This window comes from Paenibacillus sp. HWE-109 (assembly GCF_022163125.1).
GTDB lineage: Bacteria > Bacillota > Bacilli > Paenibacillales > NBRC-103111 > Paenibacillus_E.
In genome coordinates this window covers 6,108,762-6,166,255 of record NZ_CP091881.1, presented here as the reverse complement: position 1 = coordinate 6,166,255, position 57,494 = coordinate 6,108,762, and the positions used below count along the sequence as shown (strand labels likewise).

The following is a 57,494-nucleotide window of genomic DNA, read 5'->3' as shown; positions in this document are numbered from 1 at the left end:
TAGTTCGGACGTCAAGTCTGGCAAAGAAACAGATAGGCCAGCTAAGAAAGCGACATTGAAAGTGGAGATCTTCGATCGCGGCAACTCGCCGTCAGGTTTAACTGTCACCAACAATTTATTGACGAAGTATGTACAGGATAATTTCGGTACGCCGAATAACATTGACGTGCAATTCATCCCGGTTCCTCGTTCGCAAGAAGTGCAGAAGCTGAATGTTCTGATGGCCAGTGGTGACGATGTGCCTGATATTGTCTTTACGTATGATTCGGGCACCTTTTATCGGTATGCGCAGCAAGGCGGTTTAACGGATATGACAGAACTTCTAAACCAGCAAGGACCTAATTTGAAAACTTATTTGGGTGCCGAAACACTGCAATACGGACAAGTCGAGGGCAAACAATACTCGCTGCCAGGCAAACGAATTTTCTTGGGTAAATATGCCAACTACATTCGGAAAGACTGGTTGGATCTGTTGCAGTTGCCGGTTCCAAAAACAACGGACGAATTGTATACAACATTGAAAGCTTTTAAAGAGAAGGACCCAGGTAAAACCGGCGGTAAAACGATACCGTTCGGTATGACCATAGCCCCTGCTCAATATGACCCGCTGCTCTGGTCTTTCATCAAGCCGATGACAGAGGAGCAGGCCTACACGCTAACCCAGCAGTTGGGTTCGAGTGATTATCCGGTGCTTCTGCCAGGCTTCAAGGACGCGCTTAAGTATATGAATAAATTGTACAACGAAGGCCTGTTGAGCAAAGATTTTGGTCTGGATAAGGACAAAAAACAGCTTTCGCAGGATACCATCGCAGGAAAAGTTGGCTTCTTCAGTGAGGATATTCCGAATATTTACGATAAAACAGACGGTGTATATGCTCCGCTTCAAAACAACACGCCAAGCGCTGTGCTAACGCCTGTTGATCCGTTCACGAACTCAGAAGGCAAACATGCGAAGCCTGCATATTCTCCAACCGGATTGTACATCATGATTCCAAAATCCAGTAAAAGTGCGGCTGAGGCAGTCAGATATCTGGACTGGATGTCGCAAAAGGATCACCTCTTTTATATGCAAAATGGGGTAGAAGGCGAGAACTTTAAGTTGGTGGACGGCTTGCCGGTTGCCTTGGATACGCCTGAAGCTGCTAAACGCGTTTACAACTTCGGTGATATGGCGATTATCGCGAATGGCAAAGATCTCGGAGATTCAAAGAAAAACATTGATATTATGACGACGGCGCTGCCGGACAAATACAACAATGATGCGAAGCAATCCTTTACAATTTCGTTGGCAGACACGATCTCGCCCAAACGATTTGATAAAGTGATTGAAGCAGAAGCGAAATACGGCACAACATTGCTGGAGAAATACAAGCAACTTTTAGTGAAAACTGCAATGGTCAAACCAGATGAGTTTGATAAAACGTATGACAGTATGCTGGAGGATTACTTGCAAAACGGTGGTCAAGCGATTCTGGATGAGCGCAAAACAGCGTACGCCAAGAAGGGCAAATAGCGGCAAGAGTGTTAAGAAGGGCAGGGATGCTTCCCGCTCTTCTTCGCTCTCGCGGATTAAGAGGAGGGGTAACGGGCATGAACACGATGACGAAATACTGGAATAAGAATTGGCAGCTGTACCTTCTGCTTGCATTACCTCTATTGTTTTTTGCAATCTTCAAGTACGGTCCGATGTATGGCATTCTGATTTCTTTCAAAGAATTTAATTTCTTTGAGGGGATATCCGGCAGTCGATGGATTGGGTTTGCTGCTTTCAAAGAAGTTTTTCATATGCACGATTTCTACATCACACTGCGCAACACCCTAATGCTGAATTTCTTGGACTTAATCGTCTCTTTTCCAGCGCCGCTGCTGATTGCCATCATGTTATATGAATTGAAGAAAGAATGGTTCCGCAAATTATCGCAAACCGTGCTCTACATTCCCCATTTTATTTCCTGGGTCATTATTGGGGGGATTGTCTATCAACTATTCGGAACGCAGTCTGGGGCTGTAAATAATGTCCTGAGTCTGTTTGGCATAGACGCAATTCCATTTCTAACGGATAAAAACTATTGGTTGAACACCTATCTATTAACGGGAGTGTGGCAAAGCGCCGGGTGGGGAACGATCATTTATCTCGCTGCTTTGACAGGTATCAACCGCGAACTGTTCGAAGCCGCAGAAGTGGATGGCGCGGGGAGATTCAGACGCATTTGGCACATAACCTTACCAGGCTTGCAGCCTACAATTCTCACTTTGCTCATCATTAATTTGGGTAATATGGTCAGCATCGGCTTTGAGCGGCCGTTTGTGATCGGCAATGTCACGGTACGTGAATATTCGCAGGTATTGAGCACGTTTGTTTATAATATCGGTTTGGAATCCGGACAGTATACCCTCGCGACTGCGGTTGGTTTATTCCAATCTGTCGTAGGTCTCATCTTTGTGCTTGGGGCTAACTACGTATCCAAAAAAATGACGGACCAAGGTATTTTATAACGGGTTGGAAAAGAAGGGGAGTTGATTTCAGCTATGAGTGCACAACGCGCCAATCGATGGTTTGACATAACGAATGTTGTCCTGGTTACTTGCTTAGTTCTAATCTGTTTAGCGCCGTTTATTCACATTCTTGCGATATCGTTCAGTTCAAATGAACCCATTATGGCAGGCAAAGTTTCACTGTATCCTGTTGATTTCACCTTGGAAGCGTATGCGAAAGTGTTTCAGAACGATTCTATGATTCGCTCTTTAGGTTTCACGATTGTGCTTACCTTGCTGTATACGGCACTTTGCATGCTGATGACGTTGGCGGCAGCCTATCCACTATCGAAAAACTCGCTGAAAGGCGGCAGGTTGTTCATGTTTTTCATCGTGGTGACGATGTTTTTCAGCGGCGGCTTAATTCCTGAGTACATTCTGGTCAAAGATTTACACTTAATGAACTCGATGTGGTCGTTAATCTTGCCGCAATTGATCAATCCTTTTTATCTGATCATTTTGATTTCTTTTATTCGGAGCATACCGGAAGGCTTGGAAGAAGCTGCGCAAATCGATGGCTGTAGTCCGCTGCAGACGTTATTCCGAATTATTCTGCCATTGTCGATGCCGATTATCTCAACCATCAGCTTATTCTATGCAGTTAACCGCTGGAATGGTTTTACAGATACGTTATTTTATATTACAAAACCAGGGCTTTACCCGCTTCAATTGAAGCTGTATCAGTTGATCATGAACAATATGGCGACGGATATGATGCAAGCGGAAGGTGCCCAAATGCTTCGTATGACACCGGAAAGTTTGAAGGCGGCAAGTGTCATGTTCGCAACACTGCCGATTCTGCTTGTGTACCCTTGGCTGCAGCGCTATTTCGTATCTGGCATCATGGTAGGCGCAGTGAAAGGTTAGCGAGCATCCAGAAGGAGGCAAGAACATGCATCAATCGAAGGGTGAATACTCATTTTCTACCTGCTGGAACATTAAAAAACATACGGTAGGACGCGATATGATCGAAGAAATACGTTCCCTCGGCTTTCGCCGTGTGGAACTGAACTATAATGTCAATCAGGAGCTGCTTGCGACAATTGAGCCTATGATTGAGCGCGGAGAAATCGGCGTCTCCAGTGTGCATAATACATTCCCGCACGTACCAAATCCCGATTATGGCACGGACTCGGTGCTGCTTGGATTTGACGATGAAACGAAGCGCGGCATGGCCATCGAGTTGCTGATTCAATCCGCTGAGTATGCGCACCGCTATGGCGCAAAGGCGGTTGTTGTTCATCCCGGTGAAGTGCCGTTCGACTACAACATCGATGAGGTATTAAAAGGATTGTATAAGGAGAAGGGCCGTGAATCAGACGCCTATCAGATGTTATGGGCGGAAATGATGGAACGGCGCGAATCGCTGAGCGGACATTATATGAACCGCATCGTGGAAAGCTTGGAGCGCGTATGCAACCATATCGCGCAGAAGGGCTGGAAGATTGCGATCGGAATAGAAACGCGATCCCGCTGCTATCAGATGCCGACGCTGCAGGAGGCTAACACGATGATAGACCGGCTTGCCGGAGCTAATCTAGGTTTATGGTACGACATTGGCCATGGCATGATGATGGATAGAATGGGTCTCTATGACAATGCCGCAGAAGTGAACGCGATGCTGGAGCGGGTTGTTGGTGTTCATATTCATGAAACGATTGGACTTTCTGATCATTGGTGCCCTTATGTGCACAGCGGGGATATGCTTTTCTTTGATCGATTTCTGCCTGTTATTCAAGCAGCGCCGATTAAAGTTTATGAGTTGAAAGCCACTTGCGATCCGCAATCCATTGAGCTTAGTCATCGATATATGACTGAACGTATGGCGAATTTATCAGCTATGAGCCAATAAGGAAAGGAAGATCGCAGCATGCAGAGTCCCTTGTCATTTTCAACGTTGTTCAAGCTGCGTGGGCTATATTTGTTCACAGGGCTGGCGGGTGGCTCGCTTAATCCGTATATCACTACCATTTTTGTAGATGGCGGTTTAGCCAAAAGTCATATCGGAATGATGATGTCGCTTGCCTCCCTAATTGTACTGGGCGCGCAATTATTCTGGGGGCGACTGGCTGATCGCTATCAAATGACCAAGTCCATTTTACTGCTTAGTCTAGCTGTGCCTGCCCTCTTGTCTATTTTGTATCAGACACCATCCATACTCTTGATGACCGCTGCTTATATGACCGCTATTATTTTCACCGCTCCGCAGGCTCCCATCGGTGATGCTTTTGCAGTATCAGCTGCCAGGGAGGCTGGTTCCTCCTATGGCTCCATTCGCAGCTTTCAGAGTGTTGGCAATGCCTTGGGCGGTTATGGAGCAGGATTCTTTTTATCCTATTATTTACCGAATCAATTATGGATACCCTTTCTGTTCATAAGCTGTTTGGGCATTTTAATGGTGCTGGTTTTGCCTGAACAAAAGGAATATCATGTCAAGAGCACGCCGTTTGTCAGTGGAATGGGGGAACTTTTTCACAATAAACGTTTCGTGCTGTTCTTGGGCGCCTGTTTTCTTGTGAATCAAACCTTAACCGCGTTTAATACGTATTTTGTCGTTGTTTTTAAAATGGTTGGTGGCTCCTATGCCCTATCGGGCGTGGCGCTGATGATTGCGGCTTTCTCTAATGTACCATCTATGTTTGCGGCTTCCTATGTCATTCGGCGTTTGGGCAATGAGAAGACTATGTTGCTGGCTACGCTCGCCTATATGGTGCGTTGGGCCATTCAATATGTCTTTCCCATTCCGAGTGTGATGGTTGCGGTACAGGTGCTGCAAGGATTGTCTTTTGGCCTTTTTTACGTTGCTGCGGTTGAATATGTCTCCCGGATTGTTCGTAAAGACATGCAAGCTACAGGTCAAAGCATATTTAATATGATTTTTGTTGGACTAGCAGGAATTGTTGGCAATATGTTGAATGGCTATTTGTTGGAAAAGCTAGGCCCATCTTCGATGAATTTGGTCTGTACGCTTAGTGCGCTGCTTGGAGCTATTATGCTCAGTATTGTTGCTTATGGCTTCAAAGTTAAGGAGAAGAACGCGCAGCATGAAGCTGAACTAAGGAAACGGTATGCGGCTTTTGATATAGGCGGTACAAGCGTCAAATATGGTGTTGTCCGTGAGACTGGTGAAGTGGAGTCAAGCGGTACGTTTGCAACGCTGGATTCGCCTAACAGCCAGCATTTCATGCGACGATTAGTGGATAAAATAAACGAGCTACAGGCAGGTAATCCTCCGCTTTCAGGTGTTGGAATCAGTACGGCAGGGATCGTAGATGATGCTGGTCTTATTGTTGGCGGCATTGAGAACATACCTTGGTTAAAGGGGGTTAATCTCAAGTGTGAACTTGAACTTCTAACTAAATTGGAGACGAAGATTACGAATGATGTGAATGCAGCCGCTCTGGGCGAGGCTTGGTTGGGTGCCGGGAAAGGGGAAAAGTCATTTTTCTGCATCGCATTAGGTACAGGGATTGGCGGAGCGCTTGTTCTGGATGCCAAGCTGTATAAAGGTGCTCATTTCCGCGCTGCGGAAGTTGGCTACATGCACATGAATCTTATGCATACGAATAATTACGAAACCAGAGCATCTACTTCTGCGCTTGTGGTTAAGGCAGCTGCAATACAAGCGGACCAAGGAATGAATGTCGCTGTCAATGGCAAGGTTATTTGGGAGGGCTTCAAAAAAGATGAACCTGTCTGGGTTCAAACCGTTGATCTATGGATGAACGAGGTTGCCAAAGGCATTTCCGATCTCATCTATGTGTTGGACCCCGGTTTGATCATTGTCGGCGGCGGTGTTTCCGCTCAAAAAAACGTGTTGACTGACCTTCTCGCTGCCAAAGTGTCCGCTTATCTAACGGACGACTTCAAGGGACTGACACGAATCGTACCTGCGCTTTGCGGCAATGAAGCGGGAATGCTGGGTGCTGTCTCTACATTTATTAATCCGAATCCTGGGGAGGAAGGGGCTTTAAAACCATGAGCCATACGTTAAAAGAAGAGATAACCGATGACAAACTGTACTTAATTGATCATGCTTTAGCAGATATGGATGTCTATTATGATGCTGATATGCAATTGTTGTGGGATAAAGATGACCCTGATCGGCATTATACGAGAGGGAGCGCCCATTATGCCTTGGGACTGCTCATTCGTGATAACCCGGGAGACTTCGAACGAGCATGCGATGTGATTACTAAAGTCATGGATATGCAATATGATTGCCCGGAAGAGATTTATCATGGTACTTTCCGCACGTCCCCTCAGGATCCGCCTCCTCCTCTGGGCAACTATCCTTGGAAAACATTCGCTCCGGGATTTGCTTATTTTTTGGACAGCTCATTGGACAAAATATCCAATCAGCTAAGCAATCTACTGCCTGAGCATGCAGTTATAAAACAACATTTTCAAACTGCTGTCCAGCAAGTTCTGCCTACTGTGTGGAAAAGTTATGATCCCAATTGGCGCGAGTTCATCGCATGCACCTTTGCGGTTATTTTGGCTCATTTTGAACAACAATTGCCCACTAACCTGGTCACACGTATGGATGACTGCATGGTCAAAGCGGTTGGCGCGTCCATCGATCGCCGACTATCTGACACAATACCGATGAATTCGAACATTGAGCTAATGCATATCTTTATTTGTGATTATTATGGACATCACTTTAACCGTCCGGATTGGATCACTCACGCGGAACTGGAAGGTCGGAAGTTTTATGATGCTTTCAAGGAATTTGGCACGTTCGCAGAGTTCAATACAACAACCTATTACGGGGTTGATCTTACTGTATTAGGGCTTTGGAGAACCTACGGCGAATCCCTGGATCTGAAGCGAATTGGCCTTGAGATGGAGCATGAACTCTGGGCAAATATTGCTTTATTTTATAATCCTAATCTCGAAAATTTATCTGGCCCCTTTGCGCGTGCCTATGACATGGATATGAGGGCTCACAGCTCTATAGGAGTGTTCATTTATCTTGCCCTAGGGGAAGGCTATGAATATCTGGCCGACATCAATTGTGAATCAGAACATGATCCGATGATTGCTTTGGTTGGTGTAGATGTTCCGGAAGTAATTAGAACCGCCTTGCGTACATATCAAGGAAACCGACTGGCGGTGAAGTCGTTTAGGGAGCTGTGTGAGCGCAATGATCCACGTAATAATATGAATTTGTGCATAGCATCGGCATGGATCGAGGAAAAGCTGATGATTGGCGCCATGTCCGGCAGCCGGAATACGAATGGTCAGATGCATCCGGCCACGATTCACTGGATGACGGATGGCAAGGAGAAATATGATCTGCGATTAATTCGCCGTGAGCAGGGCGGCAGTTGGAACTCCCATCTGAGAGGGATTACCTTCGAAGCTCAAATCAAGGGCAAGCAGCTAGTGATAGAGGTCAGTTTGGACACGCAGGTGGACATCGAAGTGATCTTTGAGGTTAGAGGGCAAGGACTTTCTTCGGAAATGGTGAAGCCGGATTCCTGGGTTTTTCCGGGGTTGACTTGCAACGTGGTGCAGGATGCTCCTGTTCCTTCCGTCATTCAGGCAGAGGATCGTCTGGAGATTGTTTATTTGTTTGAGTCGCAGCATGGCAGTCGAGTTATGCGCTTTTTGCTGGACCTTGTATAGAAGCAGATCGGCAGTAGATGTTACCGTGAAACCAGATTAGTCACAAGGTCTCGCGCTTTCCCAAGGGAAAAGCCGGGACCTTTTTGCTTTTTTGGCTACATTCGCACCGGACGCGCAGATTACGCGTCAAGAAATGGCAGCGATGGTGGTACGCGCCTATAGCGTGAAATCGAGCAAGGATATCCCGACAACTGGCGTGAAGCCGGCCGGCTTTGACGATGCAGGCAGCGTGGCGCCATGGGCGGCAAGCTTCGTACAGTCGGCCATAGAACTGCAGTTGATGCGCGGCCGCGTAGACACCGATTTCGCGCCGATGGGCATCACGACTCGCGCGCGCCGAGAGTGCGCAGGTGTGCTCAACTTGCTGAACGTCGGCAAGCCATAAACCTTTCATGTAGTTCTTTTTAACTAGACATGGTAAGATAGATGAGGAATATTTTACAAATTTCTACAAAATAGTAGGGGGAGTAGCCTTGTTTAAGAAGATGATAAGTTTGATTGCCATTACATTGATGCTTTGGCAATTTGGTTCTGTCGTATACGCCGAACAAAAGGTAGAGATTAAAGAAAACGGGGAAGTATCATTTGAATATCTTACGGTACTAGGGGAAAAAAAGTCACTTGACATGACAGGTGCCATCATCATAAAAGACGGGCGCCCTATGGTTCCAATGTTCGCATTAGAACGATATTACCATTCCGACAGTGCATTTGAATTGTTGACTACACAGGAAGGCAATGTAGTTTCGGTTCTAGATCTTCGCAATGAAATTAGGTATCAGATGAAAGTGGGTTCCAAGAAAGTAAATGTACTTGGGAGTGATGAAGTAAAACTGCGTGAAGAGACATTATCGACGGAGGTTTCTGTCCATTTGGAAGGAGATAATGTGTATATCCCGATCGATATTTTTCAGTTATTGGGGTATGAAGCTGCTTTGGTTGGAGAGAAGAAATTGAAGATCAATTTTGCACAAAAGGCTAACGGATCTAACGGAACTAACGCAACTGGATCTGCAGCCAATAGCTCCCCGACGTTATATCCAGTTAAAATAGGGAGACAATACGGCTTTATGGATCAAGTTGGAAAAGTCGTGATAAAGCCTCAATTCGAGGAAGCAGGAGAGTTCGCAGAAGGTTTTGCTGCTGTGAAAGTGAAAGGAAACTGGGGGTATGCAGATTTAACTGGTAAAATTGTCATTACCCCCGAGTATCATTCTGCTTCTCGTTTTTCTGAAGGCTATGCGATCGTAAGTAAAGAAGACCGGGATGGTATTAAGTTTGGATATATCAATTCCAAAGGGAAACAAGTCGGAAGTATCATGTATGAATTTGCATTGGCCTATAAAGAAAATTTTGCTCCAGTTGTCACGGGCACTCATTTTGCTTTTCTAAATCGAGATGGCCGTATCCAAATTTATAAATTTCACGATGATGCGGGCTCATTTTCAGAAGGTTTAGCGAGAGTGAAATTAAATGGAAAATACGGGTATATCGATAAAAAAGGGGAGGCCGTCATTCCTTATCAATATACGAAGGCTACGGATTTTGCCGGGGGACTCGCTGCGGTAAGTATAGATAACAAGTGGGGATACATAGATAAAGAAGAGAATCAAATCATTAAAGTGCAATATGAAGATGCGACCCCTTTTTCTGAAGGTCTTGCAGCGGTTCAAACAGGCGGAAAATACGGGTACATTGATTCGACCGGAAAAACGGTCATTTCACCTAATTTTGAATATGCTGGAGCCTTCAAGGCAGGCTATGCTCCTGTGAAAGTACTCGGTAAGTGGGGGTTTATTGATCCAAAGGGCACTGTCGTCGTTAGTCCTAAATATGAGTATGCGTATGAAGTATCCGGTACTTTATTTCATGTAAAAGATGCAGGGAAAACGCTGTATTTAGATCAAAAAGGGAATCCCGTTAAACCGTTAAATGACAATGGTAAAGAGATTAATCTTGTTTCTGTCGCAGGGAAGGTCATTGAGGTTAACGGTACTATTTTAGATCTGGACGTACCACCCGTTCTGGTTGAAGGGAGCACACTAGTACCTCTTCGTTCCATATTAGAGAGCTTGGGTTTACATTTGGAATGGAATAGTGAGACCAAAACCATTAAGGCGACGAAAGATGGCACAAATATGGTCCTGCAAGTTGATAATCCGGTTGCAACCGTGAATGGCAAATCGGTTACTTTGGCGGTTTCACCCAAAATTATCAATGGTGCTACCCTGGTTCCGATTCGTTTTATTTCTGAAAGCGTTGGCGCTCAAGTTGACTATGAGTCCTATCAACCTACGGAAGTAAATAACACGGCCTTATTAAATGGTTTAAATCCTTCCTTTGCAGCTAAGCTTCGTGTTTATGGGGAAGCTTCGGACACCTTACTGAGAGCGCATGAAGGGAATTCTGGGAATCTGGAAGCAGCCACGGCCGTGTGGGAACAGGCAGCAGATAATCTTGTCCTTATCAAGGATGCCTTACTTAAGGATATGCATAGAAATTTTGATGCTATCACGAATGCAGCACCCAATGAGGCTGATAGTTATTTGCAGCAAGCTATGCTGATCGAAGAGCTTGGTTTGTTATACGAAGATAAAAATTTGGCCTCCGAAGCCGAAATGCTAGCTGTAGAAGCTGGAAAAATAGATCAGAAAGCTTTGTTGTTTTATCGCTTGTTTATAGCAGATCTTTCTGAGGATGCTAAAGAGAAATCTAAGCGATATGCAGAAATAGCCGCTGTAAATCCTTACATCGTGTTAAATCATGTGCAGAAAAATGGGAATTACTATGATGCTGGAGAAGCATTTAGTCGTAGTGAGAGTTTACAGGATTACGCTATATTTGCATTAAAGAAAGCAGCATCTTCAGGAGATGAAGGTACAAGAAACCAAGCAAAGAAACTGTTGAAAGATAAATACAAAGTGCAATTATAAGTCTATTTTTAAATAGAAAAAAGCAAAAAAAGGCCTAAGCATATATGCTTAAGGCCTTTTTAACTTAAAGCCTCATAGATATGGTTCGCAGCAGCAGATAGCGGGGTGCTTTTTAATTTAATAATTCCAATTTTCCTGGCTGGTATAGGTGTTTCTAACATAATCTCATACAGATTTCCATCCGCTAATTCCTGCTGTACGAACTCTTTGATGGCACAGGCGATGCCGAATCCATTTCTGGCAAATTCAATTAATAAATCAACACTTCCAAGTTCAATCTCAGGCTTGAGCGGCAAGCCTTGCTTCTCTCCGAATTGATCCAGATAAGCCCGGGTGCTGCTGCCTTTCTCAAGTAAAATGAGGGGATGTTCGAGCAGCATTTTCAGCGAAATCGGTGCTGCTGCCAGATGCTTGTAGGTTTCTCCTGCTAGAAAGCAGTCATGAATAGAAAGGCTTTCCTGAATGATAATTTGAGGGTCGGAGAGAGGCAGGTTCACAATGCCTAAGTCGATTTTACCCTCTTTTAGAAGCGCAATCGTTTCCTTTGTCGTTCTATTTGTTACTTGTATTTTTACTTGTGGGAAGGATTCGTGGAACTTTTTGAGATGGGGCAGCAGAAAATGTTTGCAAAGCGTGTCCCCCGCTCCAATTCTGACTTCACCATAGGCAAGCTGATGCATGTCCGCAATTTTTCTTTCCCCATTTTCTATAAAATGGTAGGCCTGTTCAATGTACGCAAAAAGCTCCCGTCCTTCCACCGTAAGGGTCACGCCCCGCGGAGTGCGGAAAAACAATTGTCCACCTAATTTGGCTTCCAACTGTTTAATGGAATGCGTGATCGCAGGTTGGGTAACATATAATTCTTCCGCTGCGCGGGATAGGCTTCCTGCTTTGGCTGTCACGTAGAAGACTTGATACAGCTCCATATTGTGAATCATCGTTTAGATCACCCTTGTAACATCAATGTAGTTTATATCGAATATTATTTATATTAATTTTTCTAATGCATTCGAAGTAAGTATACTTGATCGTAGGAAGTCATTTCAACGAAAAGGTGTGAAGAAATTGACAATTACAGCGATTGTAGGCGCAAATTGGGGCGATGAAGGAAAGGGGAAACTGACGGATGTTCTGGCTGTTCATTCTCCGTATGTCGTAAGATATCAGGGTGGCAGCAATGCGGGGCATACGATCATTAATGATTACGGCAAATTTTCGCTGCACATGCTGCCATCGGGCGTTTTCTATCCGGGGACTACGAATGTGATTGGTCCAGGCGTGGCGTTAAACATAAGGAAATTCCAACAAGAGCTTCATGAATTAATGGAGAGAGGGGTGCCTGCGCCCAAAATCTGTGTTTCTGACCGGACACAAGTCGTAATGCCTTATCACATTCAATTCGATGAATTAGAGGAATTGCGTTTGGGAGACGGGAAATTTGGCTCAACGAAACAGGGAATTGCTCCTTTTTATGCAGATAAATATGCCAAGATCGGGATTCAGGTTTCGGAGCTATGGGATGAAGAGTTATTGAGGGGAAAACTGATAAGAGCGTTGGCATCCAAGAATGTGCTTCTTACGCATTTATACCATCAGGCTCCCGTGGACATCGATCATCTGATGGAAGAATTAAAGGAACAAGCAGCATTTCTTAAACCTTATGCGTGCAATACCACAGTTCTTTTGCAACAAGCTCTGGCTAAGGGGGAAACGATACTGGTAGAGGGTCAGCTGGGAGCTCTGCGCGATCCGGACCACGGGATTTATCCGTATACGACATCCTCGTCGACATTAGCTGGTTATGCTGCTGTAGGCGCAGGTGTCCCTCCCTATGCCATCCAAAAAGTGCTGGCTGTGACCAAGGCCTATTCAAGCAGTGTGGGCGAAGGCCCCTTTGTTTCAGAGCTTCAGGGTGAAGCCGCTCAGGAACTGCGCAAACGAGGTGGAGATGCAGGAGAATATGGCGCTACAACCGGCAGGCCGAGGCGTGTAGGATGGTTTGATGCCGTTGCAACCAAGTATGGCTGCCAAATACAAGGAGCTACAGAGGTAGCATTAACGAATTTGGATGTTTTAGGTTACTTGGATGAAATACCTGTCTGTACGAATTATCGCATTGATGATGCGTTGAGCGCAGATTTCCTGAGCACCGAGCAATTGCAGCGGGCAGAACCCGTCTATGAAACTCTTCAAGGTTGGCAATGTGACATCTCCCATATCCGTTCTTTCGAGGAGCTGCCGACTGCTGCTCAGAATTATGTGCTCTATATTGAAAAATTAATCGGTGTACCGATAAAATGGGTATCCGTTGGCCCGAAACGTGAGCAAACTATCGAAAGGTAAGGCCGCTGTAATTCCTTATCTAATTCGTAAGGGCTATCCCCAAGGTCAATTTGACCTTTGAGGATAGCCCTTTTTTTGACAAGTATGACATGTGTCTTATTTCCCGTCCCTAACAAATGCCTCAATTCGCTGCTTAATCGCCTCGCGGACCGCGCGGAACTGTGCGGTAATTTCTTCCTCAGTTCCTGTTGCTTTAGCTGGATCGTCGAAACCCCAATGCCAGCGAATCGCTGTATCATTATGCACGACAGGGCAGTTATCATTGGCATGTCCGCACAAAGTAATAATATAGTCAGCTTGACTTAAAATCTCCGGATCGATGACATCCGAGGTATGGTGCGAAATATCAAGGCCATCTTCCAACATGGCAGCTACAGCTCTGGGGTTTAACCCGTGAGCCTGCAGCCCGGCACTTCTGACTTCGTAGGCATCCCCGCCCAAAGCCTTCAGATAGCCATCCGCGATTTGACTCCTGCAAGAATTTCCTGTGCATAGAAAATAGACGATTTTTTTGCTCATAGAAACCACTCCTTTTATGAAATAATTTTTAACCACACATATAAACCCGTTAACGTAATAAACAAAGTGGGGACTGTAAGAATGAAGCCGATTTTAAAATAAGCCCCCCACGTAATAGTAATCCCTTTTTTGGAGAGGACGTGGAGCCATAAGAGGGTGGCGAGTGAGCCAATCGGCGTAATTTTGGGTCCCAAATCGGAGCCGATGACATTGGCATAAATCAGCGCTTCCCGCATGATGCCCTCGGTTTGTGTACCATGAATCGCCAATGCGTCAATCAAAACGGTCGGCAGGTTATTCATCACAGATGAAAGAATGGCAGCGAGAAAGCCCATTCCGACAGTTGCCGCAAATAACCCTTGTTTGGCGAAGAGTTCTATCCAGTTGCCAAGCGCGTCGGTTAAGCCAGCATTTTTCAACCCATAAACAACGACGTACATCCCGATGGAGAAAATAACAATCGTCCAAGGAGCTTCTTTTATGATTTTCTTGGTTTCAATGGCTTTGCTGGAACGGGCAATCAGTATAAAGAATAAGGCTGCCGCTCCAGTTAAGAAGGAAACAGGCACTTTTATAAACCCGCTTAGGAAGTAAGCAGCTAACAAAATCGCCAGAATGACCCAGGAGAGTCGGAAGAGCGCGATATCTTTGATGGCGTCTGCTGGCCGTTTAAGATCCGAAATCTCATAATGGGTGGGGATCTCTTTTCTAAAATATAGATACAGCACAAGTAAACTTGCTCCTAGGGAGAACAGGCTTGTGACGATCATACGGCTCGCATAGGTTACAAAATCAATGCCGAAGAAGTCAGCAGAGACGATATTGACTAGGTTGCTGATCGTAAACGGAAGGGAGGCTGTATCCGCAATAAAGCCGCTCGCCATAATGAAGGGAAGAATCATCGGATTTGGAAATTTCAAAGCGCGAGCCATAGCGAGTACGATCGGTGTCAAAATAAGCGCAGCGCCATCGTTGGCGAATAGGGCAGAGACCGCGGCCCCCAGCAGGATGACATAGACGAACATGACTTTGCCGTTCCCTTTGGCTAACCGGGCCATATGTAGAGCTGCCCATTCAAAGAAACCAATGTTATCCAGGATGAGTGAAATGAGGATAATGCCGACAAAGGCTAAAGTTGCATTCCATACGATCCCTGTTACGGTCACGACGTCCTGCAAGCTAACAACTTGGCAAAGCAAGGCAAGCAAGGCTCCAGCCGACGCTGACCAGCCTATGCTGAGACCTCTTGGCTGCCAAATCACAAAGAAAAGTGTAAGTAAGAAGATGATAATAGCCAAATAAATCATAGGTTCCTCCTGAATGTTAATCGCAGCAATCTCCCTGCTCGCAAGATATAGCAGTAGGCATGTTCGGCGTAGGCAAAGTTTGCAGCAATTCATGCAGATAAGGCTTATCGGCGATAGCTAACGAATAATAAACCCACTGTCCACGCTTCGCTTCCTTCACCAACCCGCCAGCTTTTAATTTTCGCATATGTTGACTGACATTGGGTTGACTTGTTTGCATGATGTCGACGATTTCGCAGACACAGAGCTCGCGTTCTCGGAGCAGAGTGAGAATCGTCAGCCTCATTTTATCGCCAAGCAGCTTGCAGATATCGGCCATCTTTTCAATTTCCATCTTAAGGAACACGCTCCTTCCAACTCGTAAATTAGTATATAATTACTTGATTATATAAGTCAATATAAAAGAACCTCGAACTCCCAAAAGCATGGAGTTCGAGGTTCAATTCCTACAGGGCGCGCATCCGATTATTTCTCGGATTATGCTCTACTTCCGCAAGCTGCAGCTCCTCCAATAAGGGAGGTATGTACATGCCAAAGCGGCCGCGAAAGCCTTTTTTCAGCCCATACCAGCCACCGACTGGATTCTCCGGGGAGCGTCCCCAGCTTTCTACCGTGCCTTCTTTGGCAGGTTTCTGCTCATCCGCGCTTCCTAGCTCGATCCAATCTCCATGCTGCTTGAGCATCGTTGTTAAATCTTCGATACAGCGATAGTCATAATGCAAAACAGTTTTCCCTACGGTACAGACGAGGATGGCTTTACCATCCTTCTCGTCCTTGTACATCTCATACTCCGACGATTGCGGCGGTGTCTTTAATTTCCATGGATTCTCTTTGGTGCCCAATTCTGTAGACATGATGTCGCTCCTTTATAGAAATAATTTATTGTGAAAATGGTAGTAATATTAACCATTATATGGTGAATAATGTTACTACCAACAATATAGAGGGGGCAATGACTTGGATTTTGTACCCATAACCCCGTTTGAGCCCATTAGTACGGAAGAATTGCCTTCGGGCAATCATTTAACTAGCCAAATCAAATGGGATGGGGTGAGAATGTTATTATACTACGACGGAAGTACGACCAAATTAATAAATCGCAGATGCAATGAAAGAACATTGCAATATCCTGAACTAACCCATCCGCAAGATTTCTGCTCAGCCAATTCTGTTATTTTAGACGGAGAGATTATTGCGCTTGCTCAAGGAAAGCCCTCGTTTTATGAGATTATGAGACGCGACAGCGCTAGAAAAACAAGTACAGTGACTAATGCCATGCGTCAGGTGCCCATAACTTATATGATCTTTGATATCCTTTACTGTGATGGGGATTGGCTGACGCACTTGAGCCTTAAAGAGAGACAAGCCGTCTTGCACAAAATGATTAAACCTAGTCAGCAAGTTCAATTAGTTGCTAACCATTCAGACATTGAAGCTCTATTTCAAGTAGTGATACAGCATGACCTGGAAGGGATCGTCATCAAAGACTTGAACAGTCCTTATTTGATCAATGGCAAAGATAAGAGATGGCTTAAAAAAAAGATTTTTAAAGATCTATTCGCCGTCGTTGGCGGCGTTACGTACAGGGATAAAATAGTGAATTCACTTCTGCTGGGTTTGTACGATGATCAAAATCAGCTATGGTACATTGGTCATGCGGGAACTGGCAAACTTACAATGAATGACTGGCAGCGTATAACCGAGAAAGTTCAAAGCATTCGAACAGATGAACGCCCCTTCATCAATGAACCCGAAAGAGCAAAAGAGGCGATATGGATTGAACCCTCAGTAGTTGTTAAAGTGAGTTTTTTGGAATGGACCCCAAATATGACGCTGAGACACCCAAGTATTCAATCTTTCGTTCAGCTGGATGCTAAGGAGTGCCTTCTTAGTCAGAATTAAATCAGAGGGGTGCTGTTCCGAAAGGTAACTAGACCTGAAGAAGCAGCGCCTCCGTTTCGGCAAAATAAGAGTCTCTGGGAGCTTCTATTTGCGCAAAAAGGAGTTGTTTTTCACGAATAGAAGTCTCTGGAGACCCGTATCGTCAGTGAAACACGCAAAAACACGCTACACAAGTAGCAATAAGAGTCCCCGGGAGCTCCTATTTGCGCAAAAGAGAGTTGTTTTTCACGAATAGAAGTCTCTGGAGACTCTTATTGCCAAAGCAACAAAGTAACAAAGCTCCCTAGTTAAATTGGCTATGTTGTTTCTCCCTTATCGTTTCAAAATCTCGATTTTGCGTATTCGGTTATTGTCCCTTTCACGCACAATGAAGGTCAAGGAACGATAAGGCCATTCTTCACCGATGGCAAGCTCTGGCTGCCTGCTGTACAGCCAACCACCAATTGAATCAACATGCTCATCTTGAATGTCAGTTCCCAGCGCGTAATTCAACTCATTTAACAAGACCATTCCATCGACCAAATAGTGATTTTCACCTATGGTCTGGATTTCTTTTATTTCATCTTTATCGAACTCGTCGCGGATCTCGCCAACGATTTCTTCCAGAATATCTTCAATCGTAATTAAACCCGAAGTGCCGCCATATTCATCAAGCAGCAGAGCGATATGGACATTTTCTTTCTGCATCTTCCTGAGCAAAGTTTTCGCGGGCATACTTTCCGGAATCGTCAGCATCGGCTGAAGCAAGCTTTTGAAATCGAAGTCTGGGTTGTGAAGATAGCTTAGGAAGAATTGCTTCGTATTCACGAAACCAATAATATGATCTTTGCTCTCTTTGGCAACTGGAAAACGGGTGTATTGTTCTTTGGCAATAATGCTCAGGTTCTCTTCGAGCGGCTTATCTGCATAGAGGCAAATCATATCTGTCCGAGGTATCATGATCTCACGCGCCAACAAATCGTCAAACGAAAAGATGCGATTCACATAGCCGTACTCGGATTTATTAATCTTCCCGCTCATATAGCTGTCTGACAAAATGATGCGGATTTCCTCTTCCGAGTGTGCTTCTTCATGTTCGCTTGCAGGCTGGACGCCAAAAATCTTAACGAGCTGGTTTGCTGAGCCATTTAATACCCATATAAAGGGATACATGATTTTATAAAAATAAATAATAAGCGGCGCGGTGAGGGTAGAAATGGCTTCTGCTTTCTGGATAGCAAGCGTTTTGGGCGCTAACTCACCAAGGACAACATGAATATAAGTAATGGAAATAAACGCAATACTGAATGATAAAATATGAGATAAAGTGTCACTCACGCCTAGCCATTCAAACAAAGGATGAAGGATTTTCTCGACCGTAGGCTCACCCAGCCAACCAAGTCCCAAAGCGGTAATGGTGATCCCAAGCTGGCACGCAGACAGGTATCCATCCAAGTTGGACGTGACCGTTTGCACGGCTAGCGCATTTTTTTTGCCTTCGGCAACCATTTGGTCAACGCGGCTAGGACGAATCCGAATAACGGCGAATTCTGTAGCGACAAAAATTGCGGTAAGTAAAATCAGAATGGCAATTAACAATAAATTAATAAGCATAATAACCTTCTCTCCATTTTGTTTTATACTTGGATCATTCGTCTTAATGTTATCTTTTTTGGCAGGACTTATCAATTTTCTGACAAAAAAGACCACCGATCTAAGCGATCGGCAGTCTTCCTTGGGTGCAAAGCTATTAGTAGGCTGTCCAGCCAGCGTCGGCTGTAACCACCGTACCGTTAACAAAACTTGAATCGTCAGAGGCCAGAAACAGGGCAACCTTGGCGATTTCTTCAGGTTCGCCAGCGCGTGGATTCAAGCCCATGCCAGACATAGCGCGCTCCATCCCAAATGGGTTAGGGGCGTTAATCGATGTTCCAATATTCGTGCTCACGCCGCCAGGGGCGATAGCATTGCAGCGGATGCCCAGATTGGCATATTGAAATCCGACGTTTTTCGTGAATCCAACCACCGCATGTTTGGAAGCCGTATAGGCTGCGCCTGCGCGGGAACCATACAGGCCTCCGGCTGAAGCAATGTTGACGATAACGCCGCTTTTGCGCTCCGTAAAGATAGGGAGAACTTTACGCGTAGTCCGCATAGGACCTGTGGTATTGATAGCGAAAATTCGCTCCCAGAGCTCATCCGTCAAATCTCCCGCAGGGACGAAGTTATCCATGATACCCGCGTTATTCACCAAAATATCCACGGTGCCGAATTCTTTTACAGTCGTATCTATTAATAGTTGAACGTCTTCTTCTTTGGCTACGTTAGCGGCAATCGCAAGGGCTTGTCCGCCGCTGCTTTCAATGCCGGATACGACGGTTTGAGCCGTCTCGATGCGCAGGTCGGAGACGACCACTTTAGCGCCTTCCGCCGCGAACAGCTCGGCAATCGCTTTCCCCATGCCTGAGGCAGCACCTGTAACAACAGCCACTTTTCCAGATAGTTTCATACGTCATTCCTCCATCATTCCAAATGTTGTTTCAGTCGTTTACGACTGTTTTAAAGGAATATAATCAACAGTTGTTGAATATTAAACATCTGTTACCTAGATTATATAAAACAATGGCGAGGCATTACAATCAGTAAAAGGTTCATGAGTGTTATCTAACGAACAAGATGATTGATTTTGTTCAATAACTTTTAGAAGGAATGAAGATCATGGTGGAAAAAAATAAAAAAGTCGACCGCCGTATTGTTCGCAGTAAAACTGCTTTAAGAGGTGCGCTGCTCTCCTTGATGACGCATAAGCCATTTACTGCGATATCGATTACAGAAATTGTTGAGCTCGCTAATTATAACCGGGGAACTTTTTATTCCAATTATGAGAGTAAAGAAGCTCTGCTTGACGATATTATCTCCGATTTGATCCAACAATTGCTTCAATCCTTCCGAGCGCCCTATGAAAAAGTGAAAGTGTTCCACATTGATGAACTGCACGCCAATTCCGTTATGATTTTCGAACATATTTTTGAGCAGTCTGCCGTCTACACGGTGCTCACCCAAAGTGATGTGCTGCCGAAGTTGAAAGAGCAAATGTTTGGCGCCTTGAAACAAATTTTACAGGAAGAGCTGATTTATCCTGATAAAAGAGAAGACCTCGATCAAGAACTGCTCGCGATTTATTCGATTCATGCTTTGTTGGGGTTTGTATTTCATTGGGTGGAGAGCGGCTTCACGCACACGCCGGGGTATATGCAAGAGCAGTTAGTGAAAATTCTGAACTGGCGTCCTACTACGGCTAGAACCGTACTTAAAAACATTTAATCTTGAGCAGCATTCGGACAAGGCAAAAAACGCTTGAGTTGGCATCCAATTGGCATCCAAGCAGAAGCGTTTTTATGAATTAAATCTAGTAACTTTATGTTTTACGTGATAGGTTCTTTGGCTTTCTTGGCTCGTGGCGTTTTGGCTTTGGGCTTCTTGACTTCGGACACGCTGGCATCCTGTTCCAAAGTTACTTTGCCATCTTGGCTGGTACCATCCGATTTGGTGGCATCGAGACTTGCTTGCAGTGCAGCCATGAGGTCGATGACGCTCGTTTTCTGCAGCGCAGGCGCGGATTGAACTTCCTCGCCAGCCACTTTATGCTCAATCGCTTCCAACAGGCGGCCGCGGTACTCATCTTTGTACTTTTCCGGCTCAAAAGGGGTCGAAAGCTGATTGATCAGCATCTTGGCCATCTCCATCTCCCGTTCATTGACAGTGACCTTGTCAGGAAGATTAGGGACTTGCGAAATCGGACGAATCTCATCGGGGTAGAAAATCGTTTCCATCGCCAGGCAGTTCTCAATCACACGAATCGCGGCGAGCGAACTTTTCGAACGGATGGAGACTTTGGCGATGCCGATTTTGCCGGTTTGCCGCATGGAATCCAGCAGTAGATTATAGGCGCCAGCGCCCGTATCTCCAGGACCGAGATAATACGTTTTTTGAAAATAAACGGGATCAATATCCGTCAAGTTGACGAAATCAAGAATCTTGATCTCTTTATTTGCTTCCCCAGAGATCGTTTCTAATTCATCCTTTTCAAATAGAACGAAGCGCCCAGGCTCGTACTCATAGCCCTTGGAGATCTCTTCCCATTCTACTTCCTTCTCGCAAGTCTGGCATTTCCGAACATAGGAGAGAGGAGTAATACACGTTTTATGTATGTAACGCATCGAGATATCCTTATCTTCTGTTGCCGAAAACATTTTGACAGGCACATGAACAAGCCCGAAACTGATAGCGCCCTTCCAAACCGTATGCATGGCTTCATACCTCCCCAATAACCTTGATTGTACTAGTATTCTCTTGATTCGTTTCCTTTATACGGCAGGGATTTAAGAGAATGGATTGTCTATGGGATGGGAACGTTAAATCTGAAAGTGACTAAGGGCTTTCATGATAAAACAGCGCTAAGGAGAGGTTCACGGATGGCAAAAGAGGCAAATAGTTCCCAAGATACGAGCAATCAGGGGCAAGAAGATCATTTCATGGATATTGACCGCATGATCAACGAGGGCTTGGGGGGCGGCAACGTCACCATTCAAGGCGGATTAATTGAATCTTCGACAACGGATACGATGGACCATCCGGAATCGGTTCTGGATGAGCCATGAACGTTCATCGCGCGCAAGAAATTTTAGCCGCTGACGAGAAGATTACCGTTGAACTGAACGGCCTGCCAGTCTGGATTGACAGTGTCGATGCCAGTAAAGCAGTGGCCAAAGTCCATGCGGAAGAAAATCCGGCCGATTCCAGGTTAGTCACCGTTCAAGAGCTGGAAGAGGTTCACTAGTCTTGAAGAGTGCCGCTAAGCTTGCTCCGATTCAAATCGGGGCGGGCTTTTTTTTCGTTACAGAGTTGATGTTGCCTGCTGGCGAGGACTATAATAGGAGCAGCACGCGCAAACGGAAGAAAGGGATGAGATCACTGACTCAATCCACATTTACCTATGTATCCAGACACGAGGAAGATACCGATCAATTGGGAAAATGGCTGGCTGCTTATCTGCTGCCTGGCGCGGTTCTGACGCTGGATGGCGATCTGGGCGCGGGGAAAACGAGATTTTCCCAAGGGTTCGCAAGAGCGATCGGCATTCGCGACACCGTCAATTCTCCGACATTTACGATTATCAAAGAATACGAGGGAGATGGCCTCCCCTTCTACCATATGGACATGTACCGCATTTCTCAAGAGGAAGCGGATGAACTTGGCTTGGAAGATTATTTCTACGGAGCAGGTGTGACGCTGATTGAATGGTCAAGCTTGATCGAAGACCTGCTGCCACCGGATCGACTGACAATTACGATTACCCAACAGGGGGATCAAACCCGAGTATTTCACCTTACTCCACACGGAGAACCGTATCAGAGCTGGTGTGTACAAATGAAGGAGAACGGACATTTACAATGACTGAACGGACTATACCTACAGGACGATGCTTGGCCATCGATACCTCATCATCTGCCATGACAGTTGCTTTGTTAGACAACGGAAAACGATTAGGTGAAGTCAGCTCCTACGCGGAACGGAACCACTCCATCGGACTGCTTCCTCATATTCAAGAGCTGCTTGCTAAACTGGATCTCAAGCCCCAAGATCTTCAATCGGTTGCAGTGGGACAAGGGCCAGGCTCGTACACGGGAGTTCGGATTGCCGTTTCTGTGGCCAAAACGTTTGCTTGGTCACTGGGGCTGGATTTGATTGGCGTGTCCAGTCTCGAGGCCATTGCTTTAGGCGGCGCAGCGAAAGACCAACAGAGGGGTAATGGACTTACCTGGGTAGTTCCGCTGTTGGATGGAAGACGAAGACAAGCTTTCACAGCTGTATACGCGTTCGAAGGAGCGTCACCATTAACGCCTGATGGCGGGTTATCGGCTAGTTGGCATGAAGTGCTGCCTGACGGCATTCGCGTAATTGGACCATGGACAGCCCAAATCCTAGCATTAATCGCTTCTGCTGAGCAAAAGCCGCAAGCGATTCTGTTTGTTGGTGAAACAGAAGGGTTCAATGATGAACTTGACCACTTCGCGCAAGCGTGGCAGGGCGCTGCAACCAAACTGTCTTATGGCATTGAAGCGCACTTTATCGGGATTCTGGCCTATCCGAGGTTGGCTAGAGGAGAGAAGGCGGACGTGCATACTTTCGTCCCCAATTACACTAGACTTCCGGAAGCAGAGGCTAATTTGTTGGCCGGCATTGTAACGAAGAAGGGGGATCATTGATTATGGAGCAGCGTCAGCCCCAAACGACAGAAAATGCGATGGTGTTCCGTTCTATGAATGCGGCGGACATCCCTTATATATGTGAAATTGAAGAAGAAGCGTTCACGACGCCTTGGACCAAAGGCGCTTTTGAGAACGAGTTGACGAATAATCAATTCGCGCATTATATGATTATGGATATCGAAGGCGAAGTGGCCGGATATGGCGGCATGTGGCTCATTATGGAAGAAGCGCATGTGACGAATATTGCTGTTCGCAGTACGTATAGGGGGCGCAAACTGGGGGAGCGGCTCATTCGCGAATTGATGAAAACCGCCGCTTTCTTAGGTGCTATTCGCATGACATTGGAAGTGCGCGCCTCGAATTATGTCGCGCAAAATTTGTATGAAAAAGTCGGTTTCCGCTCCGTTGGCGTGCGTAGAGGGTACTACACGGATAATCGCGAGGACGCCGTTATTATGTGGGTGGATTTGCCCAAACGAGGAAGGGAAAGTCTCGGAGATTGAGGCTTTCAGCAGGTGAAGCGCGTGACGAAAGATAACGAGCAACAGACAATAGTTAATGAGCAACAGACAATAGAACAAAGAAATGCCACCGTTCAGGAGACGAAGCCGGTTTATATTTTGGCTATCGAGACAAGCTGTGACGAGACGTCTGTGGCGATAGTCGAAAATGGTAAAATCATCCGCTCCAATGTAATTTCCAGCCAGATCGAAACGCATCAACGCTATGGAGGCGTTGTACCGGAGGTGGCTTCCCGCAAGCATGTGGAATCGATCACATGGATGCTGGAGGAAGCCGTTCAAGAAGCGGGCATATCGCTGCAAGAGTTGTCTGCGATTGCCGTAACAGAGGGGCCCGGGCTGATCGGGGCCCTGCTGGTGGGTGTCGTCGCAGGCAAAGCTTTGGCCTGCGCGCTGGATCTCCCGCTGATTGGTGTCCACCATATCGCGGGTCATATTTATGCGAATCAACTGGTACATGAGCTCGAGTATCCGTTGATCTCGCTCGTGGTGTCCGGCGGACACACCGAGCTGATTCACATGGAAGGGCCGGGCCAGTTCCGCATCATCGGGCGCACGCGCGATGATGCGGCTGGCGAGGCCTACGACAAGATCGCCCGGGCCATGGGCCTGCCTTACCCGGGCGGACCGCATGTAGATCGGCTTGCGCAGGAAGCCGAATCAGAGATCAAGATGCCTCGCTCCTGGCTCGAGGCAGACTCCTACGACTTCAGCTTCAGCGGGTTGAAATCCGCTGTACTGAACGTCGTCAACCAAAGCAAGATGCGCGGCGAAGCTGTACAAGTCGCGCAGATTGCCAAGGGCTTCCAAGCCTCCGTCATCGACGTGCTTGTGGAGAAGGCTAGTCGTGCCGTACGGGAATACGGCGCCAAACAACTGCTGCTCGCGGGCGGCGTCGCCGCGAACAAAGGGCTGCGCAGCAGGCTCGCCGAGCGCTGCGCAGAGCTGGATGTCCCGCTGCTGGTGCCGCCGCTGGGCCTTTGCACGGACAACGCTGCGATGATAGGCGCAGCTGCTTTCCTCAAGTGGGACAAGCAGGAATTCGACTCGCTGGAGCTCAAAGCTGAGCCGCAGCTCAAGCTCGAAGAGTGGTAGGCTCCCAAAGCGGAAAAAAATAAATTTTCAGATCATGGTATTGACTTTGCCAAAATCGCATACTATAATCACAATCAATACTTTCAAACGCAACGAACGGGAATAGTAAGGATGAACAGTTTCGCTCAGAGAGCTGTGCGCTTGGTGAAAGCACAGACGAAACAGAACCTGAACTCGCCCGGGAGCGGTAAGGCTGATAAGGATGCCAAGGATCCAGCACCCAAGTAGGTCTTGACGGTTGACCCCCGTGATCAGGTACATGAGTGGTTTCGAGCGTAACAGCTCGGATCAATTAGAGTGGTACCGCGGAAGGTTCAAGCCTGTCGTCTCTTATATAAGAGATGGCAGGCTTTTTTGGTTGTTCTGAAAGTTACAAAACATAGAATAAACGCAATGAACAAGAGTAGTAAGGGCTCCCTTGAACGGTACAGAAAGCTGCGGGTTGATGCGACGCAGACCGTGAAATCCCTGAACTCGCTTGGAAGCGGTCATCCTGAGCAGCAGTGGCAAGAAGCTGGTAGGGATGAACGGATGACCTCCGTGATCAGGTGATCTAGTTGGCAGTATGCGCTGACTGGATCTGAGGTGGGCTCCCTGACAGGAGTCAACAAGAGTGGTACCGCGCTGGGTGAAGACCCGTCGTCTCTTATGTGGAGATGACGGGTCTTTTTGTCGTCTGCGGAAGGGGAGGAAGAGGCATGGATAAAGTGATTGACTACTACAACCGCTTCGATGAATGGGGTCGCCTTGATCGTGAGCCTGTGGAAATGATGATCAATTGGCATCATATCCAGCGTTATCTGCCGAAGCAAGGACACATTTTGGATAACGGGGCCGGGCCTGGCAAATACGCCATTGAATTAGCGAAATGCGGTTATGAAGTTACCTTGACAGACTTGACCCCAAGACTGGTCGAACTAGCGCGTGACAAGGTGGAGGAACAAAAGCTTACGGGATTTTTCAAAGGTTTTCATATTGCGGATGCCAGGGATTTGAGCTTGTTCCATTCAGAGGCATTTGATGCTTCGATGATGCTGGGCCCGTTATATCATTTGCAAACCCAAGAGGATCGAGATAAGGCTGTGCAAGAATTGCACAGAGTAACGAAGCCTGGCGGGATCGTGTTCGTTGCCTGTATGACCAGGATACGACATATCATGACATCCTTGATGCACCCTGGGCATTGGCAGCCCAATGATAATATGACGGACATTCAGACTTTTGCGGAAACAGGGATTTTCAATCACTCGGATGAAGGCAGATTTACAGGTGCTTATTACTTTAACATCGATGAGATTAACCCCTTTATGGAGTCGCATGGCTTCGAAAGTCTCAAACTGATTGGCTCTTCCAGCATAGTCGGAGCTTTGAAGTCGGATCAATTCGATTATTGGCGCGATCGCGGCGAAGCGGAATTCCAAGCATTTCAGAAACTGATTTTTGAAGCAGCGGAGAGCCCTCATATGCTAGGGACTTCCTCACATCTCCTGTATATCGGCAGACGAAAATAAATCAATAGCCAGTTGCGGCTGGCCCAAACCTTAGGAGGAATTTAACCATGGAAACAACAAACAATCGACGTATTCGCATTTTTGACACGACACTGAGAGATGGCGAGCAGGCGCCGGGCGCATCGCTTTATCCGGAAGAGAAGATTAGAATCGCCAGACAGCTTGCCAAGATGGGCGTCGATACGATCGAACCGGGGTTCCCAATCTCAAGTCCTGGGGATTTCCAAGCTGTACAGCAGATTTCCCGCGAACTGCAGACCGTTGAGATTTGCGGTTTCGCCAGAGCGATGAAAGCGGATATCGATGCTGCGGTCAAAGCGACACAAGATGCGGCTTCGCGCCGCATTCACATGTTCCTCTCGTCATCGGATATTCATCTCGATTTCCAACTGCGCAAATCCCGTCAGCAAGTGGTTGAGATGGCGCGCTCGATGGTCGGATATGCCAAGCAATTCGTAGATCGCATCGAATTCTCACCGATGGATGCAACACGGACAGGGGACGAATTCCTTTTTGAAGTGCTGGAAGCCGTGATTGCTGAAGGGGCTACAATCCTTAATATCCCGGATACAGTCGGTTATGCACTGCCGGAAGAATATGGCGCGATGTTCCGCAGAGTGCGCCAAAGTGTAAGGGGCGGCGAGACGGTTGAATACAGCGCTCATTGCCACAATGACCTTGGTCTTGCAGTGGCGAACAGTCTGGCTGCGATTGCAGCAGGTGTCACACATGTCGAAGTCACAGTCAATGGCGTTGGAGAACGCGCAGGAAATTGCTCGCTTGAAGAACTGGTCATGGCGATCGAAACACGCAAGCATACGATGGGTGTGGAAACAGGGATCGTGTCCAGTGAGATTTTCAACACATCCAAAATGATCAGCCGCATCATGGGCTTCCCGATTGCTTACAACAAGCCGATCGTCGGCCGCAACGCGTTCCAGCATGAAGCGGGCATCCACCAAGACGGACTGCTGAAAAACCGCAATACCTATGAAATTATGGATCCAGAGAAGCTGGGTATTCCACGGTCCATGATCATTCTGGGCAAACATTCAGGACGCCATGCTTTGAAGCATCGGGTGGGGCAGTTCGGGATCGAGCTTACCGGGGAAGAACTGGATAGCCTGTACACCCGTTTCAAAGCGAAAGCGGATGAACAAAAAATGGTGACGGACGATCAGCTTCTGGAGCTTGTCGGTTCCACGGTTGATGGTCAAATGGAGCCTTTCACTCTGGTCCATGTGCAGCTTATATCCAACAGTGACCAGGATCGAGTCGCTTCCGTTGCGGTGAGAGACAATCAAACCGGTGTGGAGAAGGTATTCTCAGGAACAGGAGAAGGCCCGATTGAAGCCATCGTTCAGAGTCTAAGACAAGCGATTCCGATGGAAGTCGATTTCTCGGATCTGGAGCTGCATTCGTTATCCACAGGTGAAAAAGCAACCGGAGAAGCCGAAGTTACTATTTCCGTGGGCGGCCAAACCTACAAAAATACAGGGATCGACCAGGATGTCCTTGTCGCCGTAGCCAAGGCGTTCATCTCGGCCTGCAACCAAGCTATTCGGATGCATAACCAGCCGGCAGGAACAAGCGAGGCAACGACAGCTTCTTAAATCATGCTGTGCATTAAATTGTAAGAAAACTTAGATATATACACGCCCTGTTTGCAAAGTTATACACATGCCCTGTGTACAATGTGTATAACTAGTGGAAAAGCACAATTACCAACGGTTTCAAAGTAGAAATGAAAAGAATAACTTTTTCACAACTTTCTGGGGATAATGTGGATAAGTTTGTGGAAAACATACGAAAAGTGCAGTGGGGGGCGGGTTTAGCCCCTCTTTTTTATGTGGATAACGATGTGGATAAGAATTTGGAGGTAGAAATAGCCTAATTTAAATTATCGGAACAATCCGTCAGTGGATACTTTTTGGATTGGAGGAAAATGCTAAAAGCAAAAAATGTGGAGGATTCTCCTTGAAACTAAAAATGACAGGCTATTTTGTGGGTATCTTCCTAATTTTGTTGGAGTTGTCCACAAGTGCGTATGGGTTCGAAGCTCAAAATGAGCGATCCATCCACAAAACGATGCAAGATAAACAGGTGACGCTCATTTCAATCCCAGGTCTATCCTTTATAGAATTGAAGTCTGAACAGCTGGATGTGCTGCCTCATCTTAGGCGAATGATCGAACAAGGTGCGATCGGGGCTATGAATATACGTACTGCTAATCGCACGATGCGTGATGTGTACATGTCAATGGGGGCGGGCGAGCCTACAGTTGGATTAGCGGATTTGCAGGCGTTTGAAGCCGACGAAATGTGGCACGGAACACTTATTCCGACATTAAGGGAGCGTTATATAGGCAAGAACGTGGGAGATAACAGTCTGCAGTTGAATCCGGATTCATTGATTGTGCCTGATATTGCACGGCTGCTCAAGGTGAATGCCAAAAAAGCCTACGGTCCCGGGATGCTTGGCGATTTATTGAAAGCATATGGCATTCAGCGGACTGTAATCGCAAGCGGTGAAGAGAGCCATATCTCAAGCGAGGATGGGGATAAAGTGAGGCGTTATAGCCCTCTTATGCTGATGGATTCCAATGGTCTTGTGGATAAAGGAGTACTTGGTCGCGGTGTTTTGACCGCTGCTGTGGATAGACCGTTCGGTGTAACGACCGATTATGCAGAAATGCTTGCTTTGTTGGGCAAAAGGGAGCCGTCCAGCGTGTATCTGATAGAATTTGCTGATTTGTACAGATTGTACGCAGACAAGGAGCATTACCCGGAGGCACGCTTTCAAGAATTGAAAACACAAATTCTACTCGAAATGGATCAATGGTTTGGACAATGGATGTCTATCATGAAGGATAAGGAAAGTTTGTGGCTGTTCTCACCTGAGGTTCATAGCGAAGCTGCCAAGGGCAAAATGTATCTAGCTCCGCTTGTGCATTATACCCGAATGAGCCAAGGCGGATTACTAGTGTCTGAATCTACGCGAAGACCGGGTGTGGTGACGATGCAGGATTTTACAAGTACCCTCATGGATGAATGCCATATTCCTCTCCCGGCGGGGCTTAGCGGTTTGCCTTTATCCACTTCGCTCAAGGTCAATGCCCTTGGAGATCTGCAACAGGAGCTTAGCAGCATTCAGATGATTTATCGCAGCCGACCACTTCTCTTGTATCCGTTTGTTACTTGTGAAATGATTGTTCTGCTTGTTAGTTTGCTGTATGTCATGTGGGTGAGAAGCGGGAGATTTCCTTGGCGTAGAACGGTGCGTACACTCTTGTACGCTTTGCTTGTAGCGCCAGCTGTGATGCTGATATTAGGGCTTATAACGGTCCCTTTGACCAAAGTTCTAGGCATAGAGAGTTCGATCCTGCTGTTGATTGTTCTCTTTATTGGCGGGAGCTTGCTGCTTTCTGCAGCGCTTGAACAAAGGACTTTGTCCACAAGTATGATCTGGCTTGCCTACGGAACCGCAGGGATCATTATGCTGGATGCCTGTATAGGCTCGCCTGCGATGAAATATGCTGTGCTGGGTTACGATCCAATGATTGGCGCGCGCTATTATGGCATCGGCAATGAGTACATGGGCGTGATGATTGGCGCCCTTGTGCTAGGCGTGACGGCGGCTTTGCAGCGCCGCGGTCGTCCCGTGCTGCGCGGCTTCGGGCCGATCGCGGCGTTCTTGCTCGTGACGGTGTGCCTGGCGGCACCGTCACTTGGCGCGAACGCGGGCGGCGCACTGAGCGCCGCGGTCGCCTTCGGCGTAGCCGGCGTGCAGTGCTTCGCCGGCGGCCGCTGGCGCGAGCTGCGCCTGGGCAGGGGCGCAGCCCTGCTGACGGCGCTGCTCGCGCTGGGGTTTGGGGCGCTGTGGCTGCTCAACAGCGCTGATTCTCCCGCGGCGGCTGCGCGGGAGAGCCACGTCGGGCGCGCGTTTCACGCGCTGCGCGCCGGGCAGTTCGATCAGATCGGCTATCTGATCGAGCGCAAGCTGCGGATGAACGCGCACCTGCTGCGCGCATCCGCATGGAGCAAGGTCCTCATCACGAGTCTATTCGTGATGGCGGTCCTTGTGCTCCGTCCTCGAGGCCGCCTCCGCGTGTGGAAGGCCGAGAACCCGTACTGGATGTACGGGTTCTCGGCTAATATGATCGGAGCCATCGCAGCGCTGCTGCTGAATGACTCCGGCATTGTGGCTGCGGCGACGATGATTATATTCGTCGCCGTGCCGATGCTGCTTCTGCGCTTGCAGGAGCTGGAAACGACTTTGTCGACCGCTGAAGAGTGAAACCAGAGCGTTCGCTCCTGCTGAGTTCGCGGATCCGCCAATCCGGCCCGATGACTGCCGCCGATAAGAATGATTTACAGCGCTAAAGGCTGAATCCGTAGCGCCCGCTTCAATTTAACGCTGTAAAACAACGTTACAGCGGCAAGAATTAGCGAATCCGGCCCGACCGGCAGCCGATAAGGATGATTTACAGCGCTAAAGGCTGAATCCGTAGCGCCCGCTTCATCTTAACGCTGTAAAACAACGTTACAGCGGCAAGAATTAGCGAATCCGGCCCGATGGGCCGCCGATAAGGATGATTTACAGCGCTAAATGCTGAATCCGTAGCGTCCGCTTCAACTTAACGCTGTAAAACAACGTTACAGCGGCAAGAAATAGCGAATCCGGTGTCTTTTGGGGTTGCTATCTGCGCAGATCAAGAGCCTCATAGAGGCTCTTATCCCTGGTTGTTGTGCGGAAAAGCAAGCTAGTTGAAGGAATAGAAGCCTTTGGAGGCTGCTATCTGCGCAGAAAGTGGGTGTTTACGAAGTGGGTGTTTGCGCGGATCAAGAGCCTCATAGAGACTCTTATCCCTGGTTGTTGTGCGGAAATGCAAGCTAGTTGAAGGAACAGAAGCCTTTGGAGGCTGCTATCTGCGCAGAAAGTGGGTGTTTACGCGGATTAAGAGCCTCTAGGAGTCTGTCCGACGAAACAGGAGTTAGTCAAACAATTCCGAATAAGTAGTAATCAGACTTCAAAAGGATGTGTCGCAGGCATGGCTAAATTCAAAGCATATACCACAGAGCAAGGTGAACTTCTACCTATCTATTTAAGTGAGTGGGTAACAGATGACCATGAAGCTAGACTTGTCAGCGATATCGTCGAGCAATTAGACCTATCTGCCATTACCGACAAATATTCCAAGCGAGGAGAAGAAGCTTATCATCCTGCCATGCTGCTCAAACTATGGTTCTATGGATATGCGACAGGCGTCTTCACGTCTAGGAAACTTCAAATAGCTACGAAAGAAAGCATTCCTTTTCGCTGGTTATGTGGCGGATACCTGCCAGACTTTCGTACGCTGAGCGACTTTCGGAAGAACCACCTGAATACCCTTCCAGGTTTATTCAAACAAGTCATACAAATCGCTATGGAACTGGGCTATATCTCGCTCGGGCATGTGAGCATTGACGGTTCTAAAATAAAGGCAAGCGCCTCTAAACATAAATCGATGTCACGTGAGCGTATGCAAAAACGCCTCGTTCAATTGGAAGACGAAGTCAGGCAAGCATTGGAGTATTCTGCTACCGAGGAAATGTTGGAGGAACCCCATCCGACGAGTCCTTCCCTATCGTTGGAGGAACGCTATGCCCGCATCGCGCAAATAAAATCTGCGCTGGAGAATTTGGAAGAACAGCGGCCAGCGGAACAGGCCGAATCTCCTCAGAGCGATCAATTTAATTTTACCGATGCCGACTCTCGCATCATGAGCACACGGAACCAAGGTGTCATTCAAGGCTACAATCCACAAATTGCCGTAGACAGCGATCATGGCTTCATCGTTGGACTTCAAATGAGTAACCAAACAACCGATCAACAGCAGTTTGAAAACGTGCTTCATTCCATGAAAACAATGACAGGAGATAGGCCTCAGAAGCTGAGTGCTGATGCAGGGTATTTTAGTGCGTCCAACATTGCAGCGGCGCTGGAGGCTGAAGTGGATGCCTACATTGCTGCCGATCGCGAAAACAAAAAAAAGAATAATGCCTACGACAAGACCAACTTCACTTATGTACCTGAGCTAGATTATTATCTCTGCCCTGCTGGCAAAGAGCTTACACTAAAACGAACCGTGCATGCAAATGATGCGGAAAAACCAACGACATGGGTCTATGAATGCAGCGCATGTAGCGAATGTCCTTTTCGAAACGAGTGTGTAAAAAGTAAAACAGGGAAGCGTTCCATCACTCGTAGTGAACATGATCCCCTGCGAGAGGAGATGCGAACGAAAGTGCAAAGTGATGAGGGGAAAGCCATTTATCGAATGCGCAAGGCGATCGTTGAACCGATATGGGGACAGTTGAAGGAGGTTCAAGGATTTCGCCAATTCCATTTGCGTGGCGAGGATAAAGTATCTGGGGAGTTCATGCTGCTAGCTCTAAGTCACAACATCCGAAAACTGCATGCTGCGAAATATCCCAAACCAGCTACTTTGTACAAACGGGAGAGAGCTGCCCGTAAACAAAGAGCGGCTTGATGAGAGGGAGTAAGCTATGGAAAGGCCGGATTGTACAGGGAACAACTACGTATAAAGAGCACTCATCGTTCAGTTTCACGATGAGTGCTCTTTATTTGCTTTCGTCGGACAGACTCCTAGAGGCTCTTATCTCTGTTTCTAGTTTCGGTGGAAAAGCGAGCTGATCCGGCCTAGCAGAGAGGTCAATAAGGCGCTCCCGCTCCAACGTCAGGCAAGCAGCCCTTCCCACTCCTCATAAATCGCCGCGAGTAAGCTTTTACGCTCTTCAACGGCAGCCGTCTTCTCCTGGACGAGGACATAGTTGTTGTAAACCTCGGGATCCGCAAGCTCAGCCTCCAAGGCAGAGATCTCGTCTTCCAAACGGGCGATGTCCTGCTCGAGCTGCTCAATTTTGCGTTGGCGGCTGCGTTCTTCTTTCTTAGCCTGTTTGTCCGCTTCGTATCCGCCGCCGCTTGTGCTCTCTGCCTTCCCGGCGCTGGAGCCGCTGGCGGCTTTTTTCTCTGCCTCTTTGGCCAGACGCTTGGTCTCCATTTCGGCCAGTTCCGCTTTTTTCTCCACGTAATCGTCGTAGTTGCCCAAATAGCTGGTGAGTCCATCCTTTTGCAGGTCGAGCATGCTCTCTGCCATTTTGTTCAGGAAATAGCGGTCATGAGAGATGAACAGCAGGGTGCCTTCATAGTCCATCAAAGCCGACTCCAGCACTTCTTTGCTATATAAGTCCAGATGGTTGGTAGGCTCATCCAGGATCAAAACATTCGCTTTTTGCAGCATCAATTTCGCCAAAGCCACACGCGCTTTCTCGCCGCCGCTCAAGGAGGCGACTTTCTTGAATACTTCTTCACCGCTGAACAAAAAGTTGCCGAGCACGGTGCGAATCCGCGCTTCCTCCAGATGAGGGTACGTGTTCCACACCTCTTCCAGTACACTGTTGGAGGGGGTTAGGCCGGTTTGCTCTTGATCATAGTATCCGATAGTGACGCCTGTCCCCCATTTGAAAGTACCTGCGTCTTGCTTGTGCTGTCCGATTAAAGTTTTGAGCAGGGTTGATTTGCCTACGCCGTTGGGTCCGATGAGAGCAGCGGTTTCAGAGCGGCGAAGTTGGAAAGAGACACCGTCCAATAAACGATTTCTGCCATCGTAGGAAAGCGCGATGCGATCAACCTGGAGCACTTCTTTCCCTGACGTTTGGGCGATTTCGAACGAAAAGGAAGCCCGTTTCAAATCCCCCATCGGCTTATCTAGTCGATCCATTTTCTCGAGCTGCTTGCGGCGGCTCTGCGCTCTCTTGGTCGTAGAAGCGCGCACGATATTGCGCTGCACGAAATCCTCCAGCTTCGAAATCTCCTCCTGCTGCTTCTCGAATTGTTTCATTTCAATTTCGTAATTGGCTTCTTTGATTTCAATGAATCTTGAGTAGTTGCCTGTGTATCGTTTGGATGAATTTCGCTCAATTTCATAAATCGAAGTCACCAGCGCATCGAGGAAAAAGCGGTCATGAGAGACGACCAGTATCGCGCCTGGGTAGCCGCGCAAATAACCTTCCAACCACGTAAGTGTCGGGATGTCCAAATGGTTGGTAGGCTCATCGAGCATGAGCAGGTCGGGTTCTTCCAACAGCATTTTGGCCAGTGCTAGCCGTGTTTTTTGACCGCCGCTGAGGGTTTGAACACGTGTATCCGGAGGAAATTGACCGAAGCCCATGCCGTGTAAAATGCCGCGGATTTTCGCCTCAATTTCATAGCCGCCTTGCTCGCGAAACCACTCGGAACGCAGGGCGTAACGATTCATCGTGGATTCGTATTTTTTTTCATCCGAAATAAGCTCAGGATCTGACATCAAGGCTTCCAACTCGCGAAGCTCCCGCTCTGTCTCCAATAAAGAACTGAATACGCTGAGAAGTTCATTCCAGATGGATTTGTCCGTTTGCAGGCCGCTATTTTGTTTTAAATAACCGATCTTCGTTTCTTTTGCTTTGAATAAATCACCGCTATCATAGGACATTTCCCCGGCAATCACTTGGAGCAGTGTCGATTTGCCAGCGCCGTTCACGCCCACTAAACCGATCCGTTCCCGATCTTCAATTTGAAGCGTTATATTGGAGAGTACCGGACGTACTCCATAACTTTTGGAAATATTCGAAACTTGCAACAACATTTGCAGCTACCTCCTGCTTATTAATGAAACAATCTCTGAACAACTGCTTGGTACGGGACAAGTAAATCCCATCAATTCACTAGTATACACCATGCAAGCGGGCATCGTATGCTTAATTTTGCATACATTCAGGCGGAGTAGGGGTGAGGGAATGGGACTTTTGCGGCATATTAGATATGTAAGCAGTTTGATTTTGCTTATCCTGTGGATGCAAATAGCAGCTATTTCCTCTGAACAGGTCGGCCTGACTCCAAAAGTACTACCTGCAGCTGTTCAAACAACTACACCAGCAGGCTTGACCATAATGACGTTTAATATTCACCATGGCGAAGGTTTAGATGGTACTGTGAATATGAAGCGAATTGCAGCGCTTATTGCAGGGGGACAGGCAGATATTATCGCCTTGCAGGAAGTTGATCGTTACCGTTTGCGCAGCGGGTTTGTGGATCAGGCTAAGGAGCTCTCTGACCTGCTGGGGATGCAGATGGTTTTTGCACCAAGTCTAACCTATAGGGTAGGGCAATTTGGCAATGTGATTCTTAGTCGTTTTCCGATCAAGGATTACAGCTATGAGCTGCTCCCAGGGAAGCTGGAAACGAGAAGTCTGCTGACAGCTACTATTCAAGTAGGTTCGGAATCCGTGCAGGTAGCCGCTACACACTTAGGCCTCTCGCAAGCGGATCGTACAGCGCAGTTGGCGCGTATCTCAGAGATTTTGGCTGGGAGCAAGGAGCCGTTGATTGTTGCTGGCGATTTTAATATGGAATTAGAGTCATTTTTGACAAAAATGGACATCATGAAACTCACAAACATTCCATTACGTCCAACGATGAAAGCGACATTGGCAGATGGTAAAAGCATCGATGATTTGTTCACGAATTGGCCTCATATCGGTTCAGCATGGACGATTCCTACGAATTATTCGGATCATTTTCCAGTAATCACGCGCATTCCGCTGGGGTCTTGGGTACGAGTATAGTTTTTTTCCTTGTTTATGTTAAAATGGGGGAAACCACTCCTCGTTAGGGAAGGGCTGAAGCAGGTATGAACATCCGAGAGCGGAAAATAGAGTTACGCAAAGAAATGGAAGAAAAACGCGCTTCTATCGTTTCAGGTGAGCGAGATGAGAAGCAGCAGCGCATTCACGAGCGAATGACCAAGCTATGTACGGAGCGGCTTCTAAGGCCCGGCTGGCGCGAATCACCGGTTCCGCCGACGATTATGACCTATATGCCATTTCGGTCGGAATTGGACGTAGCTCCACTGATGGAATGGTGCTGGCAGCAGGGAATTCGAGTGCTCGTGCCGAAAGTTGTAGCAGAGTCGAAGACCATGAATTTGCATATCATCAACGCCTACACCGATTTGGAAAGTGGAGCATGGGGAATTAGAGAACCTCATAACGAGGTGCAGATCGAACACGACTTGTCCACGATTTCCATGATCTTGGTGCCAGGCCTTGCATTCGATATGGATTTCGGGAGACTGGGCTATGGCGGTGGCTTTTACGATCGCTTTATGCAATTATTTGCAGCGCGTGGTTTGAAGAGACCTTTTGCGGTTGCGGCCGCTTTTGATAAGCAACTGATTCCCGGGGTTCCTTCCTCCTGGCATGATTTCCGGGTAGACGGCATCGTCACCGAGAGCAAAATGGTACTTAAATCCGAATCCAAATAAGAGGTGAGTGACTTGCCTGATCCCTCTGAGTTGACTCATTTTAATGAACAGGGACGAGCCCGCATGGTCGATATTTCGGATAAAACCGAGACGAAGCGAACAGCGACAGCTCGTTCTACATTACTTATGAAGCACGAGACACTGGACTTGATTAAGCAGGGTAAAATGAAAAAAGGCGATGTCCTCGCCGTAGCGCAGGTAGCCGGTATTATGGCTGCCAAAAAAACGTCAGACTGGATTCCGATGTGCCATCCGATTGCATTGACAGGCATTGATATTCAGTTTACGGATAATGGCAACGATGAACTATACATAGAAGCAACTGTACGGACAACTGGACCCACAGGTGTTGAGATGGAAGCTTTAACAGCCGTCTCCGCGGCAGCTTTAACCGTTTATGACATGTGCAAGGCTGTAGAGAAAGATATGATCATCAACTCCACGCTGCTAGTTCTCAAAACAGGCGGGAAAAACGGGGATTTTCACAGACAAGAAAGATGACAGTGACGTGACTAGGGCAGCCTAAGATAGTTATCATAGCTAAGAAAGTCGACGATCACGCAGTTAGTGGGGTTATCTCATTCAGTGAACAAGGGAGAGGTGACGAAGGATGCACTGGAAAGTTGCGATTTTGACAGCCAGTGACCGCGGTTACCGAGGAGAACGAGAAGACACTAGCGCTCAGGTAATCCGCGAGCTGATTGAAGAAGAAATTCAAGGCGAAATCATCGAATACCGGGTCGTTCCGGATGAGATGGATGAAATTATGGCTTCATTAATTGAAATGACGGATTATTATCAGGCCGATTTGATTTTGACAACAGGCGGGACAGGCTTAGCCCCTCGTGATGTGACACCGGAAGCAACGCTCAATGTCATCGATCGGGTTGCGCCTGGTTTTGCCGAAGCGATGCGGATGATTTCGATGCAAAAAACACGGAAAGCGATGCTTTCCAGGGCAGTTTCCGGTATTCGCGGACGCACGCTGATTATTAATTTGCCTGGCAGCCCTAAGGGTGTGCAGGAGAACCTGATGGCGATTATCGATCAGCTCCCGCATGCGCTGGGGATTCTCACAGGTAAAGAAGGTGACCACGGGTGAGTTCTAACCATGAATCCATGCTGCGCGAGGTCAAGGTAGAAGATGCGATTGGCATGATTCTGCCGCATGATCTTACGCAGATTTTGCCAGGTGAATTCAAGGGACGGCTGTTCCGCAAAGGGCATCAGGTGACGGAAGCGGACATCCCCGCCTTGCTCAGCATTGGCAAGGAGCACATCTATGCGATGGAACTGCAGCCAGGTTACATCCATGAAGACGAAGCTGCGCAGCGTATGGCGAAGGCCATCGCTGGTGAGGGCTGTCTCAGGCTGACGGAGCCGCATGAGGGGAAAGTGAACGTGAAGTCCGAGATTCACGGTTTGGTGAAGATCGACAAGGCATTCGTTGACGAAGTGAATGCCCTCGATGAAGTCGTGATGTCGACGATTCGCACCAACACGGTGGTCGAAGCAGGCGCTTCGCTGGTCGGTACGCGGGTGATCCCGCTGATTGTGGACGAAGCGAAGGTTGCCGAGGTCGAGCGCTTAGCAGCCGCTCGCCGCGAAGAGGGCTTCACCTTGTTAGAGGTGAAGCCGTTTCGCAAGCTCCGCGTCGGCGTCATTACGACGGGCAGCGAGGTCTTCAAGGGCCGAATTCAAGATCGCTTCGGCCCGATTGTGAAGGAGAAAGTCGCGCGGCTCGGCTCCGAGGTCGTAGACCAACGCTTCGTACCCGACGACAGCGAAGCGATTGTTGGTGAGATCCACGCGCTGCTTGCGCTGGGCGTGGATCTTGTCTTGGTCACGGGCGGCATGTCCGTGGACCCGGACGACCGCACGCCCGGCGCGATCAAGCAGGCTGGCGCGCGCGTGGTCAGCTACGGCACGCCGATGCTGCCGGGCTCCATGCTGATGATCGCCTATCTCGGCGATGTGCCGATTATGGGCTTGCCGGGTTGCGTTATGCACGACCCTTACACGTCATTCGATGTTCTGCTGCCGCGCATCTGCGCAGGCGATGTGATCGTGCGCAGCGATATTACGGAGATGGGGTACGGCGGATTTTATCAATGTTAATGGTGGCTTATGTGTCTGAAAGCGAACTACAGTACGCTATTTGACCCTATTGCATCTAATTCCCTTGGTAAAGGGAACTAGGGTACGTTATTTGGCGATAGAGGCTATGATACAGCTTTATTTTCGACGAATAAGGGACTGTAGTTCCGCTTCATCGGGCAGATAGGTCGTTTTTCAACAAATAGCGGATCATAGTTCCCTCTGGTTCACGCTAGGTGCGCAGACAAGGTCGTTTTGTTTAAATAGGTTTATTGATGTCGCTACAAATGATGGAGATGATTCTCATGTTCCAAAACATCGGTTTTACTGAGCTCTTATTAATCGCTATCGTTGCCCTCGTTTTATTTGGCCCGCAGAAGCTGCCCGAAATTGGGCGTATGCTCGGGAAAACGGTGAGGGATTTCAAGAACGGTGCTCATGCTCTGCTGAATGATGAGACCCCAGCGCCTTCTGCCTCCAATCCGGCACCATCTGCGCAAGCAGCAGCTCCTAGCTCATCTGTGGAAACGAAGTCGGCTGAACCAGCGGTATCTTCGAAGCCGGCTGTGGAATTTATCTCCTCCACTCCTGCACAAGATCAGAGAGAATCGGAGGTGGCACCTGCCGCCATGGAAGAGCCACTGGATATAGCTGCGGCCCAAGCTCCGGTTCAGCTGGAGAAGCAGCGTGCGGCCTCTGATGAAGGAACTCAAGCCGCTCCGACAGCCGCACCTGCGGCAGCGCCCGCGAGACCGAGCCAAACACGGCGTTTGCCCGATTAGCCGATTCCTTTTAGCCTGTCAAGTGCTACAGCCCTTCAGGCTCATTCTACTCGCTCAGGTTGGTGAAAAATGACAACGAACGAAGAAATGTCACTCGTCGAGCATCTGGGCGAACTACGCAAACGCATCATGTGGATCTTGGTCGTTTTGGTCATCGGGATGATTGGCGGCTTGATCTCTGCTAAACCGATCATCAAGTATATCAAGAATATTCCTCCTGCAGACACCATCAGTTGGAACGTTTTTTCACCTTGGGACGCTTTGCGTTTGTATATGAATTTTGGCTTGGCGGTGGGCCTTCTCATTACCTTGCCGGTTATTCTGTATCACATATGGGCTTTTGTGAAGCCGGGGCTGCGCGAGGTTGAACAGAAAGCCTCGATCGTGTATATTCCATATGCCTTCTTGCTATTTCTCGTAGGGTTATCCTTCGGGTATTGGGTTGTTTTTCCCATGGCCTTTTATTTTACTTCATCCATTAGCCGGAGTCTTGATATCACAGAGATGTATGGTGCAGCGCAATATTTTACCTTCATGTTTAATATTATTCTGCCGCTCGCTGTTGTTTTCGAAATGCCAATCGTCGTCATGTTCCTGACGAAAATCCGTCTTCTGAACCCGAAACGTCTGCACAAATTCAGAAGATATGCCTACATGCTGCTCGTTATTTTGGCGACGGTTATTACACCGCCAGATGCGATTTCAGCTATCCTTGTGTCTTTGCCGCTGATTGTTTTATATGAGTTCAGCGTCTTTATGTCGGGATTCATCTATCGCAAGCAGTTGATCAAAGATGCAGAATGGGCGAAGGAATTCGGCCCCAAATAAGAAAACAGTCTGCCACCCATGTGCAGGCTGTTTTTTCTCTGTTAGCGCGAATATTTGTTTTTCATTTGGATAGAATGAGGGGGGTGTCCCCAAGTTTGAAAAATGTGTAAAAGGACTTGCAAATTACGTCCAGAATGAGTATCATAAGAATTGTTGTTAGCACTAAACACATTCGAGTGCTAATAACCGAATACACCCATTACCAATTTTCTAAAGGAGGCTATTTTTCCATGATCAGACCGTTAGGTGATCGAGTTATCATTGAAGCCGTTGCGAAAGAGGAGACTACAGCAAGTGGTATCGTGCTGCCAGATACAGCGAAAGAAAAACCGCAAGAAGGTAAAGTTGTAGCCGTAGGCGCAGGCGCGTTAAAAGATGGCGTTCGTGTTCCGCTTGAAGTAAGCGAAGGCGACCGCATCATTTTCTCCAAATACGCTGGAACTGAAGTGAAATACGAAGGCCGCGAACTGTTGATCTTGCGCGAAAGCGACATTCTCGCTGTATTAGCCTAATTTAGCAGGATATAGATCGGCAACACGTACTTAGTTTATTCCGCTTAATCTACTTACTTATGTAAGGTTCTAAATCAGAGGAGGTTTCCTATTCATGGCAAAAGAAATTAAGTTCAGTGAAGACGCACGCCGCGCGATGCTTCGTGGGGTAGACGCTCTTGCTAACGCTGTTAAAGTAACTTTGGGTCCTAAAGGCCGTAACGTTGTTCTTGAGAAAAAATTCGGCAGCCCGTTGATCACGAATGACGGTGTGACGATCGCGAAAGAAATCGAGCTTGAAGATGCTTTCGAAAACATGGGAGCACAACTTGTTAAAGAAGTTGCTACCAAAACAAACGATGTTGCCGGTGACGGTACAACAACTGCAACGGTTCTAGCACAAGCTATGATCCGCGAAGGTCTGAAAAACGTTACTGCAGGCGCTAATCCAATGGTTATCCGCAAAGGTATCGAGAAAGCTGTTAAAGCGGCTGTAGAAGAGCTTCAAGCTATCGCGAAGCCAATCGAAGGCAAACAATCCATCGCACAAGTAGCAGCTATCTCTGCTGCTGACGAAGAAGTTGGCGAGTTGATCGCTGAAGCTATGGAAAAAGTAGGTAAAGACGGTGTTATCACTGTTGAAGAATCCAAAGGCTTCTTGACGGAGCTTGAAGTTGTAGAAGGTATGCAATTCGACCGTGGCTACACGTCCCCATACATGATCACAGATACGGATAAAATGGAAGCTGTCCTTGACAATCCATACATCCTGATCACTGACAAAAAAATCTCGAACATCCAAGAAATCTTGCCTGTTCTTGAAAAAGTCGTTCAATCCGGTAAACAACTTCTGATCATTGCTGAAGATGTTGAGGGCGAAGCACAAGCAACGCTTGTTGTGAACAGACTTCGTGGCACATTCACTTGCGTAGCTGTTAAAGCTCCAGGTTTCGGTGACCGTCGTAAAGCTATGCTGGGCGATATCGCTGCTCTAACTGGTGGTCAAGTGATCACGGAAGAGCTTGGTTTGGATCTGAAATCCACGCGTCCTGAGCAATTGGGTAGCGCACGTCAAGTACGTGTAACCAAAGAAAACACAATCATCGTTGATGGTGCTGGCGACAAGAAAGACATCGCTGCGCGCGTAACGCAAATTCGCTCACAATTGGAAGAAACAACTTCCGATTTCGATAAAGAAAAATTGCAAGAACGTTTGGCTAAACTTTCTGGCGGCGTAGCTGTTATCAAAGTTGGCGCAGCAACTGAAACTGAGTTGAAAGAGCGCAAACTTCGCATTGAAGATGCTCTGAACGCAACTCGTGCAGCTGTTGAAGAAGGTATCGTATCCGGTGGTGGTACTGCACTGGTTAACGTATACAACGCAGTAGCTAAAGTAGTAGCTGTTGGCGACGAGCAAACAGGCGTTAACATCATCCTGCGCTCCCTCGAAGAGCCAGTTCGCACAATCGCAGCTAACGCTGGTCAAGAGGGTTCCGTTATCGTTGAGCGCCTGAAGAACGAAAAAGTAGGCATCGGCTACAACGCGGCAACTGGCCAATGGGTGAACATGTTCGAAGCAGGTATCGTTGACCCTGCCAAAGTAACACGTTCCGCACTGCAAAACGCAGCTTCCGTTGCGGCTATGTTCTTGACAACTGAAGCGGTTATCGCTGATAAACCAGAAAAAGACAAACCAGGCATGCCTGATATGGGCGGCATGGGTGGAATGGGCGGCATGATGTAAGTCGTTCCTGAACCCCTTGATATATAAGGGTTTGTGATGGTGAATGAGGTCGATTGACCTCATTTTGACCTCATTGATTTAAAACTAGAGGTTTTTCATGAGTTCTCCGAACTTTTGAGAGGCCTCTTTTTTCTTTGTCTTGGTGACATGTAAGTACACGTTTTTCGTCGTATCGTCATCTTTATGTCCAAGCCTGTCCATAATCTCTGTTAACCCAACGCCTGCTTCAGCCAATAACGATGTATGTGTATGACGGAGCGAATGAGGCGTTAGAGTTTCATTGAGATTGGCCAGTTTGAGTAACCGTGACATTCTGTTTTCTATTTTTTTTATATAAAACGGGTATCCTGGATAGAGATGATCATTAACAAAAATAAATCCTTTGTCGTGGTAAGTTCCGCGGTACGCCATTCGCACCTCGTTTTGAGCAGCTTTATGTTTTTTTAATTCATCGAGTACGATTTCTTCTAATTCAATCTTACGTTTAGACTTCTTCGTCTTCGGAGTTTCAAGGAAATATTCTTTCGTGTTGTTAGTTGGGTTATAGTATGTCTTAGTAATACTCATTGTTTGTTCCTCGAAATCAATATCAGACCACTTCAGAGCACATAATTCCCCAGCCCTTACTCCACTGTAAGATAATGTGAGAAATATTGCGTAATCTCCTCTCATCCCTTGATCACGAGCCGTTTTTAGGAACGAATTTAATTCTTCCTTCTCCAAATACTTTGGAATTTCTTCTTCCGTCTCCAGTTCCTCGACGGTCTTTTGGGCTTTCGGAATCTTCGCATATGCAGTTGGATCAATTTTAATCACATCCAGCTCTACGGCTTTAGAAAAGATCATTCGTCCAGTTGAATGTATGCCAGATACCGTACTATCCGACAAGCCAATGTCTTTGAAGTGATTCAATGCATCTTGATACATTTTCTTTGTAATGTTTTTCATTTTGGTATGTTCAAAGAAATCTTTAAGATGATTGGATTCATGCGTCCTTACACGAACAGTGCCTTTCTTCACATTATGACCGTATGACTTCATCCACATTGGGACAAATTCCGAAAATAATATTTCTTTCTCTTGTACATATGTACCCTTATCTATTTCATGCTGATGTTGTGTCGCAGCGTTCTGGGCTTCCTTCTTCGTAAAGAACCCATTTGGATAATCACCATTCCTGCTTATTGTCGGCTGGTCCCTTTTTCCTGTACGTGGATCTACACCTAAATCAATTCGATAACTCCACTTTGTTCCTCGTTTTCTGAATGTAGCCATAATTAATCTCCCTAAAATAATGTAGGATGTAGTGCATACATCTTATCGTGATCCGGCACAACTGGGTAGTCGTTAACAACAACTAACTTTGACCAATCTATGCCATTCCTATGTTCTGTTACACCGCAGCGCGGGCAAGAACCATACTTATATCCTTTTACACTCCATGATGACTTTAAAGAGGCGCGCAGACACTTTGAGCACCATGAGAAGTCACTTTCCATGTGTTCCTCCTTAAATATTTCTTATATAGTAGTTTACATAATTCAAGTAGAAGATTTTCTATATTTTAAGTATATTAATACTATAGTCATATGAAATACCGGAGGCGCGCAAATGGAGATATTCCTGTACTTATTACTAGGTGCTTTAGACTCATTATGTAATTTTGTTTTGATGTTCAAAATATTTAGATTTCCGATTAATGAGTACAAGTATGAAATACTATTGTCCACTATTATACTGACATTCGTTTCGTATGCTAATAGGATGATATTTAATATCCCTGATTGGGATATGGCGATACAGTTTTTATTGTATATCGTCTTACTGATGTATCTATTTAAAGTTAATTTATCGTATGCGATTGATCTTTCTTCAATTGGTTACTTAGCTTTTGTGGGAATTCAATTCACAATCTTTCCAATACTTGAGTTTGCTAATATTGTTAGTTTTAATGATGCTCATGAATTGACAGGATCCGGGACATACGTCATACAGATTACAAGCCAGATAATATGTTATTTCGTGGGATACTTACTTTGGAAGTGCAATTTTGGTTTTTCCCATATATCTAAGCCGCCACATGATGGATTTTTAAGGTATAATATAAGTGGGACTAAAACCCTGGGACTGTTTACGAATAGTATTGCAGCGCTAATAGTATGCAGTACTATGTATTGGGTTTTAAATTACCATGCAGGGGTATATATTGTTTTACCTTCTGTAATTGGAGCATTACTAATATTGTTCTATCTCTCATATAGAAAGGATTTCGGATATGATAGAACAACTGTCGTTGAAGTGGGCGCAATGGATAAAAAACAATGATCCAGATGGTCCAGTAAGTTATGATGTTTTGTTATTTGCGCTTAAGGTGGTTATAAATCTATTTTTCGCTGTTTTTCCATGTTTAATAATTGGATATTTTTTTGGGGATTTTACCGAAACTGTAACAGCTATATATGCGTTTATAGTGTTAAGGTTTTTCTCTGGTGGATTCCACTTTAAGTCACTAGATTTATGCGCTGTTGTTACAGTCATTCTTTTGTCATCTATTCCATACATAGCTAAAACAGGAGTTAATATATATCTAATGAATTTTGTGTCATTGGTCATCGTTTTGTTTCTGGCTCCAAGTAATTTGAAAAATACAAGATGGACAGAAAAGGCTAAGCCAGCATTTAAAATTATATCCATATTGATAGTGTTATCTAATTTTCTTCTTAATTCTCCAGTAGTTGCCATCTCGTTTATTATGCAATCGTTACTTTTAACTTTTACAAGGAGGTGAATCTAAAAAATGAAGAAATATATTGCTCGCGTTTCATCTTTGTCACTTGCAGCAGTGGCGTTTGTATTTGTAGTTACATTCAAAGGAGCGATTGGTGAAGTTCAAGCTCCTAAAGAAATTTTGAAGTAAGAAGTATACTGATATATGAATCAATCATTACTATTGCCTTGTGTAAATGCTGTGGGTTTGTATAAACATGAAATAAATATTAAGATTGAAGATGTCTGTTTTATGTTATTAATTAAAAGCAAAATCGTCGTTCATACAATTTCTGATTTTTTCTATCTTAGGATCAGTGGTCCGATTGATGCATTTATTGTTATGTTTTCACAATTCGGATTCGAAAAACTAGATTCAGGAAATATAGTAAATATTAAGAAAATTTTATATGTTTCTGAGAGTTTAAAGCTTGCATATTTCGACAATAATCTACACACTACAGTAAGCCGAGGAAACTTATCTAAAGTGCGACACATACCTAAAATACCGTAAAACCGTGATGTCATAAGGCATTTGCGGTTTTTTTATTTTACAACAAAATTCGTGGAATTATATCACATATAACAAGTCATGTAAACTACCGATTTCACCCAGATTTCGGTAATTTTATTTAATCTATGGTTGTGGTATATTCCATTTACAGAACATTCGCGCAACCTATATTTCGGATTAGGTTGTATTATTTGTAAGACAAGTTTACGCAAGAGTAAAGACTGATCCGAGGGAGAGCGAATAATCACTCAACCTTCTGCCATTCGTAAAGCTCATCAATTGTAACACCAAGGGCGTTCGCAATTATTTTTGCGGTCTCAAGAGACATTATTCTTCTGTTATTTACATAATGAGATATTGTCGATTCTGACATATTCACTTTTATTGAAAATTCTGCTTGTGATAATTTTTGTTTTTTTAAGATACGCGGCAGAAGGCATCTCCCTATACGGAGTGCCATGTATTCACCCTTAATTTTTACTGGAAACGGCTGCCTTGAAATAGAACTAGTGTTCGTGTTAAGTTATTCTAAACAATATGTTTTGTTACACAAAACAAAGATAGGGGTGTCTAATGAAAAAAGAACATGATAATTTCGCTGACAAAATAGAAGAACTGGATGTGACTAATATCGAGTCTCTAATTTCTGAATATGAAAATAATCCATCTTACAGTAAATTACTTGATCTTCTTAGGCATCCTTTCGATAAAAGTCAGTAAGTTTTCTTGTTCCTCTTTTGTTAATTTATCGAATTCCTCATTCAATCTAATTTTTATAGTGTCAGTTAAAATCACTTTCTTAGATTCCTCTCCATTTAATAAGTAATCTAGTGTAACATCAAAATAATCTGCAATTCTCTTGAGTGTCTCTAAGTCTGGTTCTCTTGCTCCGTTCTCATAACCTGAATATGTAGTTCTTGCTATACCTAGCTTTGTAGCTAGGTCTTTTTGTGTTAAGCCAGTCTTTTCTCTTAGTCTAATGAGCATCTTGTAAAGCACTAGATCACCATCCTTATATTGTTATTATAGCGACGCAAAATGAATCTTAAATAAAGATACTCAAAACTCGTCACAAAATTTAAAAATATAGTTGACATGACTCATATTGAGTCATATAATGAAAATATATTGATGACGCAAAACGAGTCAGGTGGTGATATGGATGAGAGAGTGGTTAATTAAAATTCGTGAAATTAAAGGATTTACTCAACAAGAAGTGGCTACATTATCTGGAATATCACGTAGCTACTACTCTGGAATTGAGACTGGTTTCCGTAATGCATCGCCTAAAGTAGCAAAAAATATTTCTAATGCTTTAGGTTTTGAATGGACGCTTTTTTTTGAAGAAAAAGGACGCAAAACGAGTCATAATAAAACAGCATAAGGAGATGTTCAAATGAAACTTGTATTCATCTAAAACAATCGACCAGTTACAGATAGTTTAATGGTAGCTGAAACATTCAATAAAGATCATAAAAATGTATTAGCCGATATTGAGAACCAGTTAAATAAACTAAATGAAGCTGGTGAGAAACAATGGGGCTTGCTGAACTTTCAGCACACCCAGTACCAACATCCACAGAACAAACAATGGTACCCGAAATTCAATCTAACAGAAGAAGCGTTTGCTATTGTCGCAATGGCCTACGTAACTCCTGAAGCAATGAAAATGAAGATTCGCTTTTTGGGAGAATTCAAACGCATGCGCGATGAATTAAACAAACCACAATTCCCATTACCCCAATCATATAGCGAAGCTCTCAGGCTAGCAGCTGACCTAAGTGATAAAAATGAACAACTCGAAACGGAAAAACTGATGCTCCAGCAACAAGTTAAGGAGTATGAACCAAAAGTTACTTATTTGGATCGCATTCTTCAATCGAAAGATACTGTGAGTGTTACGCAAATAGCCAAGGATTATGGGTTAAGCGGACAGCAGTTAAATCAAATACTCCACGAAGAGAAAGTGCAATACAAACTTAATGGTCAATGGCTCTTATACCAAAAACACCAAGACAAAGGATTCACGAAGTCGCAAACCATTGATGTGCTTCACAATAACGGCGAACGTTCAGTAAAGATGAATACAAAGTGGTCCCAAAAAGGTCGTTTGTTCATTCATGAATTACTAGCTAAGCAAGGAATAATCCCATCAATTGATCGAGAACACACATTAGCCCAATAAAGGAGCTGATCCAATGGAACTACCACCACTACTAACAGTTAAGCATGTGATGCAAATATTCTCCTGCAGCCGCCCGAAAGCCAGCGAGATTATGAAAGAGCCTCATAGACCAGTGTGGAACCCGCCAGGTGGACGTAAAGATAATGAAATGCTAAGGATTCACCGTGATCTTTTCCTAAGTCAATTAGAACAAGAATCCCAACATTCGAATATAGGAGCATAAACCATCCCCACAGTCCTAAATAATACCACAAGTAAACGCGGATGGTTACTAAAGTTTACATTAACGAGGTACGAAGGGAGGTGCAGAAAAGTGATTCATCACAAGGAAGCAGAAGACAGCGATGTAAATGGTAAGACTATCCTACGAGCGAGAATAACTTCTGACATGGTTGAACTTACATTCACAGATGGTACGGAGTTGGATATACGACTTACCTATGTTGGTTATGCAGGAGCAAGACTGGACAATACATTTTGGCCGAAGGAGCCCCAATGATCGAGCTAGATATCAACGACATTTTGACGCATCTAGGAATCGACATAAATAAGTTCCTTGAAGAGGAGGGTGAGCATGAACTGCTACGAGTGCTCGAGGAAAGCGACACATGCGATTCACTTACACAAGTGGCGCGAGGTGTGTGAAATCCACCTGAAAGAGGCAGGAGAGGAAGAGTCGGACGGTGTGTGGGTCCGCACAATTGAAAATCATATGGAGGTAGTTAAACATGCCGGACAAAGTGAAGTTGCCTAGGAAAGTTGCGGAAGCAATCGATCAAATGAAGTATATGGGAGTTACGTCACTTATGGCTTGTATAGCGCGTTGGGAGGTAGATGAACCAGTTACAGGAGAACTTTGCACTATTCACGATTACTACCTAAAAAATCCTTACTTAATTGCTTGCGCATTGGTTAATGGATATGAAATAGAACCTCAGACGCCTGAAGAAATTATTCGCTTCAGATATGACGGCTACATTTCGAGTGATGATCGAAAATACCGTGGTATGGCTATAGGACTTAAAGAGGCTATTGATATTCTAGGAATTAAAATCGAGGGGGTAAACGCATGAAAGGTTTAACAATAAAAGCAATTCTCCGAAATCACAGTGATCCCGTAGATGTTACATCAATTGATTTTAAAACAGGCACATTTACTTGGGATTACAGAGGTCATCTGGAAAATGTTGAATCCATTGATGATGCGGAATTTATCGTTGAAGGAGCTGATACCAAATGAAAACAGACATGACCTTAGACGTTACAACCGGCTGCTTTGAAGCCAAAGTAGATCCCAAGACAACGTACACACCCGCATACCTGAAACTCACATCTGCAGGCTCGGAGATCGGCATACAAGCAACTGATGAGCAGCTAGAGGAGATTGCCTACGCCATACAACTTCACCTTAACCGCGGTCGTGTACATGAGTTTCCTGATCAGCAAATGATACTTAATGCGGAGTTACATACTGCAGTAGAGGAGAGGATCGCATGAGAAGGATTAGAAAGTCGCATGAATATCTTATATCTTACAAATCCGAAAAAAAGTGTTGGGCGGTCAATATTTGAATCCGAAGTCTTCTTGAGTAGTAGACGAGGAATCAGATGTGCAGAAAAATTCATAGAAGAAAATAAGAATCTTGAAATTGTCTCGATCCACAACATTCAATTACTTAGATCTAAGAGGAGTTGATAACATGAACGATACTAACTTAGCCTGGCTAAAACACTACTACCACACTGAATCAACGGATGAGCTGCGCCGCAAATTGGTGTTCGTTGAAAATGTCGCTGAGCAGCACATGTTGGAGACTGAGATCAAAAGACGGGAGGCCGAGGCGAATGGTCAAGCCAGTGAGTTACCTAGAACTAGCTAGGGAAGCAAAGTCGCGGAGTGACGAAAAAGGAGTATGGCGAGCATTTAAACAGCACGCAAGGATGATGAGAAAGAAAAAAGCCGCTGCGTCAACAGTAGCTCTAACGAAAATCAACCGCTAAGTTAAGTTTCTATTTCGATAATACCATAAAAACGGAGGTTTTAACATGGAAGCAGCGATAGATTTCTCCACATATATGCAACCAGTCAAGACGGAAAAATCCACGACAACCGAAATGATGGTCAGCCGCCAGGCGCAAGAAGTTCAGATGGCGATGTTTGTTGCAAAACAGTTTCCGCGGGATGAATTTACAGCGTTCAATCGGATTATGAAAGCCTGCGAACGCAAAATCTTGGCCGAGCAAGCATGTTACGAATTCCCGCGTGGTGGTCAAAAGGTTACTGGTCCGTCGATTCGGTTGGCTGAGGTTGTCGCACAAAACTGGGGAAACATCGACTTTGGAGTTATCGAGTTAGAACAAAAGCCCGGCGTATCTAAGGCTATGTCCTATGCATGGGACCTTGAAACGAATGTCCGGCAGACAAAAATATTTGATGTGAGACATGAACGCAAAGCTAAGGGATCAATTAGCAAACTCGATGATCCCCGTGACATCTACGAACTGGTAGCTAACAATGGAGCTCGCCGCTTAAGAGCATGTATCCTTGGTGTCATCCCAGGAGATGTAATTGACGCAGCTGTAGAAAAGTGCAAACAGACTATGGCTAGTGGTAACAAAGAACCTTTATCCGATCGTATCAGAACAATGATTGTTATGTTTGAAAAGGAGCACCAAGTAAATCAATCCATGCTAGAAAAGTTTATTGGATGCAAAGCAGATGCATTCAGCGAACAGGACCTTGTGAGGCTCAGAAACGTGTTTAAAACGCTTCGTGATGGCATGGGTAAACGAGAGGACTACTTCGAGATTAAAGGCGTTCAGAAGTCATCTGCGGAGTCTACAGGATCGAACATCATTGAAGGGTTCGACGAATATCTCAAGAAAACGGAGGGCAGTAACAATGCTGATCCTAACCAGTCAGAATTACCACTCTGATGAGGCTAATAAGCAGTACATGAGCAACAGCCAGTACAAGGACTTTCTGGCGTGTGAGTCCAAGGCGATGGCTAAGATAAACGGTTGGAAAGAGTCGGCTCCCTCAGTTTTCGGAGTTGGCTCCTATGTCCACGCGGCATTCGAAGGAACGTTGGATACTTACAAAATAGAGTATGCCACTGAGATTTTCAACGCAAAAGGGAAGCCATACGCAGATTATGCAAAGGCTGACGATATGATACGTGTTTTAAAGTCCGATCCGTTCTGTATGTTCATCCTTCAAGGCCAGAAAGAGGTCATCATGACCGCTGGATTCGCTGGGGCTGTATGGAAGATACGACTTGATTTATATGCACCAGAACGTAGCCTGTTCGCCGACATCAAGACTGTTAAGAGCATTCACGACAAGTATTGGGACAATGATCGCGGGTATGTCTCATTCGTTGAAGCTTACAAATATGATACTCAAATGGCTATATACGCAGAAATTGAGAAGCGATTCTCTAAACGGCAAAACTGGTACAAGCCGCTGATCGTGGCTGTTTCCAAAGAAGACGTTCCGGATAAAGAGGTAATTGGATTTGATGACAACGACATTGAACGAGAGCTAGAGACAATAGCAGGAAACATGCCTCGTATCATGTCGGTCAAAACCGGAATGGAAGAACCGAACCGCTGCGAGAAGTGCAGATTTTGCCGGGAATCAAAGCAGCTAAAAGGCATCACACATTACCTGGACCTACAGGTTGGGTAGTTACTGGAGGAAGCATGAACGCAAATTTCCAAAAGCAGCTAGAGATCACGAACCGGCTGTTTGCGATAGAAATAGAGCTATCTAGCGGCATAACGGACGAAGAATATGAGAAGTTGATGGATGAACACTTTGGCTTGAGATGTTTACTAGCGGGGCTAGAGGCAGGCAAAAACAATTATATTCCAGTACGCCATCCTGTTGCTGAGGGAGTTATGCCATGTTGGCTTTGTGAAAAGCATGCAACATTTTACGAGCATCCAATAGAGGGCGACGAAAATCATTACTATGCTGCATGTGATGAGCATTGGAAAGAACATGATGAAATGAATGAAGTATCAAAATGAATAGGGTGAAAACATGGGAAAGCAATATTATTTATCTGATATTGAAGTTAAAGTTCTGTATCAGGTCTTAATGACTGTCGATACGTTGGGTGCAAATAATGAAGAAGAAGAGGAAGCCGAGGTATTAAATAAGTTGGGTTCAAAGTTTCACCAATGGCATCAGGAAACAAAATGAATATCTAGTGTTCGTAAATAGAGAAGGAGTGGAGAGCCATAGAGGTTGTGCAGCCGATCAGAAGTGTAGAGAAGTTGGAGCAAATGAAGACGGTATTAAAGGGTTATTCGGATAGAGATTGGTTCCTCTTAGTTATGGGCATTAACGTAGGGCTGCGGATCGGTGACTTACTGAAGCTGCATGTCAAGGACGTCCGGAACAAATCACATATTCGAATCGTGGAAGGTAAGACGCAAAAGAAAAAGCGGTTCCCGATAAATTCTGATCTTCGTGAAATAATCAACGATTACACCAAAGGCATGCACGATAAAGATCCACTATTTAAAAGTTATCGCACCAAACAGAACATTGGCAGGGTGCAGGCTTACCGAATATTGAACAAAGCGGCGGCGGAAGTCGGACTTGTAGAAATCGGCACTCACACACTACGAAAGACGTTTGGATACCACTTCTACAAAAAGTACAAGGATGTAGCTTTGCTACAAGAGATCTTTAACCATTCAGCGCCGAGCATCACACTTAGATATATAGGCATTAATCAGGACATCATGGACGAGGCAATAGGCGGATTCCATCTGTGAGGTGAGAAATTGAAGCATATCGTAATGTATTCAGGTGGTTCTGGATCAAAGCAGGCTGCTAAGCGAGTTGCTAAAGAAAATGGCATAACCGAGTTGTTCCTTCTTTTCACTGATACCTTGGTAGAGGATCGAGACACTTATCGATATATGATCGAATCAGCACTGCATCTTTACGGAGTTCCAGCTGATTCTGAATTACTAATGATGGTCGAAGCTATACCGGACATAAAGTCAGAGGAAGACATTGAAGAACGGAAAAGGATTATGCCTTTGATCGCTAAAGCGACAATGGTGCAGGCACCTAATTTTATATGGCTTATTGATGGTCGCACACCTTGGGATGTATTTAAGGATAACCGTTGGATCGGAAACAGCAGGGTAGCACAATGTAGCCATGAGTTAAAACAAGCACTATCCGGTAGATATATCCGCGATAATTATAAGCCAGATGAAGTAATTCTTTATGTTGGCATCGATTGGTCAGAGGATCATCGGATGAAGGGCATTATAAAGCACTGGGCGCCTTACACGGTCGTTGCTCCACTCACTGAAGAACCTTATGTGACAAAGCATGAGATTCATCTTGAGGATCAACAGAACGGTACTAGAGTGCAGCGCATGTATCGAAAGGGATATGCACATGCGAATTGCGGTGGGTTTTGTGTAAGGGCAGGAAAGGGGCATTTCATTAACTTTCTTAAGGACAATCCTGATTACTACAAGTACAACGAAAAGAAAGAGAAAGACATGCAGGCTTACCTGGATCGTTCGGATGTCACAGTTCAATTTAATTCGATATTTTCTCATTATGAAATTAATGATGAAGGTAAAAAGTTAGCGAAATACAAGAAAATTCCTTACTCATTAGAACAGCTCAGAGATGATTGGGAGAATGGTTTAGGATTGCAGATAGACCTGGAAGATATAGGTGGTTGCGGATGTTTTGCCAGTTATGAGTGATGAACATTCGCTGAATACTAAAGGACATGGGGTGCTGAAATGATCAAGGTCAAAGGGGATGAACCTCTAATAAAGCAGGTTGTTTTGCCTAACGGCGATGCTGCTGTTGCGGACATACTAGCAGCTTTTGAAATGGGCAACAGGAAGTACATTGTTTGTTGGTTCCCTCTAGCACAGGAAGCCGAGAGCAAGGCTGTGCCATTCCGTTTTGAGGAGGTAAATGGATTTATCAGGCTATTCGAAATCGAGTCCGAAACTGAATTTTTTGCAGTGCATGAACGCTTTGAGAATATGAACACCGTTTGAATATTGAGATGTATGAGGAGGGTTTTCAAGTGGAAGTTGAAGCAAATTTATATGATTTCCTAAAGACAAATGAAACGCATTTATACACAAGTGAATTCGATAAAAACAAAACAGTTTACGCACTAGTTTTCATTCCATTTGATGAACTTTGTCGTTTTACTGGAATTGTTGGGAGTGGAGTATTCGATGAGGAAGGGTTAGAGGTAGTGATGAAAGAGACATATCTTGCCGTCACCTTAAACGACATTATAGAAAACCAAGGTCATTATATCTCAAGTTATAAAAATTGCTTCGACGAAGATGATTGGAATCACTATGAGGATAAAATCAAGGAAATGGAAGCATGAACACCTTGAATATTGATGATCTTAAGGTCTTCGTCATGATAACGGAGCGACTAACCATAACGAGCATGACCTCGAAATGGTAAACAGTAAGCATACGGCCGCAGGCCCCCGCTCGACAGCAATACCTAGGCGTCAGCCGGCAGCCGTATAGCATTTTAATTATTGAGGAGAGTGAATACCTATGACGGAAGAACAGATACAGAAGACGGAGTCTAAAATCCGAGAGATTGCGATAGGGATGAAAAATAATGTTATATCTAGTAATCCTAAGCGAGAAAAGAGCGGCAAGAAAATAATTGCCGTTGGTGCTAGGTTGGTCAGAAATATACTCATCTTAGTTAAGGAAATTCGCACACTCCAACAGCAAAATAAGCAGCTTATAGAGGGGCTAAAACGGATCTTAGAGCAGACGGAAGACGAAATAACGGCCCACTATGCACGTACGTTACTCCAACAAATACAAGGGAAGAAATGTCAAAGTTGCAATGGAACAGGGTTCACTGGATTTGCTAGAACCTTTGATGAAACATGTAGCTGTTGTTTTGGAACTGGAGAGATACAAGGGAATACCTGATCCGGCTAACGCTAACGCTGGGTGGTTCGGTCGGGATCGATGGCAGCTTTGCTGCAAAACACGAAGGAGTGAATACTGTGGAATTGAAAAATTGCCCATTTTGCGGAAGTAACGCAGAACGCAAGACAAATAAACGTTACCGAAAAGGGTATCTAGCAACTGTTGGATGTAAAAGTCAACTATGCCCTGCGAAGATATCACAAGCAACATTACACGGAGATGTAGAAGAGGCATACAAATTTGCAGAGAGTGTGTGGAATAAACGGACGGATCCTGTAATGGAAGGGAAGGATGGAGAATGAACTTCTGCGAATCACTATTCAAAGCCAACCTAAATCAATCCATCATATCTAACACGGGTAATAGCTACAACGTAAAAGACCTAACGCCATACTCCTGTGGTAAACACTGGTGCATTATGCCTTCCACGACGAGTATGACCAAGGCAGAACGTGAGGGGAAGTGGAGAGTGGAATGAACACAGAGCCAAACGAATCAGGAGAGTTGCAGTGTCTAAGCCCCTCAGAAGCCGCTGAGATCGATCAAGAAGCGAAGTGGATAGTCTGGTGGAGTTGGAACTATCCCGTGGCATACAGGTACGGAAAGAAGCTTCTCAAGTATGTTGGCATCATAAACTCATAACCCTACAAGACCCTACACGGACACCGCCTACGGCTAAGCCTATGCTGTCGGGCGGGGGCGGCAAGCCGCAAAAACAAAGGAGCATCGACATGGATGACTTTAAACAAATGATACAGGATATGAAACTAGCTAAGGACAAGCCAAGCGAAAATTGTTCAGACGGTAAAGTGCATGACTTCAAATTCATGATGCATACGGATGGTCGGGAATCATTTTCGAACTTCTTCAAATGCTCAAACTGCAAAGAGATCGTTGTTAAGAGACAGCAACGTACTGGAACAAACAAGGCACTATGGAGTTAAGTCAGTTGTTAGTTACTCAGTAAAGGAGGAATCAAGGTGGCAGCGGATATCAAGTGGATTAAGATCACAATAGATATGTTTGAAAACGAGAAAATCGAATATATCTTGAGCCTTGAAAATGGAGATGCAATTTTCTTGATATGGTTTCAACTATATTTAAAGGTTAAAAGAAAAGCGACAAATGTTTATACCACTTTTGCGAATCTAGATACGCCAATTGACGAAATACTTTCGATTGTAATTGGAGAATCAAAAGAAATGATATCGCTTGCCATCTCGGAGCTTACTAAGCTTGGAATGCTTGAGGTAAATAATAACGAAATTAAAGTAATTGCTCCATGGCTTTCAAACCAACATTACCGAACTACAGCAGAATACACCACTTGGAGAAGTCTTGTATTCGAAAGAGATGATTACACTTGCCAACATTGTAGGACAAAAGGGAATAAATTGAACGCACATCATATTAAATCATTTGCTGATTATAAAGAGCTCAGATTTGAAGTATCAAATGGATTGACTTTATGCGAGGAATGCCACAGTAAAGAGCACGTACGAATTAGGGAAGTCGGTGAATTATGGCAGACGTAAGATGGATTAAAATCTATACCGACATGATAAGCAACAAAAAAATTAAGCGGATACGCAAGCTTCCAGAGGGTAATAACATCGTATTAATATGGGTTTTTCTCTTAGCGCAAGCAGGGGAGTGCAACAAAAGCGGGGCTCTATATTTAACAGATGCAATAGCATTCAGACCCGAGGATTTGGCGATAGAATTTGATTTTGATGTATCTGTGATTAATCTTGCACTTATAACTCTTGAACGGTTTTCGATGATTGAGGTATTCGATGAAATTATCTATATCAAAAATTGGAATGAATATCAAAACATCGAGGGAATGGACAAAATAAGGGAACAAACAAGGCTTAGAAACATTAAATATCGAGAAAAACGCAAACAATTACTACTAAGTGACGTTAGCGTGACGTCACATGACGAAACAGAAGTAGATTTAGAACTAGAGAAAGAAAAAGATACTACTACTACAGCCGATGCATATACGAAAACGATCATCGATGTTCATACTGATGTGTTTGGAACGTTCAACATGACTGGACACATGACAAAATTCGTGACTGACCTATTAAAACTTGGTTACACCGAGATATTCATTCAAGAATTGATGTTGGAAGCTGGCGAAAGCAGCCGAGGCGTGCCAAGTATGAATTATCTAAAATCAATTTCTGA

At 45.5% G+C, this 57,494-nt stretch carries 62 protein-coding genes, 1 pseudogene and 2 other annotated features (2 of these 65 cut by a window edge); of the genes and pseudogenes, 51 read left to right on the top strand and 12 right to left on the bottom strand.

Annotated features, from left to right (window positions below; genetic code table 11):
* From LOZ80_RS26340 to LOZ80_RS26305, 8 genes are all read left to right on the top strand, one after another.
* Positions 1–1,513, top strand: the 3' portion of a protein-coding gene (locus tag LOZ80_RS26340; protein ID WP_238167444.1) for an extracellular solute-binding protein. Its footprint begins 83 nt before the window's first position; only the last 1,513 of its 1,596 coding nucleotides appear in the window; its start codon lies beyond the left edge, outside the window; the stop codon is at positions 1,511–1,513.
* 77 nt (positions 1,514–1,590) lie between these two features.
* Entirely contained in the window at positions 1,591–2,496 is a 906-nt protein-coding gene (locus LOZ80_RS26335) for an ABC transporter permease (RefSeq protein ID WP_238167443.1), read from the top strand.
* A 33-nt stretch (positions 2,497–2,529) separates the two neighbouring features.
* Positions 2,530–3,402 (top strand): carbohydrate ABC transporter permease, encoded by an 873-nt coding sequence (locus tag LOZ80_RS26330; RefSeq protein WP_238167442.1) that lies wholly within the window; start codon positions 2,530–2,532, stop codon positions 3,400–3,402.
* Between the two features lie 25 nt (positions 3,403–3,427).
* Positions 3,428–4,387, top strand: a complete 960-nt coding sequence (locus tag LOZ80_RS26325) for a sugar phosphate isomerase/epimerase family protein (RefSeq protein ID WP_238167441.1) — start codon at positions 3,428–3,430, stop codon at positions 4,385–4,387.
* A gap of 18 nt (positions 4,388–4,405) precedes the next feature.
* Positions 4,406–6,517 (top strand): ROK family protein, encoded by a 2,112-nt coding sequence (locus LOZ80_RS26320; RefSeq protein ID WP_238167440.1) that lies wholly within the window; start codon positions 4,406–4,408, stop codon positions 6,515–6,517.
* A complete protein-coding gene (locus LOZ80_RS26315) occupies positions 6,514–8,169 on the top strand; it encodes a DUF8769 domain-containing protein (protein ID WP_238167439.1) in 1,656 nt (551 codons plus the stop codon). The genes LOZ80_RS26320 and LOZ80_RS26315 overlap by 4 nt, the downstream gene beginning before the upstream one ends.
* A 91-nt stretch (positions 8,170–8,260) precedes the next feature.
* Positions 8,261–8,554, top strand: coding sequence for an S-layer homology domain-containing protein (locus LOZ80_RS26310; protein WP_238167438.1), 294 nt, complete (start codon positions 8,261–8,263; stop codon positions 8,552–8,554).
* Positions 8,555–8,642: 88 nt separating this feature from the next.
* The gene (locus LOZ80_RS26305; protein WP_238167437.1) at positions 8,643–11,102 is read left to right on the top strand and encodes a WG repeat-containing protein; all 2,460 of its coding nucleotides are present in this window, start codon (positions 8,643–8,645) and stop codon (positions 11,100–11,102) included.
* Positions 11,103–11,161: 59 nt separating this feature from the next.
* On the opposite strand, the gene LOZ80_RS26300 is transcribed toward LOZ80_RS26305, so the two are convergent.
* A complete protein-coding gene (locus tag LOZ80_RS26300; RefSeq protein WP_238167436.1) occupies positions 11,162–12,040 on the bottom strand; it encodes a LysR family transcriptional regulator in 879 nt (292 codons plus the stop codon).
* A gap of 127 nt (positions 12,041–12,167) precedes the next feature.
* On the opposite strand from LOZ80_RS26300, the gene LOZ80_RS26295 reads away from it, so the two are divergent.
* Positions 12,168–13,445, top strand: coding sequence for an adenylosuccinate synthase (locus LOZ80_RS26295; protein ID WP_238167435.1), 1,278 nt, complete (start codon positions 12,168–12,170; stop codon positions 13,443–13,445).
* Between the two features lie 96 nt (positions 13,446–13,541).
* On the opposite strand, the gene arsC is transcribed toward LOZ80_RS26295, so the two are convergent.
* The 4 genes from arsC to LOZ80_RS26275 all read right to left on the bottom strand — a co-directional run bounded on the left by arsC (position 13,542) and on the right by LOZ80_RS26275 (position 16,125).
* A complete protein-coding gene (arsC, locus tag LOZ80_RS26290) occupies positions 13,542–13,964 on the bottom strand; it encodes an arsenate reductase (thioredoxin) (RefSeq protein WP_238167434.1) in 423 nt (140 codons plus the stop codon).
* A 14-nt stretch (positions 13,965–13,978) separates the two neighbouring features.
* Positions 13,979–15,271 carry an arsenic transporter gene (locus LOZ80_RS26285; RefSeq protein ID WP_283214707.1) on the bottom strand — a complete coding sequence of 431 codons (1,293 nt, stop codon included), beginning with the start codon at positions 15,269–15,271 and terminating at the stop codon, positions 13,979–13,981.
* 16 nt (positions 15,272–15,287) lie between these two features.
* Positions 15,288–15,605, bottom strand: a complete 318-nt coding sequence (locus LOZ80_RS26280; protein WP_238167433.1) for an ArsR/SmtB family transcription factor — start codon at positions 15,603–15,605, stop codon at positions 15,288–15,290.
* A 112-nt stretch (positions 15,606–15,717) separates the two neighbouring features.
* Entirely contained in the window at positions 15,718–16,125 is a 408-nt protein-coding gene (locus LOZ80_RS26275; protein ID WP_238167432.1) for a DUF6855 family protein, read from the bottom strand.
* A gap of 103 nt (positions 16,126–16,228) precedes the next feature.
* Here LOZ80_RS26275 and LOZ80_RS26270 point away from each other — a divergent pair, with 103 nt between their 5' ends.
* Positions 16,229–17,173: an ATP-dependent DNA ligase gene (locus tag LOZ80_RS26270; protein ID WP_238167431.1), complete on the top strand. Its 945-nt coding sequence runs from the start codon at positions 16,229–16,231 to the stop codon at positions 17,171–17,173.
* Between the two features lie 312 nt (positions 17,174–17,485).
* On the opposite strand, the gene LOZ80_RS26265 is transcribed toward LOZ80_RS26270, so the two are convergent.
* Positions 17,486–18,766 (bottom strand): hemolysin family protein, encoded by a 1,281-nt coding sequence (locus LOZ80_RS26265; RefSeq protein WP_238167430.1) that lies wholly within the window; start codon positions 18,764–18,766, stop codon positions 17,486–17,488.
* Positions 18,767–18,902: 136 nt separating this feature from the next.
* Positions 18,903–19,661, bottom strand: a complete 759-nt coding sequence (locus LOZ80_RS26260) for an SDR family oxidoreductase (RefSeq protein ID WP_238167429.1) — start codon at positions 19,659–19,661, stop codon at positions 18,903–18,905.
* Positions 19,662–19,870: 209 nt separating this feature from the next.
* Here LOZ80_RS26260 and LOZ80_RS26255 point away from each other — a divergent pair, with 209 nt between their 5' ends.
* Entirely contained in the window at positions 19,871–20,476 is a 606-nt protein-coding gene (locus LOZ80_RS26255) for a TetR/AcrR family transcriptional regulator (protein WP_238167428.1), read from the top strand.
* 101 nt (positions 20,477–20,577) lie between these two features.
* Here the strand turns inward: LOZ80_RS26255 and ku are convergent, their stop codons facing one another.
* Positions 20,578–21,462, bottom strand: coding sequence for a non-homologous end joining protein Ku (ku, locus tag LOZ80_RS26250; protein WP_238167427.1), 885 nt, complete (start codon positions 21,460–21,462; stop codon positions 20,578–20,580).
* A gap of 165 nt (positions 21,463–21,627) precedes the next feature.
* Here ku and LOZ80_RS26245 point away from each other — a divergent pair, with 165 nt between their 5' ends.
* The 10 genes from LOZ80_RS26245 (at position 21,628) to LOZ80_RS26200 (ending at position 33,083) form a co-directional block, all read left to right on the top strand.
* Positions 21,628–21,813 (top strand): hypothetical protein, encoded by a 186-nt coding sequence (locus tag LOZ80_RS26245; RefSeq protein ID WP_189020615.1) that lies wholly within the window; start codon positions 21,628–21,630, stop codon positions 21,811–21,813.
* On the top strand, positions 21,810–21,992 hold the full coding sequence (locus tag LOZ80_RS26240; RefSeq protein WP_189020617.1) for an H-type small acid-soluble spore protein: 183 nt from the start codon (positions 21,810–21,812) through the stop codon (positions 21,990–21,992). The genes LOZ80_RS26245 and LOZ80_RS26240 overlap by 4 nt, the downstream gene beginning before the upstream one ends.
* 125 nt (positions 21,993–22,117) lie before the next feature.
* Positions 22,118–22,609 carry a tRNA (adenosine(37)-N6)-threonylcarbamoyltransferase complex ATPase subunit type 1 TsaE gene (tsaE, locus tag LOZ80_RS26235; RefSeq protein ID WP_238173122.1) on the top strand — a complete coding sequence of 164 codons (492 nt, stop codon included), beginning with the start codon at positions 22,118–22,120 and terminating at the stop codon, positions 22,607–22,609.
* Positions 22,606–23,421 (top strand): tRNA (adenosine(37)-N6)-threonylcarbamoyltransferase complex dimerization subunit type 1 TsaB, encoded by an 816-nt coding sequence (tsaB, locus tag LOZ80_RS26230; RefSeq protein ID WP_238167426.1) that lies wholly within the window; start codon positions 22,606–22,608, stop codon positions 23,419–23,421. The genes tsaE and tsaB overlap by 4 nt, the downstream gene beginning before the upstream one ends.
* Before the next feature lie 2 nt (positions 23,422–23,423).
* Entirely contained in the window at positions 23,424–23,927 is a 504-nt protein-coding gene (rimI, locus tag LOZ80_RS26225) for a ribosomal protein S18-alanine N-acetyltransferase (RefSeq protein ID WP_238167425.1), read from the top strand.
* 69 nt (positions 23,928–23,996) lie between these two features.
* Positions 23,997–25,040 carry a tRNA (adenosine(37)-N6)-threonylcarbamoyltransferase complex transferase subunit TsaD gene (tsaD, locus tag LOZ80_RS26220; protein ID WP_238173121.1) on the top strand — a complete coding sequence of 348 codons (1,044 nt, stop codon included), beginning with the start codon at positions 23,997–23,999 and terminating at the stop codon, positions 25,038–25,040.
* An 83-nt stretch (positions 25,041–25,123) separates the two neighbouring features.
* Positions 25,124–25,374: a binding site (T-box leader), on the top strand.
* A 50-nt stretch (positions 25,375–25,424) separates the two neighbouring features.
* Positions 25,425–25,690: a binding site (T-box leader), on the top strand.
* Between the two features lie 48 nt (positions 25,691–25,738).
* Positions 25,739–26,551, top strand: coding sequence for a class I SAM-dependent methyltransferase (locus LOZ80_RS26215; RefSeq protein WP_238167424.1), 813 nt, complete (start codon positions 25,739–25,741; stop codon positions 26,549–26,551).
* Between the two features lie 47 nt (positions 26,552–26,598).
* Positions 26,599–28,164, top strand: coding sequence for a 2-isopropylmalate synthase (locus LOZ80_RS26210; protein WP_238167423.1), 1,566 nt, complete (start codon positions 26,599–26,601; stop codon positions 28,162–28,164).
* 364 nt (positions 28,165–28,528) lie between these two features.
* On the top strand, positions 28,529–30,847 hold the full coding sequence (locus LOZ80_RS26205) for a hypothetical protein (protein ID WP_238167422.1): 2,319 nt from the start codon (positions 28,529–28,531) through the stop codon (positions 30,845–30,847).
* A 754-nt stretch (positions 30,848–31,601) separates the two neighbouring features.
* Complete coding sequence (locus LOZ80_RS26200; RefSeq protein WP_238167421.1) at positions 31,602–33,083, top strand: IS1182 family transposase; 1,482 nt, start codon at positions 31,602–31,604, stop codon at positions 33,081–33,083.
* Positions 33,084–33,290: 207 nt separating this feature from the next.
* Here the strand turns inward: LOZ80_RS26200 and LOZ80_RS26195 are convergent, their stop codons facing one another.
* A complete protein-coding gene (locus tag LOZ80_RS26195; protein WP_238167420.1) occupies positions 33,291–35,237 on the bottom strand; it encodes an ABC transporter ATP-binding protein in 1,947 nt (648 codons plus the stop codon).
* A gap of 151 nt (positions 35,238–35,388) precedes the next feature.
* Between LOZ80_RS26195 and LOZ80_RS26190 the strand changes: the two genes are divergently transcribed.
* The 9 genes from LOZ80_RS26190 (at position 35,389) to groL (ending at position 42,856) form a co-directional block, all read left to right on the top strand.
* Positions 35,389–36,216, top strand: a complete 828-nt coding sequence (locus tag LOZ80_RS26190) for an endonuclease/exonuclease/phosphatase family protein (RefSeq protein ID WP_238167419.1) — start codon at positions 35,389–35,391, stop codon at positions 36,214–36,216.
* A 65-nt stretch (positions 36,217–36,281) separates the two neighbouring features.
* Complete coding sequence (locus tag LOZ80_RS26185) at positions 36,282–36,914, top strand: 5-formyltetrahydrofolate cyclo-ligase (RefSeq protein WP_283214706.1); 633 nt, start codon at positions 36,282–36,284, stop codon at positions 36,912–36,914.
* 12 nt (positions 36,915–36,926) lie between these two features.
* Positions 36,927–37,415 carry a cyclic pyranopterin monophosphate synthase MoaC gene (gene moaC / locus LOZ80_RS26180; RefSeq protein ID WP_283214705.1) on the top strand — a complete coding sequence of 163 codons (489 nt, stop codon included), beginning with the start codon at positions 36,927–36,929 and terminating at the stop codon, positions 37,413–37,415.
* Positions 37,416–37,524: 109 nt separating this feature from the next.
* Positions 37,525–38,016 carry a MogA/MoaB family molybdenum cofactor biosynthesis protein gene (locus tag LOZ80_RS26175; protein ID WP_029197035.1) on the top strand — a complete coding sequence of 164 codons (492 nt, stop codon included), beginning with the start codon at positions 37,525–37,527 and terminating at the stop codon, positions 38,014–38,016.
* 17 nt (positions 38,017–38,033) lie between these two features.
* Positions 38,034–39,032, top strand: coding sequence for a molybdopterin-binding protein (locus LOZ80_RS26170; protein WP_238173120.1), 999 nt, complete (start codon positions 38,034–38,036; stop codon positions 39,030–39,032).
* Between the two features lie 284 nt (positions 39,033–39,316).
* Positions 39,317–39,793 (top strand): twin-arginine translocase TatA/TatE family subunit, encoded by a 477-nt coding sequence (locus LOZ80_RS39225; RefSeq protein ID WP_283214704.1) that lies wholly within the window; start codon positions 39,317–39,319, stop codon positions 39,791–39,793.
* Between the two features lie 69 nt (positions 39,794–39,862).
* Entirely contained in the window at positions 39,863–40,621 is a 759-nt protein-coding gene (tatC, locus tag LOZ80_RS26160; RefSeq protein WP_238167417.1) for a twin-arginine translocase subunit TatC, read from the top strand.
* Positions 40,622–40,851: 230 nt separating this feature from the next.
* Positions 40,852–41,133 (top strand): co-chaperone GroES, encoded by a 282-nt coding sequence (gene groES, locus LOZ80_RS26155; protein ID WP_028553854.1) that lies wholly within the window; start codon positions 40,852–40,854, stop codon positions 41,131–41,133.
* A 94-nt stretch (positions 41,134–41,227) separates the two neighbouring features.
* Positions 41,228–42,856 carry a chaperonin GroEL gene (groL, locus tag LOZ80_RS26150; protein ID WP_079416006.1) on the top strand — a complete coding sequence of 543 codons (1,629 nt, stop codon included), beginning with the start codon at positions 41,228–41,230 and terminating at the stop codon, positions 42,854–42,856.
* An 84-nt stretch (positions 42,857–42,940) separates the two neighbouring features.
* Here groL and LOZ80_RS26145 read toward each other — a convergent pair whose 3' ends face one another.
* On the bottom strand, positions 42,941–44,131 hold the full coding sequence (locus tag LOZ80_RS26145; protein ID WP_238167416.1) for a site-specific integrase: 1,191 nt from the start codon (positions 44,129–44,131) through the stop codon (positions 42,941–42,943).
* Between the two features lie 336 nt (positions 44,132–44,467).
* Here LOZ80_RS26145 and LOZ80_RS26140 point away from each other — a divergent pair, with 336 nt between their 5' ends.
* Positions 44,468–45,181 (top strand): hypothetical protein, encoded by a 714-nt coding sequence (locus LOZ80_RS26140; protein WP_238167415.1) that lies wholly within the window; start codon positions 44,468–44,470, stop codon positions 45,179–45,181.
* Positions 45,132–45,644 (top strand): accessory gene regulator ArgB-like protein, encoded by a 513-nt coding sequence (locus tag LOZ80_RS39585; RefSeq protein WP_443146979.1) that lies wholly within the window; start codon positions 45,132–45,134, stop codon positions 45,642–45,644. The genes LOZ80_RS26140 and LOZ80_RS39585 overlap by 50 nt, the downstream gene beginning before the upstream one ends.
* A 736-nt stretch (positions 45,645–46,380) precedes the next feature.
* On the opposite strand, the gene LOZ80_RS39580 is transcribed toward LOZ80_RS39585, so the two are convergent.
* Positions 46,381–46,596, bottom strand: coding sequence for a helix-turn-helix transcriptional regulator (locus LOZ80_RS39580; protein ID WP_443146978.1), 216 nt, complete (start codon positions 46,594–46,596; stop codon positions 46,381–46,383).
* Between the two features lie 218 nt (positions 46,597–46,814).
* Positions 46,815–47,135, bottom strand: a complete 321-nt coding sequence (locus LOZ80_RS26130) for a helix-turn-helix domain-containing protein (RefSeq protein WP_238167413.1) — start codon at positions 47,133–47,135, stop codon at positions 46,815–46,817.
* A 163-nt stretch (positions 47,136–47,298) separates the two neighbouring features.
* Here LOZ80_RS26130 and LOZ80_RS26125 point away from each other — a divergent pair, with 163 nt between their 5' ends.
* From LOZ80_RS26125 to LOZ80_RS26040, 19 genes and pseudogenes are all read left to right on the top strand, one after another.
* Positions 47,299–47,520 (top strand): helix-turn-helix transcriptional regulator, encoded by a 222-nt coding sequence (locus LOZ80_RS26125; protein ID WP_238167412.1) that lies wholly within the window; start codon positions 47,299–47,301, stop codon positions 47,518–47,520.
* A gap of 33 nt (positions 47,521–47,553) precedes the next feature.
* A pseudogene (locus LOZ80_RS26120) lies at positions 47,554–48,321 on the top strand (phage antirepressor KilAC domain-containing protein); the annotation flags it as partial.
* Positions 48,322–48,895: 574 nt separating this feature from the next.
* Complete coding sequence (locus LOZ80_RS26115; RefSeq protein ID WP_238167410.1) at positions 48,896–49,075, top strand: hypothetical protein; 180 nt, start codon at positions 48,896–48,898, stop codon at positions 49,073–49,075.
* Positions 49,050–49,394 (top strand): DUF1642 domain-containing protein, encoded by a 345-nt coding sequence (locus tag LOZ80_RS26110; RefSeq protein WP_238167409.1) that lies wholly within the window; start codon positions 49,050–49,052, stop codon positions 49,392–49,394. The genes LOZ80_RS26115 and LOZ80_RS26110 overlap by 26 nt, the downstream gene beginning before the upstream one ends.
* Positions 49,391–49,561 carry a hypothetical protein gene (locus LOZ80_RS26105; RefSeq protein WP_238167408.1) on the top strand — a complete coding sequence of 57 codons (171 nt, stop codon included), beginning with the start codon at positions 49,391–49,393 and terminating at the stop codon, positions 49,559–49,561. Before LOZ80_RS26110 ends, LOZ80_RS26105 begins: the two co-directional genes overlap by 4 nt.
* A complete protein-coding gene (locus tag LOZ80_RS26100; RefSeq protein WP_238167407.1) occupies positions 49,558–49,818 on the top strand; it encodes a hypothetical protein in 261 nt (86 codons plus the stop codon). The genes LOZ80_RS26105 and LOZ80_RS26100 overlap by 4 nt, the downstream gene beginning before the upstream one ends.
* A 202-nt stretch (positions 49,819–50,020) precedes the next feature.
* Positions 50,021–50,200: a hypothetical protein gene (locus tag LOZ80_RS26095; RefSeq protein ID WP_238167406.1), complete on the top strand. Its 180-nt coding sequence runs from the start codon at positions 50,021–50,023 to the stop codon at positions 50,198–50,200.
* A gap of 166 nt (positions 50,201–50,366) precedes the next feature.
* Positions 50,367–51,257, top strand: coding sequence for a hypothetical protein (locus LOZ80_RS26090; protein WP_238167405.1), 891 nt, complete (start codon positions 50,367–50,369; stop codon positions 51,255–51,257).
* A complete protein-coding gene (locus tag LOZ80_RS26085; RefSeq protein WP_238167404.1) occupies positions 51,223–52,011 on the top strand; it encodes a PD-(D/E)XK nuclease-like domain-containing protein in 789 nt (262 codons plus the stop codon). The genes LOZ80_RS26090 and LOZ80_RS26085 overlap by 35 nt, the downstream gene beginning before the upstream one ends.
* A gap of 14 nt (positions 52,012–52,025) precedes the next feature.
* Complete coding sequence (locus tag LOZ80_RS26080; RefSeq protein WP_238167403.1) at positions 52,026–52,355, top strand: hypothetical protein; 330 nt, start codon at positions 52,026–52,028, stop codon at positions 52,353–52,355.
* A 13-nt stretch (positions 52,356–52,368) separates the two neighbouring features.
* Complete coding sequence (locus tag LOZ80_RS26075; RefSeq protein WP_238167402.1) at positions 52,369–52,530, top strand: hypothetical protein; 162 nt, start codon at positions 52,369–52,371, stop codon at positions 52,528–52,530.
* Positions 52,531–52,568: 38 nt separating this feature from the next.
* On the top strand, positions 52,569–53,111 hold the full coding sequence (locus tag LOZ80_RS26070; protein ID WP_238173119.1) for a site-specific integrase: 543 nt from the start codon (positions 52,569–52,571) through the stop codon (positions 53,109–53,111).
* Between the two features lie 9 nt (positions 53,112–53,120).
* Positions 53,121–54,071, top strand: coding sequence for a hypothetical protein (locus tag LOZ80_RS26065; protein ID WP_238167401.1), 951 nt, complete (start codon positions 53,121–53,123; stop codon positions 54,069–54,071).
* A gap of 39 nt (positions 54,072–54,110) precedes the next feature.
* Entirely contained in the window at positions 54,111–54,377 is a 267-nt protein-coding gene (locus LOZ80_RS26060; RefSeq protein ID WP_238167400.1) for a DUF1292 domain-containing protein, read from the top strand.
* Between the two features lie 29 nt (positions 54,378–54,406).
* Positions 54,407–54,724 carry a hypothetical protein gene (locus LOZ80_RS26055; RefSeq protein ID WP_238167399.1) on the top strand — a complete coding sequence of 106 codons (318 nt, stop codon included), beginning with the start codon at positions 54,407–54,409 and terminating at the stop codon, positions 54,722–54,724.
* Between the two features lie 181 nt (positions 54,725–54,905).
* Complete coding sequence (locus LOZ80_RS26050) at positions 54,906–55,298, top strand: hypothetical protein (protein ID WP_238167398.1); 393 nt, start codon at positions 54,906–54,908, stop codon at positions 55,296–55,298.
* Between the two features lie 68 nt (positions 55,299–55,366).
* Positions 55,367–55,600, top strand: a complete 234-nt coding sequence (locus tag LOZ80_RS39575; RefSeq protein WP_443147083.1) for a Lar family restriction alleviation protein — start codon at positions 55,367–55,369, stop codon at positions 55,598–55,600.
* A 678-nt stretch (positions 55,601–56,278) separates the two neighbouring features.
* Positions 56,279–56,833, top strand: a complete 555-nt coding sequence (locus tag LOZ80_RS26045; RefSeq protein ID WP_238167397.1) for a phage replisome organizer N-terminal domain-containing protein — start codon at positions 56,279–56,281, stop codon at positions 56,831–56,833.
* Positions 56,821–57,494, top strand: the 5' portion of a protein-coding gene (locus LOZ80_RS26040; protein WP_238167396.1) for a phage replisome organizer N-terminal domain-containing protein. The gene runs 175 nt beyond the window's last position; the window shows 674 of its 849 coding nt (coding positions 1–674); it begins with the start codon at positions 56,821–56,823; its stop codon lies off the right edge, out of view. Before LOZ80_RS26045 ends, LOZ80_RS26040 begins: the two co-directional genes overlap by 13 nt.

Bases quoted from the DNA above. Each gene is read 5' to 3' on its own strand.
- LOZ80_RS26240 (WP_189020617.1), top strand. From the start codon at position 21,810: ATGAACGTTCATCGCGCGCAAGAAATTTTAGCCGCTGACGAGAAGATT.
- LOZ80_RS26260 (WP_238167429.1), bottom strand. From the start codon at position 19,661: ATGAAACTATCTGGAAAAGTGGCTGTTGTTACAGGTGCTGCCTCAGGC.
- LOZ80_RS26060 (WP_238167400.1), top strand. From the start codon at position 54,111: ATGATCAAGGTCAAAGGGGATGAACCTCTAATAAAGCAGGTTGTTTTG.
- LOZ80_RS26100 (WP_238167407.1), top strand. From the start codon at position 49,558: ATGAAAACAGACATGACCTTAGACGTTACAACCGGCTGCTTTGAAGCC.
- LOZ80_RS26085 (WP_238167404.1), top strand. From the start codon at position 51,223: ATGCTGATCCTAACCAGTCAGAATTACCACTCTGATGAGGCTAATAAG.
- LOZ80_RS26090 (WP_238167405.1), top strand. From the start codon at position 50,367: ATGGAAGCAGCGATAGATTTCTCCACATATATGCAACCAGTCAAGACG.
- groES (WP_028553854.1), top strand. From the start codon at position 40,852: ATGATCAGACCGTTAGGTGATCGAGTTATCATTGAAGCCGTTGCGAAA.
- LOZ80_RS26215 (WP_238167424.1), top strand. From the start codon at position 25,739: ATGGATAAAGTGATTGACTACTACAACCGCTTCGATGAATGGGGTCGC.
- LOZ80_RS26320 (WP_238167440.1), top strand. From the start codon at position 4,406: ATGCAGAGTCCCTTGTCATTTTCAACGTTGTTCAAGCTGCGTGGGCTA.
- LOZ80_RS26315 (WP_238167439.1), top strand. From the start codon at position 6,514: ATGAGCCATACGTTAAAAGAAGAGATAACCGATGACAAACTGTACTTA.
- rimI (WP_238167425.1), top strand. From the start codon at position 23,424: ATGGAGCAGCGTCAGCCCCAAACGACAGAAAATGCGATGGTGTTCCGT.
- LOZ80_RS26110 (WP_238167409.1), top strand. From the start codon at position 49,050: ATGCCGGACAAAGTGAAGTTGCCTAGGAAAGTTGCGGAAGCAATCGAT.
- LOZ80_RS26200 (WP_238167421.1), top strand. From the start codon at position 31,602: ATGGCTAAATTCAAAGCATATACCACAGAGCAAGGTGAACTTCTACCT.
- LOZ80_RS39580 (WP_443146978.1), bottom strand. From the start codon at position 46,596: ATGGCACTCCGTATAGGGAGATGCCTTCTGCCGCGTATCTTAAAAAAA.
- LOZ80_RS26255 (WP_238167428.1), top strand. From the start codon at position 19,871: ATGGTGGAAAAAAATAAAAAAGTCGACCGCCGTATTGTTCGCAGTAAA.
- arsC (WP_238167434.1), bottom strand. From the start codon at position 13,964: ATGAGCAAAAAAATCGTCTATTTTCTATGCACAGGAAATTCTTGCAGG.
- LOZ80_RS26185 (WP_283214706.1), top strand. From the start codon at position 36,282: ATGAACATCCGAGAGCGGAAAATAGAGTTACGCAAAGAAATGGAAGAA.
- LOZ80_RS26080 (WP_238167403.1), top strand. From the start codon at position 52,026: ATGAACGCAAATTTCCAAAAGCAGCTAGAGATCACGAACCGGCTGTTT.
- LOZ80_RS26285 (WP_283214707.1), bottom strand. From the start codon at position 15,271: ATGATTTATTTGGCTATTATCATCTTCTTACTTACACTTTTCTTTGTG.
- LOZ80_RS26175 (WP_029197035.1), top strand. From the start codon at position 37,525: ATGCACTGGAAAGTTGCGATTTTGACAGCCAGTGACCGCGGTTACCGA.
- LOZ80_RS26095 (WP_238167406.1), top strand. From the start codon at position 50,021: ATGAACGATACTAACTTAGCCTGGCTAAAACACTACTACCACACTGAA.
- groL (WP_079416006.1), top strand. From the start codon at position 41,228: ATGGCAAAAGAAATTAAGTTCAGTGAAGACGCACGCCGCGCGATGCTT.
- LOZ80_RS26300 (WP_238167436.1), bottom strand. From the start codon at position 12,040: ATGATTCACAATATGGAGCTGTATCAAGTCTTCTACGTGACAGCCAAA.
- LOZ80_RS26075 (WP_238167402.1), top strand. From the start codon at position 52,369: ATGGGAAAGCAATATTATTTATCTGATATTGAAGTTAAAGTTCTGTAT.
- LOZ80_RS26325 (WP_238167441.1), top strand. From the start codon at position 3,428: ATGCATCAATCGAAGGGTGAATACTCATTTTCTACCTGCTGGAACATT.
- LOZ80_RS26210 (WP_238167423.1), top strand. From the start codon at position 26,599: ATGGAAACAACAAACAATCGACGTATTCGCATTTTTGACACGACACTG.
- LOZ80_RS26265 (WP_238167430.1), bottom strand. From the start codon at position 18,766: ATGCTTATTAATTTATTGTTAATTGCCATTCTGATTTTACTTACCGCA.
- tsaE (WP_238173122.1), top strand. From the start codon at position 22,118: ATGAGATCACTGACTCAATCCACATTTACCTATGTATCCAGACACGAG.
- ku (WP_238167427.1), bottom strand. From the start codon at position 21,462: ATGCATACGGTTTGGAAGGGCGCTATCAGTTTCGGGCTTGTTCATGTG.
- LOZ80_RS26330 (WP_238167442.1), top strand. From the start codon at position 2,530: ATGAGTGCACAACGCGCCAATCGATGGTTTGACATAACGAATGTTGTC.
- tatC (WP_238167417.1), top strand. From the start codon at position 39,863: ATGACAACGAACGAAGAAATGTCACTCGTCGAGCATCTGGGCGAACTA.
- LOZ80_RS39585 (WP_443146979.1), top strand. From the start codon at position 45,132: ATGATAGAACAACTGTCGTTGAAGTGGGCGCAATGGATAAAAAACAAT.
- LOZ80_RS26190 (WP_238167419.1), top strand. From the start codon at position 35,389: ATGGGACTTTTGCGGCATATTAGATATGTAAGCAGTTTGATTTTGCTT.
- LOZ80_RS26115 (WP_238167410.1), top strand. From the start codon at position 48,896: ATGAACTGCTACGAGTGCTCGAGGAAAGCGACACATGCGATTCACTTA.
- LOZ80_RS26280 (WP_238167433.1), bottom strand. From the start codon at position 15,605: ATGGAAATTGAAAAGATGGCCGATATCTGCAAGCTGCTTGGCGATAAA.
- LOZ80_RS26245 (WP_189020615.1), top strand. From the start codon at position 21,628: ATGGCAAAAGAGGCAAATAGTTCCCAAGATACGAGCAATCAGGGGCAA.
- LOZ80_RS39225 (WP_283214704.1), top strand. From the start codon at position 39,317: ATGTTCCAAAACATCGGTTTTACTGAGCTCTTATTAATCGCTATCGTT.
- LOZ80_RS26335 (WP_238167443.1), top strand. From the start codon at position 1,591: ATGAACACGATGACGAAATACTGGAATAAGAATTGGCAGCTGTACCTT.
- LOZ80_RS26170 (WP_238173120.1), top strand. From the start codon at position 38,034: ATGCTGCGCGAGGTCAAGGTAGAAGATGCGATTGGCATGATTCTGCCG.
- LOZ80_RS26125 (WP_238167412.1), top strand. From the start codon at position 47,299: ATGAGAGAGTGGTTAATTAAAATTCGTGAAATTAAAGGATTTACTCAA.
- LOZ80_RS26105 (WP_238167408.1), top strand. From the start codon at position 49,391: ATGAAAGGTTTAACAATAAAAGCAATTCTCCGAAATCACAGTGATCCC.
- tsaB (WP_238167426.1), top strand. From the start codon at position 22,606: ATGACTGAACGGACTATACCTACAGGACGATGCTTGGCCATCGATACC.
- LOZ80_RS26050 (WP_238167398.1), top strand. From the start codon at position 54,906: ATGACGGAAGAACAGATACAGAAGACGGAGTCTAAAATCCGAGAGATT.
- LOZ80_RS26195 (WP_238167420.1), bottom strand. From the start codon at position 35,237: ATGTTGTTGCAAGTTTCGAATATTTCCAAAAGTTATGGAGTACGTCCG.
- LOZ80_RS26145 (WP_238167416.1), bottom strand. From the start codon at position 44,131: ATGGCTACATTCAGAAAACGAGGAACAAAGTGGAGTTATCGAATTGAT.
- LOZ80_RS26140 (WP_238167415.1), top strand. From the start codon at position 44,468: ATGGAGATATTCCTGTACTTATTACTAGGTGCTTTAGACTCATTATGT.
- LOZ80_RS26275 (WP_238167432.1), bottom strand. From the start codon at position 16,125: ATGTCTACAGAATTGGGCACCAAAGAGAATCCATGGAAATTAAAGACA.